Annotated in this window: 44 protein-coding genes (2 of these 44 cut by a window edge); 28 read left to right on the forward strand and 16 right to left on the reverse strand. The window is 69.3% G+C overall.

Annotated elements, in window-relative coordinates:
- From OV208_RS17945 to OV208_RS17975, 7 genes are all read left to right on the forward strand, one after another.
- Positions 1-628: the 3' end of a hypothetical protein gene (locus OV208_RS17945; protein ID WP_267575054.1), read on the forward strand. Its footprint begins 980 nt before the window's first position; the window shows 628 of its 1,608 coding nt (coding positions 981-1,608); its start codon lies off the left edge, out of view; the stop codon is at positions 626-628.
- A 105-nt stretch (positions 629-733) separates the two neighbouring features.
- A complete protein-coding gene (locus OV208_RS17950; RefSeq protein ID WP_267575055.1) occupies positions 734-895 on the forward strand; it encodes a hypothetical protein in 162 nt (53 codons plus the stop codon).
- A 185-nt stretch (positions 896-1,080) separates the two neighbouring features.
- Positions 1,081-2,799, forward strand: a complete 1,719-nt coding sequence (locus tag OV208_RS17955; protein ID WP_267575056.1) for a B12-binding domain-containing radical SAM protein — start codon at positions 1,081-1,083, stop codon at positions 2,797-2,799.
- 153 nt (positions 2,800-2,952) lie between these two features.
- Positions 2,953-4,032: a ribonuclease T2 family protein gene (locus tag OV208_RS17960; protein WP_267575057.1), complete on the forward strand. Its 1,080-nt coding sequence runs from the start codon at positions 2,953-2,955 to the stop codon at positions 4,030-4,032.
- 111 nt (positions 4,033-4,143) lie between these two features.
- Positions 4,144-4,482, forward strand: a complete 339-nt coding sequence (locus tag OV208_RS17965) for an ArsR/SmtB family transcription factor (protein WP_267575058.1) — start codon at positions 4,144-4,146, stop codon at positions 4,480-4,482.
- A complete protein-coding gene (locus OV208_RS17970; protein WP_267575059.1) occupies positions 4,463-4,963 on the forward strand; it encodes an SRPBCC family protein in 501 nt (166 codons plus the stop codon). The genes OV208_RS17965 and OV208_RS17970 overlap by 20 nt, the downstream gene beginning before the upstream one ends.
- An 84-nt stretch (positions 4,964-5,047) precedes the next feature.
- On the forward strand, positions 5,048-5,335 hold the full coding sequence (locus OV208_RS17975) for a hypothetical protein (RefSeq protein ID WP_267575060.1): 288 nt from the start codon (positions 5,048-5,050) through the stop codon (positions 5,333-5,335).
- Here the strand turns inward: OV208_RS17975 and OV208_RS17980 are convergent.
- The 5 genes from OV208_RS17980 to OV208_RS18000 all read right to left on the reverse strand — a co-directional run bounded on the left by OV208_RS17980 (position 5,330) and on the right by OV208_RS18000 (position 10,331).
- A complete protein-coding gene (locus OV208_RS17980) occupies positions 5,330-5,995 on the reverse strand; it encodes a TetR/AcrR family transcriptional regulator (protein WP_267575061.1) in 666 nt (221 codons plus the stop codon). The genes OV208_RS17975 and OV208_RS17980 overlap by 6 nt on opposite strands.
- Complete coding sequence (locus tag OV208_RS17985) at positions 5,995-7,086, reverse strand: saccharopine dehydrogenase (RefSeq protein WP_267575062.1); 1,092 nt, start codon at positions 7,084-7,086, stop codon at positions 5,995-5,997. The genes OV208_RS17980 and OV208_RS17985 overlap by 1 nt, the downstream gene beginning before the upstream one ends.
- 89 nt (positions 7,087-7,175) lie before the next feature.
- Complete coding sequence (locus OV208_RS17990; protein ID WP_267575063.1) at positions 7,176-7,931, reverse strand: class I SAM-dependent methyltransferase; 756 nt, start codon at positions 7,929-7,931, stop codon at positions 7,176-7,178.
- 76 nt (positions 7,932-8,007) lie between these two features.
- On the reverse strand, positions 8,008-9,168 hold the full coding sequence (locus tag OV208_RS17995; protein ID WP_267575064.1) for a glycosyltransferase family 4 protein: 1,161 nt from the start codon (positions 9,166-9,168) through the stop codon (positions 8,008-8,010).
- A 17-nt stretch (positions 9,169-9,185) separates the two neighbouring features.
- Positions 9,186-10,331 carry a glycosyltransferase gene (locus OV208_RS18000; protein ID WP_267575065.1) on the reverse strand — a complete coding sequence of 382 codons (1,146 nt, stop codon included), beginning with the start codon at positions 10,329-10,331 and terminating at the stop codon, positions 9,186-9,188.
- A gap of 512 nt (positions 10,332-10,843) precedes the next feature.
- Here OV208_RS18000 and OV208_RS18005 point away from each other — a divergent pair.
- The 3 genes from OV208_RS18005 to OV208_RS18015 are packed head-to-tail and all read left to right on the forward strand — an operon-like array spanning position 10,844 to position 15,962.
- Complete coding sequence (locus tag OV208_RS18005) at positions 10,844-13,009, forward strand: DUF4082 domain-containing protein (protein ID WP_267575066.1); 2,166 nt, start codon at positions 10,844-10,846, stop codon at positions 13,007-13,009.
- Between the two features lie 34 nt (positions 13,010-13,043).
- Positions 13,044-14,486, forward strand: coding sequence for a hypothetical protein (locus OV208_RS18010; RefSeq protein ID WP_267575067.1), 1,443 nt, complete (start codon positions 13,044-13,046; stop codon positions 14,484-14,486).
- An 18-nt stretch (positions 14,487-14,504) separates the two neighbouring features.
- Positions 14,505-15,962 (forward strand): hypothetical protein, encoded by a 1,458-nt coding sequence (locus tag OV208_RS18015; RefSeq protein ID WP_267575068.1) that lies wholly within the window; start codon positions 14,505-14,507, stop codon positions 15,960-15,962.
- A gap of 61 nt (positions 15,963-16,023) precedes the next feature.
- On the opposite strand, the gene OV208_RS18020 is transcribed toward OV208_RS18015, so the two are convergent.
- Both OV208_RS18020 and OV208_RS18025 read right to left on the reverse strand, forming a co-directional pair.
- Entirely contained in the window at positions 16,024-17,286 is a 1,263-nt protein-coding gene (locus OV208_RS18020; RefSeq protein ID WP_267575069.1) for an RNA polymerase sigma factor, read from the reverse strand.
- A gap of 644 nt (positions 17,287-17,930) precedes the next feature.
- Positions 17,931-18,953 (reverse strand): AraC family transcriptional regulator, encoded by a 1,023-nt coding sequence (locus tag OV208_RS18025; RefSeq protein ID WP_267575070.1) that lies wholly within the window; start codon positions 18,951-18,953, stop codon positions 17,931-17,933.
- Between the two features lie 110 nt (positions 18,954-19,063).
- Here OV208_RS18025 and OV208_RS18030 point away from each other — a divergent pair, with 110 nt between their 5' ends.
- Together OV208_RS18030 and OV208_RS18035 are read left to right on the forward strand one after the other, a co-directional pair.
- Complete coding sequence (locus tag OV208_RS18030; protein ID WP_267575071.1) at positions 19,064-19,906, forward strand: SDR family oxidoreductase; 843 nt, start codon at positions 19,064-19,066, stop codon at positions 19,904-19,906.
- Between the two features lie 81 nt (positions 19,907-19,987).
- The gene (locus OV208_RS18035; protein ID WP_267575072.1) at positions 19,988-20,236 is read left to right on the forward strand and encodes a hypothetical protein; all 249 of its coding nucleotides are present in this window, start codon (positions 19,988-19,990) and stop codon (positions 20,234-20,236) included.
- A gap of 47 nt (positions 20,237-20,283) precedes the next feature.
- On the opposite strand, the gene OV208_RS18040 is transcribed toward OV208_RS18035, so the two are convergent.
- A complete protein-coding gene (locus OV208_RS18040; protein ID WP_267575073.1) occupies positions 20,284-21,189 on the reverse strand; it encodes a LysR family transcriptional regulator in 906 nt (301 codons plus the stop codon).
- A gap of 407 nt (positions 21,190-21,596) precedes the next feature.
- Here OV208_RS18040 and OV208_RS18045 point away from each other — a divergent pair, with 407 nt between their 5' ends.
- Positions 21,597-22,595, forward strand: a complete 999-nt coding sequence (locus OV208_RS18045) for an aldo/keto reductase (RefSeq protein WP_267575281.1) — start codon at positions 21,597-21,599, stop codon at positions 22,593-22,595.
- Positions 22,592-23,434 (forward strand): SDR family oxidoreductase, encoded by an 843-nt coding sequence (locus tag OV208_RS18050; RefSeq protein WP_267575074.1) that lies wholly within the window; start codon positions 22,592-22,594, stop codon positions 23,432-23,434. The genes OV208_RS18045 and OV208_RS18050 overlap by 4 nt, the downstream gene beginning before the upstream one ends.
- Positions 23,435-23,584: 150 nt before the next feature.
- On the opposite strand, the gene fusA is transcribed toward OV208_RS18050, so the two are convergent.
- Positions 23,585-25,690: an elongation factor G gene (gene fusA, locus OV208_RS18055; RefSeq protein ID WP_267575075.1), complete on the reverse strand. Its 2,106-nt coding sequence runs from the start codon at positions 25,688-25,690 to the stop codon at positions 23,585-23,587.
- A 493-nt stretch (positions 25,691-26,183) separates the two neighbouring features.
- Here fusA and OV208_RS18060 point away from each other — a divergent pair, with 493 nt between their 5' ends.
- Together OV208_RS18060 and OV208_RS18065 are read left to right on the forward strand one after the other, a co-directional pair.
- The gene (locus tag OV208_RS18060; protein ID WP_267575076.1) at positions 26,184-27,404 is read left to right on the forward strand and encodes a hypothetical protein; all 1,221 of its coding nucleotides are present in this window, start codon (positions 26,184-26,186) and stop codon (positions 27,402-27,404) included.
- A gap of 206 nt (positions 27,405-27,610) precedes the next feature.
- A complete protein-coding gene (locus OV208_RS18065; protein WP_267575077.1) occupies positions 27,611-28,852 on the forward strand; it encodes a hypothetical protein in 1,242 nt (413 codons plus the stop codon).
- A gap of 100 nt (positions 28,853-28,952) precedes the next feature.
- Here OV208_RS18065 and OV208_RS18070 read toward each other — a convergent pair whose 3' ends face one another.
- Positions 28,953-31,592, reverse strand: coding sequence for a DEAD/DEAH box helicase (locus tag OV208_RS18070; RefSeq protein WP_267575078.1), 2,640 nt, complete (start codon positions 31,590-31,592; stop codon positions 28,953-28,955).
- A 112-nt stretch (positions 31,593-31,704) separates the two neighbouring features.
- Here OV208_RS18070 and OV208_RS18075 point away from each other — a divergent pair, with 112 nt between their 5' ends.
- The 4 genes from OV208_RS18075 (at position 31,705) to OV208_RS18090 (ending at position 36,239) form a co-directional block, all read left to right on the forward strand.
- Positions 31,705-33,069: a hypothetical protein gene (locus OV208_RS18075; RefSeq protein ID WP_267575079.1), complete on the forward strand. Its 1,365-nt coding sequence runs from the start codon at positions 31,705-31,707 to the stop codon at positions 33,067-33,069.
- Between the two features lie 130 nt (positions 33,070-33,199).
- The gene (locus OV208_RS18080; protein ID WP_267575080.1) at positions 33,200-34,705 is read left to right on the forward strand and encodes a hypothetical protein; all 1,506 of its coding nucleotides are present in this window, start codon (positions 33,200-33,202) and stop codon (positions 34,703-34,705) included.
- Positions 34,706-34,840: 135 nt separating this feature from the next.
- Positions 34,841-35,869 carry a prephenate dehydrogenase/arogenate dehydrogenase family protein gene (locus tag OV208_RS18085; protein WP_267575081.1) on the forward strand — a complete coding sequence of 343 codons (1,029 nt, stop codon included), beginning with the start codon at positions 34,841-34,843 and terminating at the stop codon, positions 35,867-35,869.
- Between the two features lie 13 nt (positions 35,870-35,882).
- Complete coding sequence (locus OV208_RS18090) at positions 35,883-36,239, forward strand: hypothetical protein (protein ID WP_267575082.1); 357 nt, start codon at positions 35,883-35,885, stop codon at positions 36,237-36,239.
- Positions 36,240-36,252: 13 nt separating this feature from the next.
- Here OV208_RS18090 and OV208_RS18095 read toward each other — a convergent pair whose 3' ends face one another.
- Both OV208_RS18095 and OV208_RS18100 read right to left on the reverse strand, forming a co-directional pair.
- Positions 36,253-37,596, reverse strand: coding sequence for an alpha/beta hydrolase family protein (locus OV208_RS18095; RefSeq protein ID WP_267575083.1), 1,344 nt, complete (start codon positions 37,594-37,596; stop codon positions 36,253-36,255).
- An 81-nt stretch (positions 37,597-37,677) separates the two neighbouring features.
- Positions 37,678-38,457 (reverse strand): class I SAM-dependent methyltransferase, encoded by a 780-nt coding sequence (locus tag OV208_RS18100; RefSeq protein WP_267575084.1) that lies wholly within the window; start codon positions 38,455-38,457, stop codon positions 37,678-37,680.
- A 170-nt stretch (positions 38,458-38,627) separates the two neighbouring features.
- Between OV208_RS18100 and OV208_RS18105 the strand changes: the two genes are divergently transcribed.
- The 3 genes from OV208_RS18105 to OV208_RS18115 all read left to right on the forward strand — a co-directional run bounded on the left by OV208_RS18105 (position 38,628) and on the right by OV208_RS18115 (position 43,438).
- Positions 38,628-39,857, forward strand: a complete 1,230-nt coding sequence (locus tag OV208_RS18105) for a citrate synthase family protein (RefSeq protein ID WP_267575085.1) — start codon at positions 38,628-38,630, stop codon at positions 39,855-39,857.
- 145 nt (positions 39,858-40,002) lie between these two features.
- Positions 40,003-40,539 (forward strand): hypothetical protein, encoded by a 537-nt coding sequence (locus OV208_RS18110; RefSeq protein WP_267575086.1) that lies wholly within the window; start codon positions 40,003-40,005, stop codon positions 40,537-40,539.
- A gap of 157 nt (positions 40,540-40,696) precedes the next feature.
- The gene (locus tag OV208_RS18115) at positions 40,697-43,438 is read left to right on the forward strand and encodes a PQQ-dependent sugar dehydrogenase (RefSeq protein WP_267575087.1); all 2,742 of its coding nucleotides are present in this window, start codon (positions 40,697-40,699) and stop codon (positions 43,436-43,438) included.
- A gap of 162 nt (positions 43,439-43,600) precedes the next feature.
- Here OV208_RS18115 and OV208_RS18120 read toward each other — a convergent pair whose 3' ends face one another.
- A complete protein-coding gene (locus OV208_RS18120; protein WP_267575088.1) occupies positions 43,601-44,098 on the reverse strand; it encodes a GNAT family N-acetyltransferase in 498 nt (165 codons plus the stop codon).
- A 447-nt stretch (positions 44,099-44,545) separates the two neighbouring features.
- Between OV208_RS18120 and OV208_RS18125 the strand changes: the two genes are divergently transcribed.
- Complete coding sequence (locus tag OV208_RS18125; RefSeq protein WP_267575089.1) at positions 44,546-47,485, forward strand: ice-binding family protein; 2,940 nt, start codon at positions 44,546-44,548, stop codon at positions 47,483-47,485.
- Positions 47,486-47,631: 146 nt separating this feature from the next.
- On the opposite strand, the gene OV208_RS18130 is transcribed toward OV208_RS18125, so the two are convergent.
- Complete coding sequence (locus OV208_RS18130) at positions 47,632-48,501, reverse strand: hypothetical protein (RefSeq protein WP_267575090.1); 870 nt, start codon at positions 48,499-48,501, stop codon at positions 47,632-47,634.
- Positions 48,502-48,707: 206 nt separating this feature from the next.
- On the opposite strand from OV208_RS18130, the gene OV208_RS18135 reads away from it, so the two are divergent.
- Positions 48,708-49,742 (forward strand): oxygenase MpaB family protein, encoded by a 1,035-nt coding sequence (locus OV208_RS18135; RefSeq protein WP_267575091.1) that lies wholly within the window; start codon positions 48,708-48,710, stop codon positions 49,740-49,742.
- 86 nt (positions 49,743-49,828) lie between these two features.
- Here OV208_RS18135 and OV208_RS18140 read toward each other — a convergent pair whose 3' ends face one another.
- Positions 49,829-51,547, reverse strand: coding sequence for a hypothetical protein (locus OV208_RS18140; RefSeq protein ID WP_267575092.1), 1,719 nt, complete (start codon positions 51,545-51,547; stop codon positions 49,829-49,831).
- A 393-nt stretch (positions 51,548-51,940) separates the two neighbouring features.
- On the opposite strand from OV208_RS18140, the gene OV208_RS18145 reads away from it, so the two are divergent.
- From OV208_RS18145 to OV208_RS18155, 3 genes are all read left to right on the forward strand, one after another.
- The gene (locus OV208_RS18145) at positions 51,941-53,722 is read left to right on the forward strand and encodes a M4 family metallopeptidase (protein WP_267575093.1); all 1,782 of its coding nucleotides are present in this window, start codon (positions 51,941-51,943) and stop codon (positions 53,720-53,722) included.
- A gap of 188 nt (positions 53,723-53,910) precedes the next feature.
- Positions 53,911-56,475 carry a hypothetical protein gene (locus OV208_RS18150; protein ID WP_267575094.1) on the forward strand — a complete coding sequence of 855 codons (2,565 nt, stop codon included), beginning with the start codon at positions 53,911-53,913 and terminating at the stop codon, positions 56,473-56,475.
- 3 nt (positions 56,476-56,478) lie between these two features.
- The gene (locus OV208_RS18155) at positions 56,479-56,718 is read left to right on the forward strand and encodes a hypothetical protein (protein ID WP_267575095.1); all 240 of its coding nucleotides are present in this window, start codon (positions 56,479-56,481) and stop codon (positions 56,716-56,718) included.
- A 29-nt stretch (positions 56,719-56,747) separates the two neighbouring features.
- On the opposite strand, the gene OV208_RS18160 is transcribed toward OV208_RS18155, so the two are convergent.
- Positions 56,748-57,671, reverse strand: the 3' portion of a protein-coding gene (locus OV208_RS18160; RefSeq protein WP_267575096.1) for a protein adenylyltransferase SelO. It continues 645 nt past the right edge of the window; the window shows 924 of its 1,569 coding nt (coding positions 646-1,569); its start codon lies off the right edge, out of view; it ends in the stop codon at positions 56,748-56,750.

Consider the following 57,671-nt stretch of genomic DNA (forward strand, 5'->3'; position numbering starts at 1 on the left):
CTCGAACGCCGGCTCGAACAGCGTCAATCTCAGGGGCAGCCTGTACCGGGACTACGCCCACGAGGTCGGGCACGTCCTCGGCCTCGCGCACAGCAGCGTGCGAGACCCCGCCACCGGCAAGGTCACCTCGTCCGGTGACTCGAGTTCATACATGGGCATCTTCGCGTCGGATAACTACACCCTCCCTCAACTCCACTGGCTGGGGTGGACGAAGAAGGAGGAGCTCGTCAAGGTGAACTCAGCCATCGACAGTGGTGGCTTCATCGACGTCACCCTCCGCCCGCTGGGCACCAACGCGGACAACACCAGCAGCCTCCCCCTTGGCGCGGTCTGGGATAATCCCGACACGGACCAGCGGCTGTTCATCGCCGTACCGAAGCCGCGCACCAACGGTACGAACCAGATTGAGGGCGGCACGGTGTTCGTGCACCGCGCTCCCAAGTGCGAGGGCTGCACGGGCATGGCCATGAACACGATGCAGTTGGCGCGGTTCGGCGCCAGGTCCGTCAATGAGCACAAGGCGGACGCCCTCTTCGTCAAGCCGGTGGGCTTCACGAGCAACTTCGTCCAGGAGAGCGGGAAGAGCGTCGAGGTGTTCACCTCCGTCACGGTGCGCATCAGGAAGTAGAGCGAGGCCGGCCTTCATCGCGACCGGCGGGCGACGAACGCCAGCCGGTCGCGGCTCCCGCAGTGGGGTTCCGTTCCGCGCTCCTACCACGAAGCGCTGCCGCGCATGCGCGCGGGGCGGCTTCAGGCGCCCATCGAGCACCGGTTCGCCACGTCCCTCTCCCTGCGCTCCGCCAAGGAGAACCGCTACGCGCTGCTCTGGGCGGTCATGGCGCTCGCGGAGGGTCGCAGGTCCAAGCCCGCACTGCTCCAGCGCCCCGCCCCCTGACGCCGCCGGGCGGAGGCAGCACCTCCAGCCCCCCAGGTGACGCCCTCACTGGCGGTCCGCCCCCGGGATGGACGGGCGGCCCACAAGCCGCCTGAGTGCCTGCGAGGTGGGCCTCCCATCATTCCCTCCGGCCTGCCTCGAATCGTCTACGCTGAAACCGACTCGGAAAGGTCGGTGCTCGTTTCATGCGTGGTGGTCGTGACCTCTCGCCAGTGCTTCTCGTCGGTGCCGGGACGGGCGAAGCCACGTGCGGCATCCTTTACCTGGCGAGCTACCTGCGACGCGGTGGGATTGAAGCCTTCGTGCGGCTGTATGACGGGGACGAAACCGACGCGGAGGTGGTGCACTCCTTCGAGAGCCTCGTCACCCGCGTGCGCCCGAAGCTCGTCGGCATCAGCCTCAAGTGGTTCCACCACGTGGACCGCGCGCTGCTCATCGCTCGCACCCTGCGCGAAATCGATCCCAGCATCCGCATCGTCGTGGGCGGCAACTCCGCGTCGTACTGGTGGCGGGAGTTGAGCGCCGTGGACTGCATCGACCACATCGTGCTGGGCGACGGCGAGAAGCCCCTGCTGGCCATCTGCCAGGGCGACCCCACCCCTCCCAACTGCGTGAGCCGGAACGCCGAAGGAAAGCCCCGCAGGCTTCCGCTGGCGTACGTGCAGGGCGCCAACAACACCGAGGACATCTACTACTCGCACTTCAACGAGCTCTTCCTGAGCCAGATGGACCGCAACTCCTTCTCCGGCTGGGTCGCGCCCGGCAAGGGGTGCGGCGAGAACTGCCTCTACTGCGGCGGGGCCCGCGGCAACCAGAAGGCGGCCTTCGGACGCGCGAAGCCGTTCCTGCGCTCCGAGGAGAGCGTGCGCCGCGACCATCAGGAGATAGCCGGCCGGACCTGGCAGATGCGCTACGACTTCGCCGGCAGCACGGCGGAGTTCCTGGGCAGCACCTGGGCCGGGGTCGACCTCTCTCGCCACTGCTGCACGTATTTCCTCTGGGGCGTGCCCAAGCTGGAGCTCGTCGAAGCGCTGGCCCGGACATTCCAACGCATCTACATGGTGCTCGACATCGGCTGCTTCTCCGAACAGCAGCGCCTGGAACAGATGGGCAAGGGGCTGCTCAAGCCCTGCGCGAAGGACCAGGAGCTGCTCGAAGTCATTGAAGCCTCCCGCCGCCATCCCAACCTGGAGATTGAAATCTCCGGCATCGGCGGCCTCCCCTTCGCGAGCCAGGCCACGCTCGCGGAGGAGGTCCGACTGGTGGAGCGCATCATCGGACTCGACTGCGTGATTGGCTACCAGCGGCTGGAAGCCCAGCCCGGTGCCCTGGTCACCGAACATCCCGCGCGGTTCGACATGGTGTCCGAAGCGCGCACGTTCACGGAGTTCCTCGACTACTTCGAGCGACGCGAACCCGGTGACGTGTCCGTGCCGATGATCCGCTTCAAGGACACCGCGCTCGAAGCAGCCGTGCAGCGCACCTCCGACCGCGTGGATGCCCTGGCGTGGAAGCACCGGGATGCGAGGAAGCGCCTCGACATCAACGGACGCACGCGGCTCTTGAACACCGCCTCCGCGAAGCAGCAGTTCACGCTCGGGGACTGGTTGGGCGCCCACCGGGCCCCCGCGAAGGTGTCACAGGAGCCCGTGACCGTGATGCGCTCGGTGGATGGCACCACCCTGAGCTGCGCCCCTTCCGTCAGCCCACGCAAGTTCTCGGATCCAACGCTCACGCAGGGCCAGGACGGGGCCATCCTGCTCGCGGCCCTGGCCACCTTCGAACGCCCCACCACCGTCTCCAGCGCGGTGACGCAACTGGGCACGACGGCGCGGCTGGATCCGCACTCCGCCCGGGAGGTCATCGACCATCTGGTGGACGGCCGCTTCCTCCAGCCCGCGTAAGACACCGACGTCGGTTTTCCAGCAATGCCCTCTGCCTCCAGGAGGGGCGCGTTGATGGACAGACACCCCGCCGTCCCCGGGCGCGGGGTGTGGCGCATGGCCACGACTCCATACCTTGGAGCCGCTTCTGCTCCGCGCAGAGCAAGGGGAACCATGCGCCTCCCGCCGCCGCGCCTTGCCTTGTGGTTGTGTCTGGTCATCGTGCAGGGATGTCGTACGCGTCCCGAGACCCCTCCCGCCCCACCGCCCGCCGCGAAGGTCGCCACGACCCGACCACTCGACCAGGCGACAGCGGAAGCCCTCGACATCGAGTTCGGACGTCCCCAGGCCACGGCTTGCAACTGTTTCGCCACGGACCCCTCCGCCACGGATGGCGGAGCCTGTGCCACGCCGCGATTCGGCGCGTACCTGCTCGCACTGACGTGGGCGCCGAACTTCTGCCCGGGCAATCCGGACAAGGAGCAGTGCCAGCAGCTCCAGGGGAGCTTCGGCGCGACACACCTGACGATTCATGGACTGTGGCCCCAGTTCAATGACGCGGAGGAGCAGCAACAGCAATGCAGCTACCCGGCCTACTGCGGCGGCCTCTGCGAATGTCGGGGCAGAAATGCGCCCTCGCGCTGCTTGCCCGACCCCTCCACGATTCCTGACACCATGGGCACCTACGGCCCCGGATTCGTCACGGACAACTTCTTCCTCGCGAACCACGAGTGGCCCAAACACGGAAGCTGCACGGGGATGGATGCCAGGAGCTACTTCTCCAGCAGCATCGACGCCCTGCTGTCGCTCCCGGGCGACCAGGGGACGCCCGCGCTCCTGCGCGACAACATCGGGCGCGGCGTCCCCCTGTCGGAGCTGCGCTCGGCGTTTGGAGAGAGTGACAGCGTGGCCTTCAGCTGCGACCCACGCTGCAACCTCGCGGGGCTGACCGTCTGCTTCGGCGTAGGCGCCCAGGGGCATCCGACGACGCGCATCCCCTGCCCCCGGAACGTGACGGACAGCAACAGCAACAGCTGCGTGGGAGATCCCCAGCAACCCCGCTGCCCCACCGTGTCGATCCAGGCCGTGTCGTCGGGCGGCGGTGGCGGTGGCGGGGGCGGCGGCGGCGGCGGGGGCGCCACCTGCGACAATCCCGGACAGGGCCCGGCCTGCACCAGCGATGACATGTGCACGTCCCAGGGCTTCGTCCGCTGCGCCAGCTCCGGCTGCTGCACCACGGTGCCCAAGCGCTGACGCGGAAGAAGGAGGGAGGCGCCTGAATCGCGCCGCCCTCCCCCCAGGGGGCACCCTGGTGAAGCATCATATTCCTTGACGAGAATATACCTCGTGAGGAATATATAAGCCATGATCGAGACGTTCGCCGCGCTGTCCGACCCCCACCGTTTCCGCATCGTGGAGCTGTTGCGCTCCGGGCCTCGCGCGGTGAACGACATTGGCGAGCGGCTGCGGCTCCAGCAGCCCCAGGTGTCGAAGCACCTGCGGGTCTTGAAGGAGGCGGGGCTCGTCGATGTGCAGCCGCGGGCGCAGCAGCGCCTCTACGAGCTGCGCGCGCAACCGCTGCGCGAACTTCACGAATGGCTCGAGCGCTATCACCAGCTCTGGGATGCGCGCTTCGAGGCAATGGACGAACTCCTGGAGGAGCTCCAGGACGAGGAGAAGCCCCATGGCCGAAGCAAGAAGTGAGACCCCGAGGAGCGTCACCACCCTGGAGCTGAAGTCCGACCGGGAGGTCATCATCTCGCGGACGTTCCGGGCCCCGGCGCGCATCGTGTTCGACGCGTGGACGAAGCCCGAGTTCGTGAGGCGCTGGTGGGCGCCCCAGTCCCGCTGTGTCGAATTCGTGGACTGCCAGGCGGACGTCCGCGTCGGCGGCGCCTACCGCTATCACCTGAAGCACGACGGCAACGAGTTCAGCTTCTACGGCACCTACTCTGAAATCACGCCGCACACGCGGCTGGCCTACACGCAGATCTTCGAACCGTTCCCGGACGCGGCGGTGCAGGTGACCGTCACCTTCGAGGAGCGCGACGGCAAGACGCACCTCGTGTCGCATGAGGTGTATCCGTCGAAGGAAGCGCGCGAAGGGGCCCTGTCCTCCGGCATGGAGCACGGCCTGCGAGAGGCGATGGATCAGCTCGACGAGCTCGTCGCGTCGCTCGCCTGAGTGGCGACCTTGGACAGGGGCCCTTCACCCGGCGTGGATTCTCTGTAGGATCCAACGCTCCTCACCTGGCCCCTGGAGGCTCGCATGCTGCGTTCCCTGTGTTTCGTGGTCCTGTGCAGCGTTGGACTCACCGCTTGCGGTCCGGAAGCCGTTGACGCGAACGATGAGACGTTCGGCGAAAGCCAGCAGGGCCTCGCGTGCGAGACGGGCACCGGCGATTGCCCGAACTCCACGACGACCTGTGCCTGGCTCACCAGCAACCCCAGTGAAGGGCTGTGTCGTCCCAAGTGCAGCCCCACCGGCACGTGTTCCTCCGGCACCTGCTGGTCGCAGCCGAACGGGCAGCCGTACTGCAACGGCGTCCGGCTATAGCGCCGGCGGGGGCAGCAACACCTGCTCCAGCAGCACCCGCAGTTCCTGGTCCAATCCCGGCACCGAGGCGGCGCGCAGATTTCCGCCGCCTCGGAAGAGGGACAGTCCTTCGAAGAAGGCAACCAGCAACGCCGCGCGCCGTTCCCGGCGCGCGGGCGTGAGGTCGGGGCAGAGCTGTCGCAGCAGCTCCACCACGCCCGCGCGGTAGCCGGCGTAGAAGACCGCGAGCGCGTCCGCCACCATGGCGTCCCTCGCGGCCAGCGCCCACAGCTCCGCGAAGAACTGGCAGGCCTGGGGTGAGTCCTGATCCTCCAGGACCGCATCCACGGCGTGCCGGAGCCGCTGCGCCGGTTCTCCGCCTCCACCCTCCACCCGCGCGTGGACCCGCTGGAGGGCCTGCTCCAGGTAGCGCGCCAGCAACGCGCGCACCACGTCCTGCTTCGTGGGGAAGTAGTACTGGAGGTTGCCCAGGCTCACGCCCGCGCGCTGGGCCACGCCCCGCAGGCTGAGCCCCGCGTAGCCGTCCTGGACCAGCACCTCCATGGCCGCGTCGAGGATGTGGCCCACGCGCTCGGTGCCCTTGGCGTGCACCGCCGTGCCCTCGCGGGGACTGGACGAAGGAAGGGCCCCAGCGACCTTCTTGCTCGCGCGGCGCGGCATCACGCCACCTCGCGCGCCAGGGACTCGTTGATGCGGACCTCGACGCCGCAGGCGCGCAGCGTGGCCAGCGTCTGCTCGGGGCGGGGTTCGTGCTCCGGGAACCACACGCCCGCGGGCGGCGGCGGCGCTCCATCCAGTCCCAGGAGCCGCTCGGCGCCCAACAGCGCTCCGACCGCGGTGAGGTGGGCCTGCCCCTTGGGGTCCACCACTTCGATGCGGACATGGCCCCGTTCGCCCTCCACGTCCGCCACCCACGCGGCTTCGCCTCCCGTGTTGCTGCCGGTGAGCAGCGTCCGGCGCAGCGCCGTCCAGCGGGGGTGCTGGAGCAGCCGCAGGATGCCGAGCCGCTGGAGCACGACCAGCGTCCAGGTCGCGGAGCCCGAGTCGAAGCCCAGCCGCGTCGCCACCGAGCGCGCGCCCAGCACCCGGGGCAGCGTCGCCTGTTCGGGCGTGTCCAGCCGGAAGACCCGGGTGGCCCGGCCGTCGGAGAACGTCACCCGCCGGCCGTCCGTCAGCGGCTGCACCTGCCGCTCGCGGCCGTCCTCCGTCACCTCGAAGGACAGGCCCAGCCGGTCCATGTACTCCAGGGAGTCCGGCCCGGCTTGATCCGCGAGCGCGAAGCGGATGGCCACCTCCACGCGCTCCAGGCGCCCCACCCTTCCCGCGGCCAGGGCCACGAGGCGCGGCACCAGCCCCGCCATCCACGCGGAGCCGAGCAGCACCGGCGCGCGAGGCGGCGCTCCGGACAGCCGCAGCACCGTGGCCATCATCCGGGAGGTCCACCGGGTGATGTCCAACACGGGCACGCCGTCACCCGACGCCGCCATCAAGAGGACATCGTCCGGGTCGTTGACCAGCGACAGCACCGCCCGGGGCCGTCCCCCCAGCGCCGCCAACGCACCGGGTGTGCGGACCTCCAGCGCGACGCCCTCCGCCCCGCCCAGCCGCGCGGCCAGCTCCCGGGCCGGTTCTTCCCTGCGCCCGGCGATGAGCAGCGGCAGGTCCGGATGACGCTCCCTCAGGAGCCCGGCGAGCTGGGCGCCCACCACCCCATAGCCCCCCACCAACACGACGCGGCCTTCGGCTCCCATGACGACTCCCACGTTCGGGCACGACCGCTTGCCGTGCCTCACGGGGGAAGATATAGGTCACATGACCTAATTATTCACGACAATCGACTTCACGCCCGAGAGATGAGGATCAGGTCCTCGTCCTGTTCCAGGCGGTACACCCCGTCCGCTCCACGGCAGCGTTCGGCGTGCATGCGAATCTTCGCATCGAGCTCACGTACCTGGGCCGCGTCCAGGGCGGCGAGCTGCGCCGCGGTGAAGCAGCCTTCGAGCACGAGGAAGCGGCAGAGCGTGTACATCTCCTCGAAGCTCTGGGCGACGAACCCGCTCATCGTCGCGAACACCTCGTGCGGCAATCGCATCTGCTGGACTTCGGCGATCACGGCCTCGCTGAAGAGCAACGTCTCCGAGAAGTCCTTGCACAGCTCATAGGTCGGTCCCCTGCCCGCGGCCATGGCGATGAGACACGCTCCCCCGGGACGCACGAACGAGAGCAGCGTGTCGATGAACGCTCCCCATTCAGCGACAGGCACGTGGTACAGGACATGCGAACACACGACGAGTTCATACCTGTCTTGTGATTCGAAGCGGGCCAGGGACTCGTGGTGGATTTTCGCCTTCGCATGGTGGAACCCGGCGATCTGCTCGGGATTGGGCTCCAGCAGGGTGAGCGAACCGAAGTGCGGTGCCAGTCTTTCGGCCACCTTGCCCGACCCCGCGCCCACGTCCAGCAGCGCGGGCTGCGCCGGCAGTCCGGGGAGGAGCCGCTCCTCGACGAGCTTCGCGATGTTCTGGGGATGCCGGGCTCCGACCGTGAGCAGGCGGAACGCCGTGGCGTATTCGTGCTGCGACATCGTGATTCCCATGGGGGGCCCGCTCTCCTGGTGGAACGGCCACGCCCCCACTTTCCCCGGGGCGTCGCTCGTCCGGAACCCGCGGACTCTACACGCTCACGCGCGGAGGCTTCCTCTCCCCCATCGCCGCGTGCGCGGAGGGGGCCTCCAGCGCCGGGAGGTAGAGCGCTTCGACATAGCGCTCCGCCATCCGCTCCGGCGCATGGTGCGTCACCACGTATTCGCGCGCGGCACCGGCCATCCGCTCTCGCCAACCGGGCGCCGCCAGCAACCCCGCGAGCGCGGAGGCCAGCGTGCCCGCGTCACCGGGCGGCACCACCAGACCGCGCCCCGTGCCCAGCACATGGGGCAGTTCACCGACACCGGAGGCGATCAACGGACGTCCCGCCGCCATCGCCTCCAGCGCGACCAGCGGCATGCCTTCCCGGAGGGATGGCATCACCACCGCGTCCGCCGCCGCGTACACCTCCCGCACGTCCGAACGGAACCCCAGGAAGTGCACCGGCAGCCCCTGCGCCTGGGCCTCCAGGGACTGCCTCAAGGGGCCATCCCCCACGAGCAACAGCGTGGGCACCGTGGCGCCGGGGGTCCGGGCCAGGATGCGCAGGGCGTCGAAGAGCACCTGGGGCCCCTTCTCCACCGACAGGCGTCCCACCAGCGCGATCACCGACACGTCGGGCGCCAGGCCCAGCGCCTCGCGCGCTCGCAGGCGCTCCTCATGCGTGCAGGCCTTCGCGAGCGGCAGCGCGTTGGGGATGTAGACCACCGGCGAGCGGTGGACGTACCGGCGCAGGCGCGTGGCCAGCTCCCGGGACACCGCCGCCACCGCGGTGGTGCAGTTGCCCAGCACGCGCGCCAGTCCCTCGTAGGCGACCAACGCGGGCGTGGCGCCCGTGTCCCCATGGTACGTGGCCACCAGCGGAACTCCCGACAGGGCGCTCGCGGCGGCGGCCAGGGTGAGGGACTTGTAGTCGTGCGCGTGCACCACGCCCACGCCGCGACGGCGGACCTCCGAGGCGAGCGTGGCCACGGCCATCGCGCTGAAACGGCCAGGCACTTCCAGCGTCAGGGCGTCCAATCCCTGCTCACGCGCGGCGCCCGAAAGGACATCCACCCGGCCCGGAGACACCAGGCTGCACACCTGCGCCCGCCAGGGCGACGGCGTCGTGCCCGCCAGCGACAGCAACGCACGCTCGGCGCCGTACAGGCCGCACGTGCTGCGCACATGGAGGATGGTGGAGTGCGGCACCCGTGCACCTCCCACACTCACGCCTGGGCGTGCGCGGCGGCGCCCCGGTAGAGCTTCGCGTACGCATCCACCATGTTGGCGAGCGAATAGCGCTGGGATTCAATCTTCGCGGCCGCGCCCAGGCGCGCACGCAGGTCCGCGTCGTGGGTCAGCCGCTTCACCGCGTCCGCGAGCGCCACCACGTCACCGGTGGGCACCAGGAGCGCCGTCTGCCCATCGCGGTGCACTTCCCGGATGGCCGGGACGGTGTGCGAAACCGTGGGCAGCCCCGCCGCCATCGCCTCCAGCAGCGACAGTGAGCGACCCTCGCGACGGGAGGGCTGCACGTAGACGTCAAAGGCGGGCAGCAGCGTGCTCGCGTCCAGCAGGGCGCCCGTGAAGTGCACCCGTCCGGCGAGCGGCGACGCGGCGGCGCGCGCTCGCAGCGAGGCCTCCATCGGGCCGGGGCCAATCATCACCAGGTGCGTGTTCGTCTCCTGCGCGAAGTGGCCCAGGAAGGCGTCCACGAGCAGGTCCGGGCCCTTCTCCTCGGACAGGCGTCCCAGGTAGCCCACCACGGTGGCGTCCTGGGGAAGGCCCAGGCGCTCGCGCGCGTCCCGGCGGGCCTCGGCGCCCGTGGACACGGTGAGCGGCACGCCGTTCTCGATGGTGACCACGCGCGAGAGCAGCTTCGGGCTCCAGCGCTCCAGGCTGGCGCGCACTTCACTGCCGCACGCCACCAGCGACTGGGTGAAGACGGCGGCGGCCATGGCCGCGGGGCGCAGCTTGCCCTGCGGTTCCACCGTCTGATGGAAGGTCCCCAGCACGGGCGTGCGCGGACGCAACGTCCGGGTGGCGACAGCGTTGAGCCAGGGGCCCACGTCGTGGCCGTGCACCACGTCCGCGCCAAAGGCGTCCACCTCCTGCGCCAGCCGGCGGATCGCCGTGGGCGTCATGCCCGCCAGCCCGCCCAGCCACACGGTGGGGATGTTGGCCCGCTGGAGCAGCTCGCGCACCGGGCCATCCGGCCCCAGGGCCAGCACCACGGAGTCGATGCCCCGGGAACGGCCATGCTCGGACAGGCGGACCACCAGTTGTTCCAGCCCGCCCATCTCCAAGCCGTACATCACATGAGCCACGCGCGTGGGACGCGCCGCCGCCGCCGGGTGCAGTTCGTTCTTCATGGACGCGGCCAAGCTAGGCACGCGCCCAGGGCCAACAACCCCTGCGACGGGCGCGCGCCCCGGTGGATGTCGGGCAGTGGAAGCTTTCGCCCACGGAGGTTCGCGGCGGGCCACGGAAGCTCCGTCCGGATGGACGGCATGACATGCGACCGGGAAACACGCCCTGCGTACGTAAGGGCATCCGGCGCTGCCGGACACACGCCCTGTCCGGCGGCCCCGGGGGGCCGACCCAGGCGCCAGCAGGCCGCCGCCGCGTGGCTCCGCGAGACCGGTCCGGCGCCCGCGCCCACCGCGGAACCCGTTGCACTCCGTCCGCAACGGACAGCACGCGCCCCCAACGGATGGACATGCCGCACCACCACCATCCTCCGCGTGTATTGAAACACAATCATGTCACCCTCGCGTGAAAGGCTCGACTCCCGAACAGGCGATGTGAGAACCACCGCCTGTCTTCACCTTCAAGGGAGTCCGACGTGCTTCGACTGGCATCACGCTGGGTCACGACATGCGCAGTGGGTTTCACGTGGGCGATCGCGGGCTGTGCTCCCGCGGAGCCCACCCTGCCGGAAGCACAAGACACCACCGAGTCCGTGCAGCCGCTGCTGACGGGGGAGCGCGCCCTCTTCGGCGACTCCGCGCTGCCGGCCGTGGCGGCCGCGAACGACAGCGCCGCGGTGGAGCTGGGCGTGCGCTTCCGCAGCGATGCGCCCGGTCGCATCATGGGCGTGCGCTTCTACAAGGGCGCGGGCAACACGGGCACGCACACCGGCAGCCTTTGGTCCGCTTCCGGCTCGCTGCTGGGCACCGTGACGTTCCAGGGTGAGACGGCCTCCGGCTGGCAGGAGGCGCGCTTCGCCACGCCGGTCACCATCGCCGCGGACACGAACTACGTCGTCTCGTACCACGCGCCCGCGGGGCACTACGCGGTGACGGACAACGGCTTCGCGTCCGCGTTGGCGGCGCCGCCCCTGCACGCGGCGGGGGACGTGGCGGGCGCTGGCAACGGCCTGTATCGCTACGGCACCAGCGGCTTTCCGACGGACAGCTTCAACGCCAGCAACTACTGGGTGGACGTGGCCTTCCAGCCCAACGACACCACGCCCCCGCGCGCGCCCACCAACGTCGCGGCGGCGCCCAATTCGCCCACCGCCATCGACCTGACCTGGTACGCCTCCGTGGACGGCAACGGCGAGATGCAGGGCAATGCGCGCGCGCACCTGGTGTACCGGGGCGGCAATCTCGTCGCGGAGCTGCCCGGCACCACCCTGCGCTACCGTGACACCGGCCTGACGCCCGCCACCGCGTACCAGTACACCGTGCGCGGTCGTGACGCCGCCGGCAACGTGGGCCCGGCCTCCGCGACCGTCACCGCCACCACGCTCGCCGACACCGTGTGCAACCCGTGCAGCCTGTGGAGCACCGCGACGGGCAATCCGCAGTACGAGAACGCGGACGCCACCCCCGCCGAGGTAGGCGTGAAGTTCCGCACGGACGTGGCGGGCACGGTGACCAAGGTGCGCTACTACAAGGGCAGCACCGACAACGGGCCGCACGTGGGCCACCTGTGGAGCGCCACCGGCGCGCTGCTCGCCACCACCGCGCAGGCGCCCGCGGAGAGCGGTTTCGGCTGGCGCGAGCTGACGTTCGCCACGCCGGTGAGCCTCGCGGCCAACACGACCTACGTCGTGTCGTACTTCGCCACCGGGGGCCGCTACGCCATCACGCCGTACTACTTCAACACCGCGGGCGTGGACGTGCCGCCCCTGCACGCGCCGTCCACCGTGGCGGCCGGCGGCAACGGCGTGCGCAACCTCAACGGCAGCGCCTTCCCCACGGAGGCCTGGCTCAACACCAACTTCTGGGTGGACGTCACCTTCGTCCCCGCCACGTCCGGGACGCAGGCCCCGGTGGACCTGGCCGTGAGCCAGGCCTTCCCCGCGGGCACGGGCGCCAACGGCGACATGCTGTTCTACGACATCACCGTGACGAACAACGGCACGCAGACGGCCACCGGCATCGAGCTCGACGTCCCCGTCCCCACGGGCCTCTTCTACTTCTTCTACAGCGCGGACCCGGTCAGCAACGGCGGCTGCTCGTTCGGCCACGACCTGCTGTGCACGATTCCCAGCCTGGCGCCGGGCGCGAGCGCCACGATTCCGGTGACGGCCTTCCCCATGTCCTCTGGCACCTTCCAGAGCGTGGCCACCGTGTCCGCCGCGCAGACGGACTCCGTGCCGGGCAACAACACCAGCGCCCTGGCCATCCCCGTGGGCCCGTCCACCAACCTCATCACCTTCGACACCTTCCCCGGACAGGATGAGGTCATCACCGGCCTGCACGGTCCGCTCCACTTCATCCTGAGCGACTGGTACATCGCGTCGCCCTGGGGCGGGTTCACCACGAAGAGCGTCTCCTTCAACGGCGGCGGCCTCACCCAGGGGCGGCTCTCCGTGAACGGCCAGCGCCGCGTCATCGGCATGGACGCCTTCACCTGGGACACGGGCGCGACGCTCACGCTCGCCTGCCTCGACCTGCCGACCCGCACCTTCCCCCTGACGGCGGGCCAGGTGACCCACGTGGTGACGAACTGGACGCAGCCCTGCACCGTGTTCACCCTCTCCACGTCCAACGGCTGGGACACGAACCTCGACAACATCGAGCTGTCGCCGCGCCCCTGAGCGTGACGGAAGGGACGGCGGGTATGCTGGGAGGATGCCCGCCGTCTGCCTCCTCTTGAGTGCCGCGACGTCCCTGTTCACCACGACGTGGCTGCTCACCGCCGCGCCGTTCACCGTCGCCGTGGAGCCCGTCGGGTTCTCCGTCCGCTCCGACAGCGCGGGGGTGTCCATCACCCGCGTGGTCCCCGGTCGCGGGGCGGCCCAGGCAGGCCTGGAGCCGGGGATGCGCATCCAGCGCATCGTGAGTCCCATCCGCACGTTCGCCCAGGGCTCCCTCGCGAAGCTGGGCCGGGTGGACCTGCACGACGCGCTCATGCCCACCTGGGATGAACCGCTCATCCTCGAAATGGGGGAGACGCCCCAGCAGGGCCACTACATCACGGTGCAGCGCGACGACCCACGGCCCGCGCAGGAGTTTCCCCCGGGCCCCCTGCCCCTGAAGCAACTGGAGCGCCTGACGCTGACACAGCAGGCGATGTACGGGGCGCGACTCCCGCTTCGCAGCCGCGACCCCGAGGACGAGCCCTCCCTCACGCTCCACCACGAGAGCCGAGCCTGGGTGAAGAAGGGCCAGTTCCAGGGCATGACGGGAGGCGCACGCACCGGGCTGTGGGTGCATCCCTCGCTCCAACTGGATTCGAATTGTCCCGGCCGCATCGTTCAGGTCGAGCTGAGCGGCCCCGGCCCCGGCCTTCCCCGGACGCTCAAGCCCGAGCCCGGGGAGACGAACTCCTGGAAGCAGTTCGACTTCGACCTGCCGCTGTGGTCGCTCCGGGACGTCACGAAGGCCTGCGCCCAGGGACGCGCGTCCCTCACGGCGACGCTCCGTGCCCGGCTGTCCTGCCAGGACGAGCCCGTCCTCCAGAAGTCCCTCCCCGTGAAGCTCGCCCTGACGTGCAACCAGACGCCCGAGGAAGGCGTCTCGGATGAGCTCGACCTGGTGGCCGTCCGGGGCGAGGAGGAGTTCCTGGTGGGCGCGAAGGCGGTGGTGACGGTGGAGGTGATGCGGCTCGACACGGAGGTCCCCCAGGTCGAATCCGTCACGGTGGTGGAGGTGGACGCGCAAGGACGGGACCTGCGCCGCGTCGTCACGCTGACGGTGCCCGCGGGCACGGAGGAGGTGAAGACGGAGGTGACGCTCGACACGACAGCCCCGCGCACCGTGCGGCTGGCCGCCGAGCTGAGGTTCTCCGACGGCAGCACCCGGCGGACGCCCGCGCAGGAAGTGCCCATCATCACCCCGGAGTTCGTGGCGGCGCGGCAGAAGGAGGATGAAGCGGGCGGAGAGCGGCTGCATGCCTTCACCTCCCGGTTCGACAAGGAGTGGAAGTCCCCCTGCGCCAACGTCCCCGCCACGGTGGCGTGGCTTCAGAAGCAGCCCGAAATCGAGTCCGCCTCCGGGGACAAGGGCGGCCACCACTTCAGCTACAAGGTGAAGGGCTCCATCCTCATCCTCTTCGACTGCCATTCGCAGTAGCGCGGGTATGCTGGCGGGATGCCCGCCGCCTCCCTCCTGTTGAGCGCCGCCACCTCCCTGTTCACCACGACGTGGCTGCTCGCCGCCGCGCCGTTCACCGTCACCGTGGAGCCCGTCGGGCTCTCCGTCAGCTCCAATGGCGAAGCGGTGGTCGTCACGAAGGTGGTGCCGGGAAGTCCGGCGTCCCGCGAGGGGGTGAAGCCCCAGATGCGCCTTGAGAGCATCGGAGGCCCAATGCGTTTCTTCAGCCTGAGCCCTCTCACGAAGCTGGGCCAGGAGGAGCTCCAGGCCGCGCTCACGCCCACCTGGGATGAGCCGCTCATCTTCACCGTGGCGCCCCAGGGCAAGGAGCCGGAGCAGACCTTCACGCTCAAGCGTGCGGACCGGGCGCCCCGGGTGGAGTTTCCTGTCGTTCCCCTTCCCGACGAGCAGGTCCGGCGACTGACCGTGATGCAGATGCAGCGCTATCACATACGTCTGGCGCAGGTCATGAACGGAGAGCCCACCTTCCCGGAAGCGCCGTCGCTCGAACTCCAGCAGGAGGACACGGCGGCCTGGGTGACGCAGGGCCAGTTGCGGGTGATGGACGGGGGCGGGTTCACGGGGCAGTGGGTCCATCCCCGGTTCGTCCTGAAGTCGGCCTGTCCCCTGGGCAAGGGGAAGCTCGAGGTGAGCAAGGCCGGCCCCGGCCGGCCCCTCACACTCCAGGTTGAGCATGGCTCGCGACGCCCCTTCGATGACACCAGGGTGGACCTGCCGCTCTGGTCGCTCCAGGACGTCACGAAGGCGTGCGCCCAGGGACGCAAGGAGCTCACGGCCTCGGTGGCCGCGACGCTGTCCTGTGAGGAGGACCCCGCTCTCAAGAAGTCCCTCCCCGTGAAGATGGCGCTGACGTGTGAGCAGCCGCTGCCCGTGGGGCGTTCGGGCGAACTCGAGCTGCTGGTCAACCGGAGCAAATACACCTACCTCGTGGGCGAGCAGGCCAGGCCGGAGATGGAGGTGCTGCTCTCCACGCTCTTCCCCAACGCCGCCTCCGTTACCCTGGTGCAGGTGGATGCCCAGGGACAGGTGATCCGCCGCTTCGCCACGTACCCGGTGCCCTCGGACGCGCGCGGGGTGACGATGGAGGCGACGCTCGACACGACGGGCGTGAGCACCGTGCGGCTGGCCGCCGAGCTGAAGTTCGCCGACGGCAGCACCCGGCTCACCAGCGCGGAGCAGGTGGCCATCAGCACCCCGGAGCTTGAGACGAAGAAGGACCAGGCCCGGGTGGCGGGAACCAAGGCCTTGATGGAGATCTCCGCCCGGCTCACCAAGGAGCGCAAGAGCGCCTGTGACGACCCCGACGGCTCGGTGGCCTGGCTGGAGGCGCAACCCGAGGTCGAGTCCGCCTCCAACCATGAGGGCCACTCCATCAGCTACCGGATGAAGGGCTCCGGCGAGTCGCTCTCCATCATGTGCCACCGCCGCCGGTGAGCCACGACCGGCCCCGCGCGAAGGGCGTGGGGCCGACAGGCGTCGAGCGGCTCGGAGTCCCTTACGAAGGAAGCGGCCGGGAGCAGGCCTCGGCGCGCGCCAGCAACAGCGCCTGTTCGCGGACATTGCGCGTGAGCGACGCCGCGCGCTCGAACTCCGCCCGGGCCTCCTTCAGGCGCCCCAGCTTCTGGAGCAGGTCGCCGCGCACGCTCGGCAGCAGGTGGTAGTGCTTGAGCGCGGGCTCCGCCGTGAGCTGATCCACGAGTTCGAGTCCCGCGGCGGGACCGAACGCCATCCCGAGCGCGACCGCGCGGTTCAGCTCCACCACGGGAGACGGCACGAGGCGCGCGAGCACGGCATAGAGTTCCGCGATGCGAGGCCAGTCCGTCGCGTCCGCCGTGCGCGCCCGCGCATGACAGGCGGCGATGGCGGCCTGCACCGCGTAGGGGCCCTGCGCGCCGTCCAGCTTCTGCGCGCGCTCCAACGCCGTGAGGCCCCGGCGGATGAGGAGCTGATCCCACAGCGCGCGGTTCTGCTCCAGGAGCAGCACGGGCTCCCCTGACGGCCCCACCCGAGCGCGCGCCCGCGACGCTTGGATCTCCATCAGCGCCACCAGCCCGTGCACCTCCGCTTCCTTCGGCACCAGCTCCGCGAGGATGCGGCCCAGGCGGAGCGCGTCCGCGCACAGCTCCGGGCGCATCCAGTCATCCCCGGCGGTCGCCGAATAGCCCTCGTTGAAGACCAGGTAGATGACCTCCAGCACGGAGGCCAGCCGCGCCGCCAGTTCCTCGCCCCGAGGCACCTCGAAGGGGACGTGCTTCTCCGCCAGGGTCCGCTTGGCGCGCACGATGCGCTGGGCGACCGTCGGCTCCGGGACGAGGAACGCGCGGGCGATCTCCTCCGTCGTGAGGCCGCCCAGCAGCCGCAGCGTGAGCGCCACGCGCGCCTCCGGGGACAGCACCGGATGGCAGGAGGTGAAGACGAGGCGCAGCAGGTCGTCCCCCACGTCGTCGTCGAGCGCCGAGTCCAGGTCGGGCACTTCGGCCTCCTCCAGCCCGTGCCCCAGTTCCTCGTGCTTGCGCGCCAGCAGCTTGTGCCGGCGCATCTCGTCGATGGCGCGTCGCTTCGCGGTGGCCATGAGCCAGGCGCCGGGGTTGTCCGGCACGCCCGACACCGGCCACTTCTCCAGCGCCGCCACGAGCGCATCCTGCGCCAGTTCCTCCGCCTGCCCCACGTCGCGCACCATGCGCGCGAGGCCGGCGATGAGCCGGGCGGACTCGATTCTCCAGACCGCGTGGACCGCGGCCTGTGCATTGGAAGCCATCACGCGGCGGACTCAATCACCTCTGCCCTCCGGTGCAAGCCCTGGAGGGCCCTTCCGGCCTCCTTCGCGAACGATGGAGGACACGGGCGCCCGTCGCGCCGCCTCGCTGGCCGGCCTTGCCGTCTTCTCCTTGCTGGTGGCGCTCGTGGCCCAGGCCGCCCCTATTCCATCACGAGCCAGAACCACACCACCTATTCGACGTGCCTCAACCTCCTCGGTTCTCCCCCCACCCTGACTGGGGGCAGTGGCACGGGAAACGTGGCGCTTCCGAACGCCTCCTGCGATGGCACGCCAACCTGGGCAGCAGCCTGCTGGAGACCCTCGACTGGAGTGACAACACCAGCTCCAAGGTGCAGTTCAATGACATCACCTTGCGGCCCGGGGAGGCCAACACCGCGACCCTCTGGAACGGCACGGTGGTTGACGGGAAGTTCAAGGGCGCCACCGCGGTGAAGGTCAGCACCCTCGTCAACACGCAGGTCACCCAGGGCTGCGCCTCCCCGAGCGGACTGACGGAGCTCTCGGGTCCGTCGGTCCTCACGCGGACCCGTCTGACCCCATCACCTGACACGACCTGCGTCCGCCTTCCACGCAAGGCGGAAGCAGGCAATGCCTCCCGCCCGGACGCCCACGCCCGCCGCCACTCAGGCGGTGCCCGTGCCCCGGTCCTGGATGGGTGCCCGCGAGGCCCGGCGGAACTCTGCCGGCGTCATGCCGCGCCAGCGGCGAAAGGCCCGGTGGAAGGCGCTCGGTTCGGAGAAGCCCAGCAGGAACGACAGCTCCGAGATGTCGATGTCCGTGCCCGCCAGCCGCTCACAGGCCACCTCGCAACGCACCTCCCGCAGCAACGTGACGAAGGACGTGCGCGCCTCCGACAGCCGCCGCTGAAGACCGCGCGAACTGCTCCCCAGCGCCCGGGCCACCGCATCCAGGGAGGGCTCTTCGCCAGTGAGCATGCGGCGCAGCACCGCGCGCACCTGTCCCACGACATCGTCGGTGCCGCACTCCTTCAGCAGCTCCTCCACACGAGGCCCCAGCAGCGCGGCCACGTCCGGGCTGCTGCTCACCAGCGGGCGCGCCATGTCCAGCGCGGAGAGCACCAGCACATCCTCCGGCTGCCGGTAGTTCACCGCGATGCCCAGGAACGCCTCGCTGCGTCCCCGGTGCGCCACCGGAGGCCCGCGCCGGTCCACGCGAAGGGGCACCACCTGCGTGCCCGTCATCCGGCGACTGAAGGCCACCAGGAAGGTGAACTCCAGCTCCGCGCGGAACGGCGCCGACGCGCTCTCCGGCCGCCCCAGGTGCAGTCGCACGCGCACCCCGTCACGGCCCCGCACCAGTTCCAGGGTGTCCGACGAGAAGAGCCGCTTGTAGCGCTCCAGGCGGGACAGTGAGGAGCCCAGGTCCGGCGCTGCCATGGCCGCGAGCCCCACCACGCCGAAGAGCTCCGGGCGCAGCCGCGCGGTCGCGGTGAGCACGAAGGACGGATCCTTCACGGCCAGGAGCGCCTGATCCAGCAGCGCATCCGACTGCTCCAGCGTGAAGCGCTCCGCCGCGGACGCCACGCCCATCCGCCGGGCGAGCGCATCCACATCCACGCCCGCCTCCCGCAGGGAGACGCAGAGGGAGCGAGGCAGCTGCACCAGGGTTCGGGGGCTCGGTGGCATCGCGGGTCAATCCCCTGGCGCCCAAGGTCGGTCGCGCGCGCGGGTCCCGGTGCTACGTCAGGGCTCTCGCACGCGCCAGTAACGGCGCGCCACGTTTGGAGCAACCTACCATGGCACCCATCGCACTCGTCACGGGCACGTCCACCGGCATCGGCCTGAGCACGGCCGTCCTCCTGGCGAAGCAGGGCTTCGAGGTCGTGGCCACGCTGCGCGACTCCACCCGCGCGGAGGCCCTCAAGGCCCGCGCCGCATCCGAGGGCGTACGCCTGCACGTGCGCACCCTGGATGTGTCCAGCGACGCCTCCGTCCAGGCGTGCGTGAAGGACGTGCTCCAGGCCCACGGCCGCATCGACGTGCTGGTGAACAACGCGGGCGCCGGCTACCTGGCCACGATGGAGCAGACCACCGAGGAGGCCCTGCGCCGCACGATGGAGGTCAACTTCTTCGGGGTGTGGCGCGTGACACAGGCGGTGTTCCCCGCCATGCGCGAGCAGGGCTCCGGCCGCATCATCTCCGTGAGCAGCATTGGAGGCCTCATCGGCCAGCCCTTCAACGACGCATACTGCGCGGCGAAGTTCGCGGTGGAGGGCTTCATGGAAGCGCTCGCGCCGGTGGCGGCGAAACTGGGCGTGCACGTGTCGCTGGTGGAGCCGGGGCCGGTGAACACCGAGTTCGTCAACAACGTGCTCGCGTCCGGCAACGGGACGCAGGGCCACGGGCCGGATGCGTACCGCGCCATGCTGGGCACGTACCTGGAGCGGTCGGCGAAGGTGTTCGCGGACGGAGGGCAGAAGCCGGACGACATCGCGCGCATCATCATCGAGGCCGCCACCGCCCAGGCCCCGCACCTGCGCTACATCACCTCCGACGCCATGCGCGCCTTCTTCGCGCTCAAGTCGCAGGACCCGACGGGCGACGCGCTGCGCACGCAGATGGGCGCGCGGCTCGCCTGAGCCCCAGCCCCCGTTGGAAGGGGGCGCCCCGGGATTTGCTACGCTCCTGCCTGCCGTACCCACCCAGCAGGGAGCACTTCAATGCGTGGATTCCGGACGGGAGTCGTAGGGCTGATGGCCGTGGTGTCGCTGGCCGGCTGCGGAGGGCCCGCCGAGGAGATGCCCGAGACGCAGTTGGGTGAGACGGAGCAGGCCCTGGCCTGTGCCCACCCGGACAACTCCTGCCCCGGCACCACCACCTGCGTGAACGGGCTGTGTCGCGACTGCAACCGTCAGCCGCAGTTCTGTGACCAGTCCTTCGCCTGGATGATTTCCGCAGCCACCTCGTAGTGTCCGGTGATGAGATCGGCGGGGTTCGCGACCCCGTCACCGGGACTTCACACGGCCTTGATGGAGAGCTCGCGTGCCGCCTCGACGAAGAGGCGCAGTGGCCCGGAGCGCCGCGCGCGGCTGGGGAAGTAGAGGAAGAATCCGGGAACGGTGGGCGCGTAGGCCTCGAGCACCACCTTCAGCCGTCCGGTGCGCAGGTGCTCCTGGACCTGCGGTTCGAATGCGTACGTGAGCCCGGCGCCGGCCTCCGCCAGGGCCAGCATCACGTGGCCGTCGTTGGTGACGACGCCCCCGCGCACCGGCACGCGCCAGTTCCTGCGGCCGCGCTCCAACTCCCAGGCGTAGATCGTCCCGCTCGTCTGCGAGCGGTAGGCGATGCATTCGTGGCGCAGGAGGTCCTCGGGCTTCTGGGGCGTGCCGTGGCGTTCGAGGTAGCTGGGGGCGCCCACCACCACGAATCGGAAGGCATCGGTGAGACGCACCTGCACCATGTCGCGCTCGATGGCCTCGGTCAGCCGCACGCCCGCGTCGTAGCCCTCCGCCACGATGTCCACGAAGCGGTCCTCGACGACGACCTCCACCTCCACTCGCGGGTGTCGCTCGCGGAAGGCGGGAAGCACGGGCGTGATGACGAAGGGCACCGCCATCTGGGGGGTCGACAGGCGCAACCGGCCCACCGCCTCGCCCGGCTGGGCGGACGCGGTGGTCAGGGCCGCCTCCAGTTGACGGAGCCCCGGGCCCGCCTCCTCCACGAGGCGCCTTCCCGCATCGGTCAGCGCCACGCTGCGCGTCGTGCGCGTGAACAACACCACGCGCAGTTGCTCCTCAAGTTGCTTCACCGCCTGGCTCACGGCGGACCTGGAGACGCTCAGCTCGTTCGCCGCGCTGCTGAAGCTCCGATGGCGCGCCACGGACAGAAACGCCTGGAGCTGTGGGAATGGAACCGTGTTCATCAGTGCCCCACCTTCGATGACCTCGTCTGAGCCGCCTTCCATCCGAACGCGCCTGCCCGACCCTTCAGGGCGCTTGCCCGGTCGCCCTCTCGAAGGCACCCAAAGCTACTGCAAGGTCCGAGGCGGATTGTCGAGTACGGCTTAACAGCCCGTGCACACCGTCGCGTCTAGTCCATTGGGGAGGCGGGGCCTATCTCTCCACAAGAGAACGAAAGGGACCCTCGATGAAGAAGAACCTGCAGACAGCCGAAACGCACCTCCAAGAGCGTCGAGCCCTCGGTCGCCGTGACCTCCTGGCGAGCAGTGCCATGATCGGGGCAGGGCTGGCGGTCGGCTCATGGGCATGCGCCACATCATCCCGTCAGCCCACGGAGAACACCCGCGAGCGGCGCGGAGGGGGGAGCCAGATGAGGACGCGAAAGCTCGGCAGCCTTGAGGTCTCGGAGCTGGGGCATGGATGCATGAGCATCAGTGCCAACTACGGCCCGCCCGCCGACAGGAGCCAGGGCATCCAGGTCATTCGTTCCGCCCATGAGCAGGGCGTCACGTTCTTCGATACGGCCGAGGTCTACGGCCCCTACACGAGCGAAGACCTTGTCGGAGAGGCACTCGCGCCCATTCGCGACAAGGTCGTGATCGCCACCAAGTTCGGCTTCAATCTTGAAGGTCCCCCTGGGCTGAACAGCCGTCCGGAGCACATCAAGAAGGTGGTCGAAGGTTCGCTCAAGCGCCTCAGGACCGACCGCATCGATCTCTACTACCAGCACCGGGTCGATCCGAGCGTGCCCATCGAGGACGTGGCGGGTGCGATCCAGCAACTGATCGCCGAGGGAAAGGTCCTGCACTTCGGCCTCTCCGAGGCGAGTGCGCAAACGATCCGCCGAGCGCATGCCGTTCAGCCGGTGGCCGCAGTCCAGACCGAATACTCGCTCATGGAGCGAGACCCCGAACGCAACGGTGTGCTCGCCACGTGCGAGGAACTGGGGATCGGCTTCGTTCCGTGGGGCCCGCTCGGAATGGGTTATCTGCCCGGGACCCTGAATGCCCAGACACGGTTCGACCCCAAGACAGACCTTCGGTCCGGGTTTGACCGCTTCAGTCCCGAGAACCTGGCGGCCAACGCCCCGTTCGTTGATTTCCTCAAGGACTTCGCGATCCAGAAGCACGCCACGCCCGCCCAGCTCTCCCTGGCATGGCTCCTCGCGCAGAAGCCGTGGATCGTCCCGATTCCAGGCACGCGCAGACTGAACCATCTGGAGGAGAACCTGGCCGCGGTCCGTGTGCAACTGACGCCAGCGGACCTTCGCGAGATCCACACGGCACTGTCGAAGCTCGAAGTGCACGGTGGCCGCATGAATGAGATGCAGATGCGCGTCGTTGACGACGAAAAGAGGAACACCCCATGACTGACAAGAAAGTCTGGCTCATCACCGGCGCGGGCCGGGGACTGGGCATCGACATCGCCAAGGCAGCGCTTGCTGCCGGCCACGCCGTCGTAGCCACCGGACGAGACCCCGGGAAGGTCAAGGCGGCGATCGGCGACCACGACGACCTGCTGGCCCTCAAGCTCGACGTCACCCGTCCCGAGGATGCCCAGGCCGCGGTCGAGGCCACCCTCGGAAAGTTCGGTCGCATTGACGTACTGGTCAACAACGCGGGCAACTTCTACGCCGGCTTCTTCGAGGAGCTCAGCTCCGAGCAGGTCCGCAATCAAATCGAGACGCTGCTGTTCGGCCCGATGAATGTCACCCGGGCCGTGCTGCCGACGATGCGCAAGCAACGCTCCGGCCTGCTGGTCACCATCTCCTCGACCGCCGGTATCGCCGGCGGAATGTTCTGCACGGCGTACGCCGCCGCGAAGTTCGGCCTCGAAGGATGGGTCGAATCACTCACACCTGAGATCGCCCCCTTCGGCATCCGCACGATGCTCGTCGAACCCGGCTTCTTCCGCACCGAGTTGCTCACCGCAGGATCCACCACCTACGCCAGGCCCTCCATCGACGATTACGCGGAACGCACCCGGGAGACCGTCGCGGCCTGGAGCAGCATGGATGGCAAGCAGGGTGGCGACCCCGCCAGGCTCGCCGACGCCATCGTTCAGCTCGCCGGAATCGACGAGCCGCCAGCACGCTTCGCCGCCGGTGCGGACGCCGTGCAGACCTTCGAAGCCAAGGCCAGGCTCCTCCTTGAACAGGCCGACGCCCACCGCAAGCTGTCCTCATCGCTCGCTCTACAGCAGGGCTGAGCCTGGGGTGAACGGGTTCACCGAAGCGCTCCGGCAGCAGAGCCCCAAGAAGCACGTCCAGGTGACAGCGCCGGGTCCATGGAGCGCAAGGGACTGCCGCACCACGGCCCCGGGACCCTGACATCGGATCCCGGGGCCGCCGGATTCACCTCACGCCCGCGCTTCGGACACGGACGCCTGGAGCGCTTCGGGCACCGGCTCGTACGCCCCCAGGCGCATGCTGGCCTGGGCGCGTCCCTGCGTGCGGCCGCGCAGCGCCGTCACGTAACCGAAGAGGCTCGCCATGGGCACGCGCGCGGACACGCTCCGCGCAGGGCCCTTCGCCTCCATGCCCAGCACCCTGCCCCGCCGCGACGACAGGTCGCCCAGCACGTCGCCCAGGAACGCCTCCGGCGTGGTGACCTCCACCTCCATCACCGGCTCCAGACCCAGGAGCCCCGCGCGCCTCGCCGCCTCCTGGAGCGCCATCGAGCCCGCGATGGCGAACGCCTGCGGGGTGGAGTCCTTCATGTGCATGTCCCCATCCACCAGCCGCACCTCCACGTCCACCAGCGGCACGCCGTCGCGCAGGCCTCGCGCCATGGCACCCGCCACGCCCTTCTCGATCGCGGGAATCAGCTCCCTCGCGATGATGCCGCCCTTCGTGTCGTCCACGAAGATGAGCCCCGCGCCTCGCGGCGCCGGCCCCACGTCCAGCACCACGCACGCGAACTGTCCGGGCCCGCCCGTCTGGCGGACATGGCGGTACGTCTGGCGCACCGCGCTCCGGAGCGTGTCGCGGTAGGCCACCTTGGGCTGTCCCACGCGCGCCTCCACGCCGAACTCCGTCTTCAACCGTTCCACGATGACCTCCAGGTGAAGCTCACCCATGCCGGACAGCAGCACCTGGCCGCTCTCCGGATCCACACCCACGCGCAGCGACGGATCCTCCGCCGCCAGCCTCCGCAATCCCTCCTCCAGCTTCGGCAACTCCCCGGGTGAGCGCGCCTCCACGGCGAGCTGCACCACCGGCTCCATCCCCCCCAACGCCTCCAGCATCACCGGCGCGTCCGGGTCGCACAGCGTGTCGCCCGTGCGCACGCCCTTGAGGCCGAGCACCGCGCAGAGGTCGCCCGCATGCACCTCCGCCACCTCCTCGCGGCGGTTGGCGTGCATGAACATCAGGCGGCCCACCCGCTCCTTGCGACCGGTGGCGGGATTGAGCAGGACGGTGCCGGCTCTCAACGTGCCGGAGTACACGCGCAGGAACACGATGCCGCCCACGGACTTGTCGCTCATCAGCTTGAACGCCAGCGCGGTGGGGGGACCCGCGTCCGACACGGGACGGGACACCTTCTCTTCGGTGCCCGGCACACAGCCCTCCACGGAAGCGAGGTCCGACGGCGCGGGCAGGTAGTTGACGACAGCGTCCAGCAGCATCTGCACTCCCTTCTTCTTGAAGGCCGACCCGCACAGCACCGGCACCAGGGTTCGCGCGAGGGTGCCCGAGCGCAGCGCGCGCTCCAGGTCCTCCGCGGTGATGTCCTCCAACCGCCCTTCCACGAACTTCTCCAGCACCGTGGCGTCCACGTCCGCGCACGCCTCGATGAGGCGCAGGCGCAAGGGCAGCACCTCTTCCAGCAGCGCCCCCGTCACGGGAGCGTCGTCGTCGAACCGGCCTTCCTCACCGTCGAAGCGGACGGCCCGCATGCGCACCAGGTCCACGAGGCCGTGGAACTCCGCGCCGTCGCCCAGGGGCCACTGCACGGCCACCGGGTTCGCCCCCAGCTTCTCCTCCAGGGACTTCACGCTCATGGCGAAGTCCGCGCCCACCTTGTCCATCTTGTTGATGAACGCGATGCGCGGCACGCCGTAGCGGTCCGCCTGACGCCACACCGCCTCCGACTGGGGCTCCACGCCCTGGCTCGCGTCGAACACCGCCACCGCGCCGTCGAGCACGCGCAGCGACCGCTCCACCTCGATGGTGAAGTCCACGTGGCCCGGCGTGTCGATGATGTTGATGCGGTGGAGCGCGCCCGCGGCGCGCCCATGGCGGGGTTCCCAGAACGCGGTGGTGGCCGCGGAGGTGATGGTGATGCCGCGCTTCTTCTCCTCCGGCATCCAATCCATCTCCGTGGAGCCGGAATGCACCTCACCCATGGAATGGATGCGACCGGTGAAGAAGAGGACGCGCTCGGTGAGCGTCGTCTTGCCCGCGTCGATGTGGGCCATGATGCCGATGTTGCGGTAACGCTCGATGCGAGTGGTGCGGGACATGAAAGTCTCCTGATCCCGTCGGGCAGCGAGGCCCGCGGGTTGGGTTCTGGAAGCACTGGTCGGATGAGAGGAATGGGGCGACGCGGGCCTTCAGGCGCACGCACGCGCGACACTCCGGAGGGGCACGTCAGGCCCGCTCAGGAACGCGTGAGGACACACGAAGGCACCGCAGGAGTCATCGGGCGGAGACGGGACTCACGACACACGGGAACCAGCCACCCCGCGCACCGGAATACACCGGTCCGCCTGCTCAAATATCGAGCAGAACCTCGTGACGGGGGGCGAGGCGCACGTCCGCCGCCGGCGCGAAGGCGCTCAGGGTCGGCAGGGCATGTGAGAAGACGGGCCTCATGATGATTCATCAGTAACCGCCCAACCCGACCTTGTCAATCCTGTCACCAATAAGGAAAACCTGTTTTCCTTGGCGACCTCAACCCTTGAATCCCAAAGGATGGGTATGCCCAGGTTCCACAAGACCTTGTTGACGGCTTCCATGACGCTCCTCGGTGTGAGCGGGTGCGGCGGCGACCCGCTGGACGCGGCGACGGACGGCACCGCCCCGGACGTGACGGAGGCCCGGGCATCAGCGCTCCAGCTCGCCGTCGTGTGCGCGCCGGGGGCCGTGGACACCGACGGCGACGGCATCTGCGACGCGGCGGAGGCCGACTACGGCACCAACCCCAACAGCTCCGACACGGACGGCGACCGGCTCAGCGATTACGCGGAGCTGTTCGGCTCCGGCGGCGTGAACCTGCCCGCGCTGGGCGCGAACCCGCGCAGGAAGGACCTCTTCATCGAGGCGGACTACTACGCGAACCGCAAGCCCACTCAAGGCGCGCTGGACCGGGTGATTGCCGCCTTCGCCAACGCCCCGGTGACGAACCCGGACGGCTCCACGGGCATCACGCTGCACCTGGCGTTGGATCAGCAGATCGCCACGGCGGACGCGGACGCGGACCTGAACCCCGTGTGGACGGACTTCGACCGCATCAAGACGAAGTACTTCGCCGCGAACCGCGCGCCGTTCTTCCACTACATGGTGTTCGCGAACACCTACAGCGGGGGCACCTCCAGCGGTATCTCGCGCGGCATCCCCGCGCACGACTTCGTGGTGACGCTGGGCGGCTGGTCCACGCCGGGAGGCACCGAGTTGCAGCAGGCCGGCACCATCATGCACGAGCTGGGACACAACATCGGCCTGCGCCACGGCGGCAACGACGACGGCAACTACAAGCCCAACTACCTGAGCATCATGAACTACGAGTACCAGGTGTATGGCTTCCGCATTGGCGGCGTGAACAACGTGTTCGACTATTCGCGCGTGCGCGTCGCCTCCTTCAGCGAAGCGGCCGTCAATGAAGTCTCCGCCTTCGCCCCCGTCGCCCCCACCACCGAAGCGGACCTTGCCCTCATCGGCGGGCTTCGCTTCAACAGCGTCCAGGTCAGTGGCACCGCGAGCGCCAACCTCGACTTCAACGCCAATGGGAGCATCCAGACCGCCGCCTACGCCCGGGACTTCAACCGCAGCGGGACCGCCACCAACGTGTTCCCCGCGTCCCAGCACGACTGGCTGGCCCTGAGGTACGACGGCGCCGGGCAGATTGGCGACGCCGCGCTGGGCACCTCCCGGACGTTGGACCACGAACAAGCGTTCCTCGTCGTCCCGGAGAAGGTGGAGTCCTGCCTCACCTCGGAGCAGTTCCTCGCCCGGTAGTCACCACCTCACCTGCCTGGAAGTCGCACGCCACCGCCGGGCCCTGCGTCAGGGGGGACCCGGCGGTTTTCGCGTCCACGGCAATCAATGCCTGCTCCCTTCAAATCAAGTCAGACAGGTAAAAAAGAAGAGCCAAAAAAGACCGTGGATCGCAAGGAAGGGGGCGATTGGCGCGAAGCCAATCCTTTGCGAACAAAAGGATTTCCATGTCCAAGCTTCATCAGACGCTGCTGACCGCTTCGGTCGCGCTCCTCGGGTTGAATGGTTGTGGCGGCGCCGACCTCCCGGAGGCGGAGCAGGCCATCACCCAGCAGGGCATGGCGTTGGCCATTCCGCTGCCGATCCCCGCCTGCGCGGGCGCGCTGGACTCGGATGGCGACGGCGTCTGCAACCTCGTGGAGACGCTGCTGGGCACCAACCCCAACAACCCCGACACGGACGGGGACCGGCTCAACGACTACGCGGAGTCGTTCGGCTTCGGCGGCGGCCTGGACCTGACGGCCCTCGGCGCGAACGCGCGCAGGAAGGACATCTTCATCGAGGCGGACTACTTCCCGGGGCAGCAGCCGACCCAGGCGATGCTCAACCGCGTCATCACGGCCTTCGCCAACGCGCCGGTGTCGAACCCGGATGGCTCCACGGGCATCACGCTGCACGTGGTGGTGGACCAGCAGATCGCCGCGGCGGACGTGGACCTGGACCTGAACCCCGTCTGGACGGACTTCGACGTCATCAAGGGCAAGTACTTCGCCGCGAACCGCGCGCCCTACTTCCACTACATGCTGTTCGCGCACCGGTACGCTGGCGGCAACTCCAGCGGCATCTCGCGCGGCATCCCCGCGCATGACTTCGTGGTGACGTTGGGCTTCGCGGCCGGCATCACGGAGCTGCAACTGGCCGGCACCGTGATGCACGAGCTGGGGCACAACATCGGCCTGCGCCACGGCGGCACCGACGACGCCAACTACAAGCCCAACTACCTGAGCATCATGAACTACGAGTACCAGTTCTATGGCTTCGGCATTGGCGGCCTGAACAACGTGCTCGACTACTCGCGCGTGCAGGTGGCCTCATTCAATGAGCAGAACGTCAACGAGGTCTCCGGGTTCGCGCCCGTCGCCCCGACGACCGAAGCGGACCTCGCGAAGATCAGCGGGCTTCGCTTCAACGACGTCCAGGTGGTTGGCAACGCGAGCACCAACACCGACTTCAACGCCAATGGGAGCATCCAGGCCACGGCCTATGCCCGGGACTTCAACCGCAACGGCTTCGCCGACGTGTATCCCGCGTCGCAGAACGACTGGACGGCGCTCGCGTATGACGGCGGCGGGCAGATTGGCTTCGCCACGTCGGGCCTCACCCAGGACCTGGGCCGCCAGGACCTGTTCCTCGTCGCCCCGGAGAAGATGGAGCCCTGCCTCACCGTGGAAGCGCGCGACGCCCGCTAGTCCCCTTCATCTCCGCTGAATCGTCGCATTCCGCCGCCGGGTCCTCCTTCACGGGTGGGCCCGGCGGTCGTGTCTCCAGGCCCGTCCGCGACGCCAGGACTCAATACCGGCGCCTGCGCCGGCCGGGCCCCTTGCGCTTGCCGTGCGCGGGCCCGGACTCCTCCGGCCAGACCCGCCGTCCGGGCGTGGGCCGCACCCGGCCCGCCTCGGACAGCTCGTCCGGCATCCACGGCCTGTCGAGCATCTCCTGCAACTCCAACAGGGACTCCGCGCGGACCATCCCGCGCCGCCCTCGCGCCACGCAGAAGCGGACAGGACGGTCGAGCACGGGCAGCTCCTCCGCGACCAGCGTGCGCGCCAGCTTCTCCGGCAGGTGCAGCCACACCGCGCCTCGCGCCGCCCCTTCCGCGTCCGTCTCCACGTCGTACTCCAGCGGGACATCCTGTTCGCGCACGGGGGCCGTGTCCGGCAGCGCCAGCAGCGCCTCCCGCGTCTGGGGGGAGGCGAACCGATCCAGGTTGAAGAACAGCATGCGGTCGCGGAAGTCCTCCATGGAATCCACGCCGTCCAACTGGGCTTCGTAGTGCGCGGTGAGCTCCGGCAGCCCCAGCCTCGGCGTCCGTCCCCCCGAGCGGCGCCACAGCTCGCGGGCCTGCGCGATGGCGACGCGGTGGCTGTCCACCGCCGGGTGTGAGGCCTCCCCCCGGGCCAGGGCCTCCGCGAGCGCGTGACGGGCCGCCACCGACAGCTCCGGGCTCCAGGCGCGCAGCACCTGCTCCTCGTGCGACAGCTCGAAGCCGAAGTAGTCCAGCTGCTGTTCGAACACGAGCGCGCGGGCGCGCGGGTCATACACGGGCGTCGCCGCGTGGCGCTGGGCGTACTTGCGCAAGAGCGACAGGGGAAGCTGGGTGCCGTCGATGCCGGCCTGCGAGTTGCCGTTGCGGTCGGCGAAGTAGCGCAGCACGCCCGCCACCGCGCCCTGGTCGCCGCACACGCTCGACTTGGACACCCGCGCGGCGTCGCCCCAGGCGGTGCGCTCGTCGATGACCAGGTCGAAGGGCATGTAGCGCGCGAGCAGGTCGCAGAAGCGCTGGTGGATGCGCTCGTTCGCGAAGGGCATCTGTCCGGGCAGCGCCAGGCCCACGCTGCGGTACACGCTCGACAGCGCGAGTGCCGCGTCCTCCACCGCCTTCACCAGCACGCCGCGCGAGTCCGCCCAGGCCAAGAGCCGCTCCGGGTCGAAGACATGGCGCGGCAGCCCGTGCGCCTCTCCCATCCTGCCCGCCGCGCGGAAGGCCTCCGCGTACAGGTTGTAGGCGGTCAGATGGTCGCTTCCGACAACGAGCACCCCCTCCAGGTTGCGCTCCTCGCGCGTCATGCGGTGCAGCGAATCAATGCTGCTGCACACCGCGAGGAAGGGAATCAGCGCCTCGTCCGCGTTGACGATGAGCTCCGCCCACGGACGGTCCACCGGCAACGCCTCCACCGCGCGACCGTAGTCCGTCAGCCGCCCCTGCGCGTCCACGATGTGCCGCGCCTGCAACCGCGTCAGCGCGCGGCGGTAGGCCACCTTGTCCAACGGCACCGGCAGGTCCAACTCATCCGCCCACACGCCCAGCGCGGCGGCGGTGAGCGCCACCCGCTCCGGCTCGCCCGCCAGTTGGAACTCCGGCTCGGTGGGCCGCAGCGACGCGAAGTGGACGGGCCGGTCGCTGAGGATGAAGACGCGGCCACCCTCCACCCGTCCGTGCACGCGTCCCGCCATCTGCAGCAGTTCGTTGTTCCCCAGGTGCACGCGCACCAGCACGTTGCGCCCGCCCTCCACCCGCGTGGTGAAGCGCACGTCCTCGATGACCACCGTGTCCAGCCCTGGCACATTGAGCGCGCTCTGGCCCGCGGCCGTCATCGCGAGCAGGAAGGGCCGGGGCGTGGTGCCCTCCAGGAAGGGGCGGATGGCGCGCAGCGGTTCCCCGCCGTGGTAGTGCGCGGCGTGCACGTCCGGGAAGCGGTCGCGCACGCTGGCCGCGGTCTCCTCCACCGCCGCGCGCGTGGCCAGGAAGACGCCCACCCCGCGTGAGCCCTTGCGCACGTCCCGGAAGAACGCGTCGTCGAGGAACGCGCGCGACTGCCGGTGCTCCACGATGACCCGGGCCGCCTTCGCGGGGTCGAACGTCGTCACGCGCAGCACGTCCGCGCTGCCCAGGTAGGACGCGTAGAAGGCCGGGTCCACGGTGGCGGACAGCCACACGAAGCGGCAGCCCACGCGCTTGCCCAGGGCCAGACACAGCTCCAGCTCCGCGGACGTCTGGTGGATTTCATCGACGATGAGCGTGTCGTCCCGCCGGATGGCGTTGTCCTGGAACCACCGGCGCGCGATGCCGGTGGTGACGATGAGGACGTCACACAGGGACGTCTCCGCCGTGGCCTCGCGTTCGCGGTTGACCACCGCCACCGTCAGCGACTTCCGGCCCAGGATCTCCTCCGCGAGGGTGCGGATGGCGAGCGTCTTGCCCGTCCCCGTCCCCGCCACGATGCCGAACCCCTCCCCGCTCCGGGCCAGCTCGCGCAGCCGCTCCCCGTGGTGTTCTTCCAGGTAGGTCTTCAGCCGCAGGCCCAGGGCCAGCTCGATGGTCTCGCACGCGGCGCGAGTGGGCGCGATGACCACCACCCGTCCACGCGCGGACGACGCGGAAGGGGAAGCGGCATGGGGCGGCAGGTAGCGGTCGGTGGGCGTTCGCACGAACCCCCGTGATACGCACTGCCGGCCCCCGGGGATAGCTCCGTGTGGGGGTGGGGGCAGAAGGCCGGTCGCCCTCGGGGCTAGAGTCCACGCAACGGAAAGGCCCCGCCCCATGCCTCCTGCGCCCCCCGAGCCCTCCCCCGCAGCGTCCGCGCTCCCCGCCGGGTTGCACGTGACGGAGCCCGGTCCACCCTCCGACACCGACGCGTGGAGCCTCGGCCAGCGCATCGCGTTCCGCTTCGTCGGCGTCTACCTCTTCCTCCACGTCTTCCCGTTCCCGGTGAGGATACTCCCGGGCACCTCCGGCTTGAGCGCCGCGTACCTCCAGGCGTGGCAGACCATCGTCCCCTGGGTGGGCAGACACGTGCTCCACCTGGACGCGGACATCACCGTGTTCACCAATGGCAGCGGCGACACGACGTACAACTACGTCCAACTGCTGTGCTTCCTCGTCCTCGCCGCCGGGGTGACCGCCGTGTGGTCGGTGCTCGCCCGGCACCGCACGCACCACCCGGTGGCCCACGCGCTCTTGCGCATCTACCTGCGGTACTCGCTGGCGTTCACGATGGTGTCCTACGGCCTGATGAAGGTCTTCTGGATGCAGTTCTCCGCGCCGGGACCGGAGAAGCTGCTGCAGCCGTTCGGCGAGTCCTCGCCCATGGGGCTGCTCTGGACCTTCATGGGCTACTCCCGGGGCTACAACCTCTTCACGGGAGGCCTGGAGGTCGTCGGCGGGCTGCTGCTCCTCTTCCGGCGCACCACCGCGCTCGGCGCACTGGTGGTGGCGGCGGTGATGACCAACGTGGTGGCCCTCAACCTGGCCTACGACGTCCCGGTGAAGGTCTACTCCTCGCATCTGCTGCTGATGGCCGTGTTCCTGCTGCTCCCGGAGTTGCGGCGGCTGGCCAACGTGCTGGTGCTCAACCGGCCCACGCAGCCGGTGGTCTTCCGCACGCCCTTCCCGCACCGGTGGACGGAGCGCGGGAGCCGGGCGGCGAAGGTCGTCTTCGCCGGGTGGATCCTCTATTCGGACCTGAGCAAGGCGACGTCCAGGCTGGAGGGCCATGGGCCGGATGCGCCCCGGCATCCGCTGTACGGCGTCTATGAGGTCGAGTCCTTCACCCGCGACGGACAGGCGCGGCCCCTGCTGGCGGGGGACGCCACGGTGTGGCGGTACGTGCTGCTGGACAGCCGCGAGCGGCTGGCCCTGCGTTTCATGGACGACACCGGCAAGCGCTTCCGCCTGGAGGACCTTCCGGAACAGCGTCTCAAGCTCTCCGCCACCAGCTACCCCGGTGAAAAGGATCCGGAGGCCTTCACGCTCACGTGGTCCCGGCCGGATGCGGAGCACCTGGTGGTCGAAGGCGTCTTTCGTGACGCATCCATCCAGGCCCGGCTCAAGAAGGTGGACGCGTCGAAGTTCCGGATGGTGAGCCGGGGCGTCCATTGGGTGCAGGAGTATCCCTTCAACCGCTGAGACACCGTGGGACGCGGGCCCCCCGCCGGGAAAAAACCGTCGGGTGGGTGAGGAATATTTAAATCAGCCTTCGTAGATGTCCCGGCTGGCAAGAAGCGCCCAGCCCCTGACTTCTTCGAGGGGGACCCCCATGTCCATGTTTCACAAGAACCTGCTGACGGCCTCCATGGCCCTCATCGGTCTGAACGGTTGTGTCTACGGCTACATCTACGACGCGGCGACGGGCAGTCCCGTCCAGGACGTGACGGTGACGGTCGCGTCCGGCCTCTGCTCCGGCGCGGGCTGTGGCAGCAATCCCGCCTTCCAGAAGACGGACACGGAAGGCTTCTATGTCTTCGACGCCTATGGCAACCGCCATGGCGAGGCCAACGTGCAGATCATCACCGTGGCCTCCGGACAAGAGGCCACCCGGCTCCTCATCAGCCGCACGGGCTACCGCTCCGTGAACGTCTACCACCGGCCCAAATACGAGCAGGTGACGCAGGACGGACAGTCCTACGACGTCTCCCTCGTCCAGCCCGTCTACCTGTGCGCGACGAACGCCGTCGACTCCGACGGGGACGGCGTCTGTGACGCGGCGGAGCTCAAGTACAAGACCAATCCCTACAACTCCGACACGGACGGGGACCGCATCAGCGACAACGCGGAGCTGTTCGGCTACGGCGGCGTGGACCTGCGCTACTTCGGCGCGGACCCGAGGAAGAAGGACCTCTTCGTGGAGATGGACTACTACCCCGGCCTCAAGCCCACGCAGGTCGCGTTGGATCGCGTGACGGCCGCCTTCGCCGCCGCGCCGGTGACGAACCCGGATGGCTCCACGGGCATCGCGCTGCACCTGGTGGCGGATCAGCAGATCGCCGCGGCCGACGTGGACCTGGACCTGAACCCCGTCTGGACGGACTTCGACGTCATCAAGGCGAAGTACTTCAACGCGCGCCGCGCGCCGTTCTTCCACTACCTGCTGGTGGCGGACCACTACGACGGGGGCGGCTCCAGCGGCATCTCGCGCGGCATCCCCGCGCACGACTTCATCATGACGCTGGGCAACTGGGGCACCCCGGGCGGCACGGAGCAGCAGCAGGCCGGCACCCTCATGCACGAGCTGGGGCACAACATCGGCCTGATGCATGGCGGCAACGAGAACGCGAACTACAAGCCCAACTACCTGAGCTTGATGAGCTACAACTACCAGTTGGGCGGCCTGCGCGTGGACGGCGTGAACGGCGTGCTCGACTACTCGCGCCTGCGCATCAGCACCGTGTACGAGTCGTCCGTCAACGAGGTCTACGCCTTCGCGCCCCTGAGCCCCACCACCGAGGCGGACCTGGCCCACTACGGCGTGCGCATCAACAACATCTTCGTCAGCGGCAACGCGAGCGCCAACCTCGACTTCAACAACAACGGCGTCATCCTGAACGCGTACGTCGCCCAGGACCTCAACGGCGACGGAGACAAGACGGACGTCTTCGCCGCGTCGCAGAACGACTGGACCGCCCTGGTGTTCGACGGCGCGGGCAGCATCGGCGACGGCTGGCTGGGCAACACCCAGGGCCTGGCCCGCTCGGAGCCCTTCTTCGTCGTCCCGGAGAAGACCGAGGCCTGCATCACCGAGTCCCAGGCGCGCGGCGGCCGGTAGTCCGCCTCCCCCTTCGCTGAACGCAGTCCCCGCCGCCGGGTCCCTTTCGAACAGGGGCCCGGCGGTCCTGCTTTCTCCGCCTCCCTACCCTCCAGGCCATACCGCCCCGTGCCGCCAATGGCGTAAACTTACAAAATGCCGAAAATCGCCCTCGTGGGATACGGACGGTTTGGACGTGCGCTGGGAGCGCTGCTGGAGGCGGCGGACCTGGGCTACCGGGCGATGGACCCGGGCGCCGCGCTGCCGGAGGCGATCCGGGCCGGGTCGGTGCCGGAGCTGCTGGAGGGGGCGGAGCTGGTGGTGGTGGCGGTGCCGGTTCCCCAGATGCGGGAGGTGCTGCTGGCGCTCAAGCCCCACCTTCGGCCGGAGCACCTGGTGTTGGACGTGGGCAGCGTGAAGGTGAAGCCGGTGGAGGCGATGAAGGAGGTACTGGGGGCGCAGGTGCCCTGGGTGGGCACGCATCCGCTCTTCGGCCCCTTGAGCCTGGCGATGGCGGAGCGGCCCATGCGGGTCGTCCTCTGCCCCAACCCGCTGCATCCGGACGCGGCCCCGCGCGCGCGGCGCTTCTACGAGGCGTTGGGCTGTGAGGTCATCGAACAGACGCCGGAGGGACACGACCGGGTGATGGCGGAAACCCACGCACTCACGTTCTTCGTGGCGAAGGGGATGGTGGATTCGGGGGCGGCGGTGGACGTGCCCTTCGCGCCAGCCAGCTTCAAGGCGCTCTCGCGCACCATCGAGACGGTCCGCTCGGACGCGGGCCACCTCTTCACCGCCATCCAGCAGGAGAACCGCTTCGCGACGCAAGCGCGGGAGCGCCTGCTCGAAGCGCTCCAGGCCATCCACCGCGACCTGGCGGCCCTGCCCGCCGTGGCCAGCGCGCGGCAGACGGAGGGCCTGGCGCTGCCGGGGCTTGCGTCCGGGCCGCCGGAGCCCCGGGAGACGCGCGAGCACATCGATCAGCTCGACCGCGAGCTGGTGGAACTGCTGGCCCGACGCAACGAGCTGGCCCGGCGCCAGAGCCGCGCCCATGCGCCCGGGGAGCCGGCCGGGACGGAGGCGCTGCTCGCCACGCGCCGGGCCTGGGCCACGGAGTTGGGATTGGATCCAGAGGAGGTGGAGGCCCTGTTCCGGGTCATCGTCGAAGCGCCGGGCGTCGGGTAGCCTGCGCGTCGCCATGGCACGACGGCCTTCGAGCCCTCCAGCAGTCGAGCGCGGTGAAAAGGCCCGGCGCCGCTCGGACCGGAAGCGCAACGCGCGGACGACCCAGCGCCAGCAGCAGGACGCGGCGGAGATGAAGCGCTGGCTGGAACATGAGTCCCGGCAGGGCCAGGAGTACGCGCTGGTCTGTGGACTCCTCCAGACGTGGATGCGGACCCCGGACGGCTACCTGACTGGGGTCATGGACATGTTCATGGGGGAGGAGCTGCACCGGCGGCTGAAGCACTACCTGAAGCGCCACGACCGGGCGTTCTCCACGCACGAGGAGGCGGACTTCGTGATGGTCGGTGGGTCCAGCCGCTGGGTGGACTGAGCCCGCCAGGTCCTCAGATGTATTCGTCCAGCCAGTCGAACATCCGGTGGTTGGCCACGGCCTGCGCCGCTTCCTGGCAGTGCAGCAGGCCGGTGTCCTCCTGGGTGAAGAGCAGGTAGTCCTTCGGGCAATTCAAGGCGTCGAAGAGCAGCCGCGCCTGTCCCTGGGAGAAGGCCTCGGCGGTGCCGTCCATCACCAGCGTGCGGCAGCGGATGCGGTGGACGACGGGCTCGTTGTTGAACTCCCGCAGCTTGAAGAGCAGGTCCGACGGCGAACTGGCGCCGTGCTTGTTCATCGAGTCCTTCATGTACCAGCGGAACAGGAACACCTGCGCCATGAGCTGGGCCATGCCCGCATCGAAGGCCTGGGGGTCGCTGTCCAAGAGCGGCATCAGCTCCGGGAAGTACATGTTGAACTGCTCGAAGGAGGACGCCCCCCAGTTCAGCACGCCGGGATTGGGGATGAGCAGCTTGATGCGCCGCTCGAAGGCCGCCGCACGTGGCACCAGCGCACCGCCCATGCTCCACCCCAGCAAGGCGATCCGCCGTGAGTCCACGCCCGCGATGCACAAGGCGAAGTCCACCACCGGCCGGATGACCTGCTCCCAGTCGGGCCGGAAGGGCAGCCCCTGCTCGCGGATGGCCATGCCCTGTCCGGGCGCATGCACGATGAGGCAGTGGTAGCCCCGCTCCAGCGCCGCATCAATGACATACTTGGACTCCTCCGGCCAGGCGTCGCGGCCCTGCTGGAAGATGAGCAGGGGCGCGACGCTCCGCGAATTCGGAGCGCGGAAGAAGTAGCCGGGCAGCGTCGTGCCTTCGTAGGGGATGCGCACCGCGACCCCGGGAATCTTGAGCAGCGTGAGGGCCTTGTTGTACGCGTCCACCGCCTTGCGCCCGGTGGCGAGCACGCTTGGGTCGCCCGGTTCGGGGTGATGGATAAGCGCGGCGCGGTAGTAGTTGGCGGCGCGCAGGTAGGCATTGCCGGCGCTGATGGCATGGCGCCGGAAGAGGCTCGCGTCGCCCATGGCGCGGATGCGGTCGGCGGTGCGGACCCACTCATTGGGCCAGCTCCAGTCATCTCCCGGGACGATGCGGCGCGCGGTGTCCAGCACCTCGCCAATGTCCGCCTGGGCGCTGTAGGTCGCGGCCAGGAAGTGGAGCAACTGGCTGTCCATGATGGGGTCGGCCATCATTCCCAAATCGTACCAGGGGCGCGGTTCCTCCTGGGGCGAAGCGGAAGCGGAGACGGACGGCGGGCGCGCGGCGAGGGCGGGCGTGCCCCGGAGGAGCGCGAGGCCTCCCGTCAGCCCCAGGCTGGCTTGGATGAGGGTGCGACGGTCCAGTGAACTGCCCATGGTCTTCGACCTCCAGCAATCGGGTGCTGGTGGGTCGAACACCGGAGACCTTATTTCCTGTCACCCGTCACGTGCCCCGCGTCAGGGCCGGGTGGCCAGGAGCGCGAAGACGCGATGGGGAATCGCCAGGGGCTCCTCCGGGAAGCGCTCCGCGAGGAGCTTGGCGTGCGCGAGCTCGAAGCGAGCCGCCTCGTCGGCGGGGAGCGCCGCCCCCACCTTGGCGCTGGCACGCACGCGGCCCCTCCACGCGTCGTGGGAGTAGTGGACGACGGTGTCGAAGGAGAAGGACTCCAGGGCGGTGAAGCCCGCCGTGGCCACATCGCTGAACCACCGGGGATAGATGCCGACGTCATGGCCGAAGCTGACGTAGGGCGCGACCTGGGAGGGATTGAAGGTGTCGATGAGGGCGTGGACGACATGGACCGCGTTGCCCGGCAGGGGCAGCCAGTCGAAGTGCGCGATGACCAGCCGTCCGCCCGGAGCCAGCACCCGCCAGGCCTCCCGGGCCGCGGCGGCGCGGTCGAACCAATGCCAGCACGTTCCGGCGGTGACGAGCTCGAAGGCGTTCGAGGCAAGCCCGGTCGCCTCCGCCGGGGCCACCCGGAAGTTGATGGACAGACCTTCAGAGGTGGCGAGCTGCCGGGCGGACTCCAGCATGGAAGCGGAGACATCCAGCGCGGTGACCCTGCCTCCGCGCTTCGCCAGTCCCCGGGCCAGGGTGCCCGTCCCCGCGCCCAGGTCGAGCACGCGAACCCCAGGGCGGACGACGCCCTCACGGACGAGCCGCTCGAAGAAAGCGTCTGGAAAGCCGGCGCGATGCCGTGCGTAGTCTTCAGACGTGCGGCCAAAGTCCACCTGCATGGGGGGTCCTCCTCGGTTGGGTTCCGGGCCTTCCGGTGGGCCGACACATCGACAGCGACCCGGGCCGCGTCGACACTCACCCGCCAGGAGGTGGAGGGAGCATGGATAGACGTCGGGGTGGACGCTCTCAATCTCGATTCGACCATCGACCTGAGCGCGAGGAGGAGCTGATGTCGGCGCGGGACGCAGCAGCGCTGCTCCGCGTGAAGCGCGCGACGCTGTACACCTACGTGAGCCGGGGACTGGTGCGGTGCTTTCCGGTGCACGATTCGAAGGAGAACCGCTACGCGCGCGCGGATGTGGAGCGGCTGAAGACACGCCACGACGCGAGGGCGGGGCACGCGGCGGTGGCGGCCGGGGCGCTGCGGTGGGGCGAGCCTGTCATCGACTCCGCCGTGTCGAGGGTGGAGCCGCGGGGACTGGCATACCGCGGAACCCATTCGGCGGTGGTGCTGGCGACGGAGGGACGGTCCTTCGAGGACGTCGCGGAGCTGCTCTGGTCGGGCACGCTGCCAGAGCCCGGTGGAACGAAGTGGCGCGCGCCCCGGGCGCCCTTCCCACCCGCGACGCTGGCGAAGCTCCTGCCGAAGGGGACCCCGCCCGCGAAGGTGCTGGCGACCCTGGTCTCCCTGATGGCGACACGGGACGCGGTGCGCTTCGCGGCGCCCCCGGAGCAGGAGTTGGAGCGGGCCCGGAGCCTGCTGCGGCACCTGGCGGCGTGGGTGTGCGTGGCGCGGGCCCCGGCGCGCGTGAAGCAAGCCCTGCGGGCGAAGAGCGTGGCGGCGTCCCTGGCGGTGGCTTGGGACGTGGCCTCGCCCCGGGCCCAGGCGGCGTTGGACCAGGCGCTGGTGCTGTGCGCGGATCACGAACTGAACGTGTCGACGTTCGCCGCGAGGGTGACGGCTTCGTCCGGTTCGGACCTGTACGCCTGCGTGGGCGCGGGAATGGCGGCGCTCTCCGGCGCCCAGCATGGCGGCGCCTGCGACCGCGTGGAGGCGCTGCTCCGGGAGGTCGGTGCGCCGGAGCATGCCCGGGACGCGGTGTTCGCGCGCCTGCGCACGGGAGCGCTGGTGCCGGGCTTCGGGCACCGCCTGTATCCGGCGGGAGACCCCCGGACGCCCTGCCTGATTCAAGCCGCGCGGGAGCTCAAGCCAGACGCCCCCGGGGTCCGCGTGGCGTCCGCGGTGCTGGAGGTGATGCGAAAGGCAGGACACCCCGCGCCATCGATGGAGGTCGGGCTGGTGATGCTGGCGAAGGCCCTGGGGCTGCCGGCGGGAGCGGCCTCCGCGGTGTTCGCGGTGGGGCGCTCGGCGGGCTGGGTGGCGCACATCCTGGAGCAGCGCGAACAGGGCCACCTGCTGCGTCCCAGGGCCCGCTACGTGGGGCCGCCGCCCTCATGACACGGCAGGCGGACAGGCACGCGCAGGGACACAGGGGTCGCTGGGTGGGAGTGCGGCGCGGACCGCCGAAAGTAGTCGGGATGCGGTGCGGGATTCTCGCGGTTGATGGGAACCATTGATGCCACTCTTTCAAAGGACCCACCGCATGAAGATGACCGCACTGCTCACGTGCCTCCTGGGACTGTTGGCCGCCCTCCCCGCCAGCGCCTCTGACTCCGACTCCAAGGATGTGTTCGGTCAAGAGGTCCCCATCGGACAGGGCCGCCCCACGCTGGTGCTGTACACCAACCGAGGCACCCAGGAAGAGCTCCGTAAGCACGCCTACCAGTTCATCTATGAGATGCGCGCCGAGAAGCCCATCGTCGTCGTCCACGTGGACCTGCGCGACGTGCCGGGCCTCTTCAAGGGCATGGCCCAAAAGAAGATCCGCAAGGGCCACGACGAGTCGCTCACCGAGATGCGCGAGCTGTTCCGCAAGAAGGGCGAAGCCCCTCCCCCCGAGCTGGAGTCGTCGCTCTACATGGTCGCTGACACCAAGGGTGAACCCCACCAGTCCATGGGCCTGAAGAAGGGCTTCGGACAGGTCTTCGCCCAGGTCCTGAGCACCTCCGGCCAGGAACTCGCCCGCGGTCCTTTCTCAGAGAGCGTGCGGAAGCTCGGTCAGGTCATGGCGTCCCGGTAGGATGCGTCCCCGCCGCACCTACAAGGCATACAGATATTGCTCGCGTTCCAGGCTCCGGCAGCCGGGCTGGAAAAAGCCCGCGAGGATGCAGCCACAGGGTGACTTCACGCGGATGAGGGACTGAACGCCCACGGCCCGTGCGGTAGCTTCGCAGGCCATGCGATCCCCCCTCGTTGCATCCCTGTTGTCCCTGCTGCTGAGCGCACCGGCCTGGGCCACGGTGCCTGCCGGCTTCACCGAAACGAACTATTCGTCCAACACCCTGACGCCCGCCACCGGCATGGCGTGGGCGCCGGATGGTTCGGGCCGGCTGTTCGTCACGCTCAAGAACGGCGCCATCCGGACGGTGGCGATGAAGGACGGCGTCCTGGAGACGCAGGCGGGCAGCCTGGTGACCCGCGTGTTCGCCACGGAGCCCACCGTCCACACCAACAGCGAGTGTGGCCTCATCGGCATCGCGTTCGACCCGAACTACGTGGTCAACCGCTACGTCTACTTCTTCGTCACCGTCTCCGCCTCCGAGCAGCGCATCGTCCGCTATACGGACTCCAACGGCACCGGCATCGCGCGCGCGGAGGTCGTCCGGAACCTGCCCACCACGGGCAACAACCATGATGGCGGCGGCATCGGCTTCGGCCCGGACGGCAAGCTGTACTGGGCCATTGGCGACCTGGGCAACGGCACGGGCGTGGACGCGGACCTCACGTCGATGGCCTCCAAGGTGAGCCGCGCCAACCTGGACGGCACGCCCGCCAACGACAACCCGTTCAACGACGGCGTGGGTCCCAACAACGAATACATCTGGGCGCGCGGCTTCCGCAATCCGTTCACCCTCGCCTTCCAGCCCACCACCGGCCAGCTGTGGGTCAACACCGTGGGCACGGGCTACGAGCAGATCTTCGTCGCGAGCAGGAGCAGCCACGCCGGCTACAACGACTTCGAGAACAACCAGCCCCTCGGCAACAACTACATCACCCCCGTCATCAAGTACCGCACCAACGGGACGGACCAGCGCAACCTGATCGCCACGGGAGGCGCCGTGCGCACCGGGGGCGTCACCACCTTCACCACCACCAACTCGCATGGCTTCCGCAAGGGCGAGCGCATCACCTTCGAAGGCGTGGGCGACGCGAGCTTCAACGGCGACTTCTACGTCGCCAGCGCGGCCAACGCTCCCACGACCACCACCTTCACCGTGGCCCAGCCGGGGCTGCCCGACGCGAGCAGTGGCGGGGGCACCGCGCAGACGCAGGCCCTGGGCGGCTCCATCACCGGCGGCACCTTCTATGACGCCACCCTCTTCCCGCCGGAGTACCGCGGCAACTTCTTCTTCGGCGACTTCAACTCCGCTCAGGTGACCCGGGCCACGCTGGCCGGGGACAACTCCGTGGCGACAGTCGACGCGTGGGGTTCGAGCTTCAACTCCAACGTGGACATGTCCGTGGGCCCGGACGGAGCGCTCTACGCGCTCGGCTACACCAATGGCGTCGTGCGCCGCATCACGCCGACCTCGTCCGCGCAGAAGCTGGTCGTGACCTCGCTCAACCTGCGCCTCGTGGAGGGTGGGCGTGCGGCCTTCACCGTGCGGCTCGCCCAGGCGCCCACCGCGTCCGTGACGGTGCAGGTGACGCGGGCGCCGGGTGGCTCCGAGGACCTGAGCATCGCGAGCAGCACGCCCCTCACCTTCTCCCCGACGAACTGGAGCGTGCCCCAGGTCGTCACGCTCACGGCGGCGGAGGACGCGGACGCGGTCCCGGACACGGCCACCTTCGTGGTGTCGGCGGCGGGCCTTTCAGATGAGTCCGTGGTGGCCACCACCATCGACAACAACGCTGCCCGGCTGGTGCTGTCCACCACGCGGTTGATCGTCCCCGAGGCCGGCACCGCGACGTTCGGCGTGTCGCTCTCCCAGCGGCCCTCGTCGAACGTCACCGTCAACGTGGCGCGCACCCAGGGCGACGAGGACATCACCGTGGACGCCGGGGCCACGCTGAGCTTCACGACCTCCGACTGGGCCACGCCCAAGAACGTCACGCTGCGGGCCGCGGCGGACGCGGACAACGTGGACGGCGTCGCCACCATCACGCTCGCCATCCCGGGCCTGGATGCGCGCTCCCTGGAGGCGGTGGAGGCGGATGACGAACCGCTGCCCCCCTCCATCACCTCCACGCCCGGCCTGTCCGCCGTGGTGGGCAGCGCCTACCAGTATGACGTGGAGGCCGTGGGCCGTCCGACGCCGACCTACGCGCTGGTGGGCGCGGTGCCTCCGGGCATGGCCCTGAACGCGACCACTGGCCTCATCACCTGGACGCCCTCCGCGGCGGGCACCTTCGAGGTGACCGTGCGCGCGAGCAATGGCGTGGCACCGAACGCGGACCAGCCCTTCACCCTCGCGGTGAAGGTGGATGAAGCGCCGCGCGCCATCCTCACGCGTCCCACCGAGGGCGAGCGCGTGTCCGGCGCCACGGCGGAGTTCTTCGGCGACTGCGTGGACGACGTGGGCTGCACGCGCGCCGAGTTCTACGTGGACGGCGTCGAGTTCTACACGGACATCCGGTCCGACAATCACTTCCACTTCGGCGGCGAACACAACCGCTGGGACACCACCGGACTCCCGCCGGGCCTGCACACCGTGCGGCTCGTCGTGGTGGACACCGCCGGAGCGAAGGCGGAAGCGCAGGTGACGGTGTGCGTCGGGGACGCGCCGTGTGAAACGGTGCAGCCCGACGCGGGCACCGGCTCGGACGCGGGCACGGGCACTCCGGACGCCGGGACCCAGCAGCCTCCGGACAAGGAGGATGACTCCGGCTGCGGCTGCGGCGCGGCCCCGGTGGCGCCGCTCGCGTGGCTGGCACTCGCCGCGCTGGCGTTCCGGCGGAAGCGGGCGCGCGCGGAGTAGTCCCAGGTGGGCTTGAGCCCCGTCTGGACCTGAAGCCCGGTGTCCCCACGAGGGTCACCGGGCTTCTTGTCTTTCGACGCCCTCCGGTCCCGTGCGACGAACCTCAGCCGTTGTTGCAACACACGCTGTAGCGGGCCCGGAACGGCGGTCCCGGCGCCAGGCTCAGGCGGGCACGTACAGCCTGCTGGGGACGCCTTCGTAGTCGATGATGCGGTCGAGCCTCAGCCCGAGCCGCGTCGCGACGCGAATGGAGGCCTCGTTCTCCGGGTGGATGACGGCCACGACGGGGGTTTCCGGCAGGTGTTCGCGGGCCAGCGCCAGGGAGGCCCGGGCCAGCTCCGTCGCATACCCGGAACCCCACGCCTTCGGAGCGAAGCGGTAGGCGAGGTTCAACACCTGCTGGCCTTCGAGCACCTTGTGGCGCAAGCCGCCGAAGCCCACGAGCACTCCCGGGTCGTCGATCCGCTCCACCACCCAGTACCCGATACCCCGGTCCGACCAGTCGCCCAGCCACACGGCCAGTTGCGTCTTCGCGGCGTCCAGCGAGCGCATGGGCCCGGAGACGCTGTAGCGGTTCGTCTCCGGATCCGCGTGAAGCACGAACACCGCCTCCACGTCGCTGTCGCGAACGGCGCGCAGCAGCAGCCGCTCGGTCGTCATGCGTTCAAAACCCTGGGTCATGACGGGCAGCCTGCATGCACGGCCGCCCCTCGCGCCACCTGGATCCTTCCGGCGCGAGGCGACCTCCTCGGACAGGGGCCCACGTCAGCCCCCCTCCCCTCACGCTCCCATCGACCGGGGCCCCGTCGCGGGCCGGACGCCTACACAGGAAGGAGTGGCAGGCCCCAAACCCAGATGCCCTGGCCCTGGTGGCGATGACACAACGACAGGCCCCGACGACCGATTGTGGACTGACTTCCCACATCCCAGATCCCTGCCGGCAAAAGCAGTCATCACAACCCCGGAGAGGCAAGAATGAAGAACCCCAGGTTTCAAACGCGTGCGGTTGGACGCGTGTTTTCAGCAGTGGCATCCCTGATCTTTCTCATGGCGTTCCTTCCCGCCTGCGACAGCGTTGGACAAGGGAATGAGGAGGAGCAGCTCGGCGTGTCCGAGGCGGCCATCGCCACGGCGCCGTCGCTGGGCACCGCCCAGAGCTTCGCCGTGCTGGGTGCTACAACGGTGACCAACACCGGTCCGACCGTCATCAGCGGGGACCTGGGCGTCAGCCCGGGCACCGCGATCACCGGCTTTCCTCCTGGGATCGTCGTCGGAGGGGTCATCCATGCGGCTGACGCGGTGGCAAGCCAGGCCCAGGCCGACACCACGGCGGCGTACAACAACCTGGCGGGGCAGCCGTGCGACATCACGCTTCCGTCCGCGGAGCTCGGGGGGCTGACGCTCGTGCCGGGCGTCTACTGTTTCTCGTCCGCCTCGGCCCAGCTCACCGGCGCGCTCACGCTCAACGCCCAGGGCAACCCCAATGCCGTCTGGGTGTTCAAGATCGCGAGCACCCTGATCACCGCGAGCAATTCGTCCGTGCTGCTGATCAATGGCGGGCAGGCCTGCAACGTCTTCTGGCAGGTCGGAAGCTCCGCGACCGTCGGCACGGGTTCGACCTTCGTCGGGAACATCCTCGCGCTCACGAGCATCACCCTGACGACCGACGCGGACATCTCCGGGAGGGCCCTGGCGCGCAACGGCGCGGTCACGTTGGACTCCAACACGGTCACCATCTCCTCGTGTGCCGGACCGGTCACCCCCCTTCCTCCCACGCTCGGCAAGGCCTTCAGCCCGGCCACCATCATGGCGGGAGGTATCTCCACCCTCACCATCACCCTGAGCAACCCGGACCCCACGGTCGCCACGCTGACGGCGCCGCTCACCGACACGCTGCCGAGCGGCGTGACGACCGCTGGCGCGGGCACCACCACGTGCGGCGGTACCGTCACGACCACCGCTTCGTCGGTGACGCTGACGGGCGGCGCCATCCCGGCCAACGGCTCCTGCACCGTGACGGTGCCCGTGACCGCGGCCAGCGGCGGCAACTACCTCAATTCGATCGTCGCTGGCGCGCTGCAGACCGGCAACGGCAGCAACGTCGCCCCGGCGGTCGCGACCTTGACCGTTCCCCAGCCCGCGACCGCGCCCACGGTCGGCAAGGCCTTCAGCCCGGCCACCATCAGCACGGGGGGAACCTCCACCCTCACCATCACCCTGAGCAATGCCGGCGCGACGGCCGCGCCCCTGACGGCGCCGCTCACCGACACGCTGCCCAGCGGCGTGACGACCACCGGCGCGGGCACCACCACGTGCGGCGGTGTCGTCACGACCACCGCTTCGTCGGTGACGCTGACGGGCGGCGCCATCCCGGCCAACGGCTCCTGCACCGTGACGGTGCCCGTGACCGCGCCTGTCGGGGGCAGCTTCATCAACTCCATCGCCGCTGGCGCGCTGCAGACCGGCAACGGCAGCAACGCCGCCCCGGCGGTCGCGACCTTGACCGTCATCGCTCCGACGGATGTCTTTCCGACGCTCGGCAAGACCTTCAGCCCGGCCACCATCAGCGCGGGGGGCATCTCCACCCTCACCATCACCCTGAGCAATGCCAGCGCGACGCCCGCGGTCCTGACGGCGCCGCTCACCGACACGCTGCCCAGCGGCGTGACGACCGCCGGCATGGGGAGCACCACGTGCGGCGGTGTCGTCACGACCACCGCTTCGTCGGTGACGCTGACAGGAGGCGCGATTCCGGCCAACGGGTCCTGCACCGTGACGGTGCTCGTGACCGCGCCTGTCGGGGGCAGCTTCATCAACTCCATCGCCGCCGGCGCGCTGCAGACGGGCAACGGGAGCAATCAGTTTCCGGCCATCGCGACCCTGACCGTTGCCACGCCCTCCGCCGTCACGCTCGGCAAGGCCTTCAGTCCGGCCACCATCAGCGCGGGGGGCACCTCCACCCTGACCCTCACCTTGATCAACTCCAACGCGACGCCCGCGGTCCTGACGGCGCCGCTCGTCGACACGTTGCCTGCCGGTCTGACGGTCGCCGGCATGGGGAGCACCACGTGCGGCGGTATTGTCACGACCACCGCCTCGACGGTGACGCTGACGGGCGGTGCCATCCCGGCCAACGGCTCCTGCACCGTGACGGTGCCCGTGACCGCGCCCGTCGCTGGCAGCTTCATCAACTCCATCGCCGCGGGCGACCTGCAGACGAACAGGGGCAACAACGCCGCCCCTGCCGTCGCGACCCTGGTCGTCATCCCTGTGGTTGTCGGTGTCTCGCCCAAGGTCAACAAGTACTTCAGCCCCTCCACCATTGGGACGGGGGGGGTCTCGACCCTGACCATTACCCTGACCAACCCGAACAACACGGCCGCGGCCCTGACGGCGCCGCTCAAGGATGTCCTGCCTGACGGCCTGCTGGTTTCCGGCAACGCCAAGAACACCTGCGGCGGCGTCGTCACGGCCGTCCCGGGCAGCTCGCTGGTGGTGCTCACCGGCGGCTCGATCCCGGCCAACGGCTCCTGCACCGTGACCGTGGACGTGACCGCGAAGAAAGCGGGCAGCTACTGCAACACGATCCCGAAGGGCGCCCTGCAGACCAACAAGGGCAGCAACACCGCACCGGCCACGGCGACCCTGATCGTCAAGAACGGCATGAAGGTCCCGCCCAAGCTCACCAAGTACTTCAGCCCTTCCTCCATCAAGCTGGGCCATAGCTCCACGCTCACCCTCACGTTGAGCAACCCGAACGGCGCGGCCGCCCAACTGACCACGCCGCTGGTCGACGACTTCCCCAAGGGGATGGCGGTTTCCGGCCAGGCCAGCACCACGTGCGGCGGGGGACTCCTGGCCCTCTGGGGCAGCTCGACGGTGGTCCTGTGGGGTGGAACGATCCCGGCCAACGGCTCGTGCAAGGTGCAGGTGGAAGTCTCCACCCACGGCAAGGGCCACTTCCGCAACAAGATGCCGGCCGGTGCCCTCCAGACCACCCTGGGCAGCAATGTCCAACCGGCGGACGCCACGCTGAGCGTCTACTGACGGCAGGTCCCTTCCTCGACGGGAGCGGATCCCTTCAGGGCAGGTGAAGCACGGGGCTGGACGGGCCACACCGTCCAGCCCCGTTTGTTCTTGTCGGGTCCCCGGGGGGACCCGTGCAGTGCCGCCCGGCACGCCACCGGGATCCGTCAGGGCTTCCAACTCCCCGACTGGACCTCCCAGCCGTCCGCCGTCTTCTCCACAAGCAGCTGCACCGTCCCGGACAGCGCGGCCCTGCGCTCCCCCGAATGGATCTTGTAGCTGAAGCACCACGTCTCATCGCCCCACGTGAAGTCCTTCAGGGTGAGCTTGATGCCCTCGCGGAGGTCGTGGCCCACGCTTCGCAGCGTCCAGCCCGGAACGTGGAGGACCTCCCCGACGGGCGCATCCAGGGAGAAGGGATGGGTCCAGAGGGCACAGTGCCGGTGAGGGGTCTTCTCCTCCAGGCGCTCCAGCACCCAGGCCACGGCGCACTGGAGGCGCGGCGCATCCTCCTCGCGCGCACGAAGTGCGTCGTCCCACAAGGCACCGACGGGGCGAGGACCGCCATCCAGCGCCGCTCTCCTGTAGGACGACCGATGCGCCTCCACGAGGGGGCTGCGCACCTCAGGCCCCCGCACCTTGCGCAGGGTGCGGACCGGGGTGTGCGCCAGCGTGGACTCCACGGAGGACAACCCCGCCACGGACTCCAGGTGCCACCAGCGCTCGAAGGTCGCCACGGTCAGCGGCGCAGGGCCCAGCAGCTCCGAGAGCACCCGCCGCGTCACCGCGTCATGGTCGGCCGTGGAGTCCTGACTGGCGCGCTCCAGGTCGCGCAGGAAGCTGGCGAGGACCGCGAGCTTGAGGAACATCTGCTCGTCCTCGCCCTGCCCTTCGTAGTCATGATCCCCGACTTCCCCCTGACTCCAGAGGTTCGGACGCTCCAGTTGCATCCACGCGGGAACGTCTCGCTCCTTCAGCCAAGCCAGGAGCGCTGGCGTGGGGCGCAGCACGTAGTACGCATCCATCACCATCGGCATGAGCGACCTCCATCCGCGGACGCCGCCAAGGATAGCCGCTCCCGGGTCCTGACGGCGAAGGCGCGTGCCCAAAGACAGAGGAGGGCTGTCGCCTTGAGCTCGAACCACGGATGTCACCCGGGGGTTGTGTCCCGACGGAAGGGGGTGTGGTAGCAATTCCGTTTCATGCGACAGGCGGCGGCCGTGAGCCGTTCGGAGAGAGAATCGTGAATCCGCAGGAGCGCCCGAGCTGGCGACAGCAGTCTCCGGAAGTGCAGCAGCAGGTCCGCCAGGACAGCGAGCATTTCCGCAAGTGTCTCGACTACCTGCGGGAGCACTCGGCAGGTGAGCACGAGGGCTTCTACGGTCCCGACAGCATGACCTGGGTCATCTATCGCGAGCCGGTGATCCTCCTCGGCGGACTGCGCGCCATCCTGCTGCAGATCGCCCATCCGGCGGTGGCCATCGGCGTCGCCCAGAACAGCAACTTCCGGGGTGACCTGCTCGGCCGCGCGCGGCGCACCTATACGGCGATGTACCAGCTTGTCTTCGGGGGCCTGCGCGAAGCCATGGGTGCCGCCAAGCGGGTCCACAGCCTCCACAGTCGCGTCAACGGCGCACTTCCAGCCGGGGCGGGTGCGCAGGGTGAGGGCCGCTATCGCGCGAACGATCCCCTGCTCCAGCGTTGGGTGCTCGCCACCCTCATCGACGGCGCCATGGTGGTCTTCGAGACCTTCGTGCGGCCGCTCAGCATCGAGGAGAAGCGCCGTTTCTATGAGGAGTCGCGGCTCGCCGCGGCGCAGTTCGGGCTCCTCCCGGAGCAGATGCCGCCCACGCTCGAGGCCTTCTACGCGTGGTATCACGAGCAACTGGATGGAGATGCGCTGCGCGTGGAAGACACCGCGCGCGAGCTGGCGAGCCTGCTCTTCAATTCACCGTTCACCCGGGGACAGCTCGATGAGTTGCTCACCGCCGGCCTCCTGCCACAGCGCTGGCGCGAGGCGTACGGGCTGGCCTGGGGACCGGCACAGCAGCGCGCATGGAGGCTCCTGAAGGGCACGATGCGACGGGCCATCAACCTCACCCCGCCAACGCTCCGCTGCGTCACGGCCTGGCATCAGGCGCAGATGCGGCTGGCCCAGGCGAGAGGAGCGCGGCCGACGGTCATGGCCCGGCTGCTGAACACCCTCGACTCCTACGTTGACGTGCCCTTCAGCATCCGGCCCGTCGCGGCGAAGGCCCCAACGGCCGACAGGGATTGATTTCAGGGCAGGTGAAGCACGGGGCTGGACGGGACCAACCCATCCAGCCCCGTTTGTCATTGTGTGGTGGAGGGGACGCTCGCGCGTTACGGTCCCACCAACCGGAAGAGCGAGACGTTCGAGCGGTTCCAGCTCCCTCCCGGATAGGAGAGCTGGGACGTCGCCGTGAGGGAGCCCGGCACGCCGCTGATGCCATTGACGGTGAGGGTTCCCGCGGACTGGATGTTCGTGGACGGGCTCCCCGTGCAGCCCGGGCACAGCGTCGTGCTCGTCAGGTAGTTCAAGGGCACGGACAGCGACGTGGACGCACTGACCACGGAGCCATGGAGCCACACTGGACGGCTGCCCGCGAAGGCACACACCGTCGCCACCTGGGTCGTCCCGCGCGTGGCGAAGAGCACGCCCCAGCCAGGCTCCTCGGGGCGATACCAGAGGCCGTTGAGGTTCATCGTCGTAGCGCCTCCGCCGAACTCGGTCCGCACGATGGGCTCCTCTCCCGACAGCGCGCCCAGCGTCCATTTGAAACGCCACTGGTTGTTGGTCACGAGCAGCTTCGCGGTGCCAACGTTGCGGAGGGTCGCCGTCGAGCCGGTCCAGGTGCTCTCCGTGAGGGGGCCCACCCACTCCCCCGTCTCCCCGGACAGCGTGCTCAGATACCAGATGGGCTGCCCCGAAGCCGTATAGGTGAACCAGGTGAGGGAGACGCCATCCGTTCCCAGACGCTGCAGGTCCCAGCCCTGGCCGGAGCGCGCGGGGTTGTACCAGGGACCCGTGAGGGGCTGGAGCGGCCTTGCCACCTCCCCACGGACCGTCACCGACGCCAACACGTTGAACGGCTCGCCCGTCAGGATCTGGGTGAAGACATAGCTGCGGCCCGCGACAATCCATGGCACCGTCTGCGCGCCGCTCTTCCCGCTGAAGACCAGCGTCGAGCCCTGTCCATCCACGGAGACCAGGATCTGCGTGTCGTTCGCATTCCGGCTCGTCCAGCGGAGCGTCGTCGAGCCCTGCCCCCCCAGGGGGGCACTGACCGGGTTGGGGGTCGCCGTCAGCGTGCCACTGGCGCCCTCGCGGACGATGACCTCCCTGTGTGCCACCAGGAGGCCATTCGCGTGGAGTTGGAAGACGTAGGTATTGTTCGGCGCCAGTTGGGAATACGCCCGTGAGCCCGTGAGCGCCGTGGACAGCACGGTGGCGGGCGTCGTGGAGTTCTTGAGCTTCACGGACACCTGCGCCGTGGTGGCCACCGTGGTCGACCAGGAGAGCGTCGTCGTGCCCAGACGCCCCGGTGCGACGTACAGGTCCGACGGCGTCGCGCTGATGCTGCCGTTCACGCGAGGCTGGTTCACGCGGATGCGGCGCTGCGTGCAGACCCACTCCGAAGTCCACGCGCCACAGGGGGAACCCACCGCGCGGAAAGCCTGGACGCAGATGTTGAACTCGATGTCCTGCGGTCCCTGCGGGAGGACCTTTAGGTCCACGTACCTGAAGAGCCTCCGGTCCGGATGCGTCGGGTCGCTGACGAGCGACGCCTGGACGCCCTCGTAGGCGTCCAGGCCGGTCAACGTCACGACGGCCGACACGTCATTGCCACACAGGCAGTCGCGCACCTCGTTGCCGGCTTTGAAGCGGACGTAGTCCCCTACGTTCGCGGGGACCGCGATGTCATTGGGATTGACGAACGGGTTGAAGCAGCCCCCCAACGCGGTGCTCGCCGCCTGGGCATGCGCCCTGGGGGCGAACAGCAACAGCGAAAAAAGACAAGCCAGGAATGTTATTCTTTGGACAAGCGCGAATCGGGCCATGGCGTTTCCATCCCCTGCGGAATGCGTACGGAGCAGCAATCGACCCGGAACAACGGACGGCCCGGATCCCCCCGTCTGCGTTTATCTACCGGGAGTGAATAACGCACGGACCGGAGAACACCGGGATGGATTGACAATCATTCCGCCGAAAGCCGACCCGAAAACAGTCTCACGGTCCGTGGGCTCCCACGGGGGCGTGAGAAGTCATTGAAATCCGACGGGAAGCCGCCCGCGGGTCGGTGCCACCGGAGCAGCCCGCCCCGGTCGCGGTGGACGGGTCCGCCGGACGGTATGCCCTGGCTTCAAAAATCCTTGTGGCCGGTGCGGGGTGTGCCGGGTCTCCTGGACAGCCCGGCATTTTTCACGGGCTCCGCCACCGAACCGGAGCATCCCTTGCGCATCCGCCGCCTTGTCTCGCTCGTTCCCTTCCTGTTCCTGGGAAGCGCCTGCGGTACCAGCACCGTCGACGACGCCCAGCCACTCACGCAGGACAGCGCCCTGGCGACGAAGCCGGCCCGGGGCGAAGGCCTGCGCCGACTCCAGGCCCAGCGCCCGGAGTTCCTGCGGGGCGCGGGGGAGCTTTCCGCCCGCCGCCTCCTGGTGGACCCCCAGGGCAAGGCGCATGAGCGCCTGGCGCAGACCTTCAAGGGCGTCCCCGTCTTCGGCGCCGCGGCCATCGTGCACCTCGCGGAGGACGGCTCCGTCGCCAGCGTGACGGACCGGCTCGCCCGCGACCTCAAGGTGGACACCACGCCCCGGCTCAAGCGGGACGAAGCCATCCAGAACGCCCTTGGCACGCTGGAGGACGGCAGCGTGCTGGTGGGCGCGCCCAAGGCGGACCTGCAGATCCTCGCCGACAGCCGGGACACCCGCCTGACGTGGCGGGTGCAACTGGAGACGGTGAAGGCGGACGGCGAGCCGGCGATGCCGAACATCTTCATCGACGCGCACACGGGTGAGGCCGTCCGGGACTTCGACAACCTCCAGACCAGCCGCAACCGCAAGACGTACACGGCCAACAACCGCACGTCGCTGCCCGGGACGCTGGTGCGATCGGAGACAACGGGCCCCACGAGCGACGCCCTGCTCAACCAGGCCCACGACCACGCGGGCTTCACGTACGACTTCTACGCGACCCTCTTCGGCCGTGACAGCTACGACGGGCTGGGCACGAACCTCATCTCCACGGTCCACTACAGCAAGAACTACGTGAACGCGTTCTGGAACGGGACGCAGATGGTCTACGGCGACGGCGACGGCGTGCAGTCCTCCGCGCTGACGGTGCTGGACGTCGTCGGCCACGAATTGACCCATGCCGTCACCGACACGTCCTCGGAGCTCATCTACGCCAACGAGTCGGGCGCCCTGAACGAGGCCATGTCCGACATCTTCGGCGCCTCCATCGAGGCGTACCGGGATGGTGCCGTCAGCGCCAACACCTGGAAGATTGGCGAGGAGTGCTGGACGCCGGCCACCGCGGGCGACGCCCTGCGGTACATGAACGACCCGGCCATCGCGGGCGACTACGACTACTACCCCACGCGCTACACGGGCACCTCCGACAGCGGCGGCGTGCACTGGAACTCCGGCATCGCGAACCTGGCCTTCCACCTGATGGTCTCCGGTGGAACCCACCCGCGCGGCAAGACGAGCAACGTGGTGCCGGCGCTCGACGCCAACAGCTACACGGGCATCCTGAAGGGCGCGGCCATCTTCTACCGCGCGAACACCGTCTACCTGACGGCGGGCAGCACCTTCGCTGACGCGCGCGCCGCCACCGCGCAGGCCGCCGCCGACCTGTACGGCTCCAGTGCCGTCACGTCCGTCAACGAGGCGTGGAGCGCCGTGGGCGTGGCCGCGCCCCCGACCTGGACCGTCCTCACCACGCTGAGCAACGTCGCGGGCAGCCGCAACGGCAACACGAACCTCAGCTACGTCACGCCGACCAACGCGACCGCGATGCGCTTCGCGCTCTCCGGCGGAACGGGGGACGCGGACCTGTACGTGAAGTTCGGCAGCGCGCCCACGACCACCAGCTACGACTGCCGCTCGGCGGGTGCCAGCAACGATGAGAGCTGCACCCTCAACCCCGCGAAGCAGGGCACGTACTACGTCCTGATCCGCGGCTACTCGGCCTTCTCCGGCGCCACCTTCCAGGTCAGCTCCGGCCAGTAATCCCAGAGGGGTTTGCTGCCCCGACCCACCGGCGCGGTCGCCATTCCCTGGCGGCCGCGCCGGTTTCTTTGCGGGCTGTTCCAATCGGTTCCCACTGCAGCGCGGTGTGACTCCGAGACGCTTCCCTCACCCCGCCGCTTCAGACATGGTCAATTCCAGGTTTTCCACACATTCCTGAGAGATGACTCATGTCGAAAAAGCCCCTCTCCCCTGCCCGACCGCGGGGCGTCGTGCATGTCTTGCTTTGCGTGTGGCTGGGGGTGCTCGTCGCTCCGTCGGCCCGGGCGGAAGCGCTGGCGGGCGAAGAGCAGGTGATTCCCATCGTCGGCGCGGGGGCGGCCACGGGCATCGGCTACTTCCCGCTGGAGGCCGCGTTCGATGATCAGCCCACGCTGCATCCGCCCACGCAGGAGCGCTACCTCATCACCGATGGCGGACAGGGCGTCGGGCTCTTCGGCGGACGTCAGGCGTACATCGACTTCGGGCCTGACTTCGCCAGCATCCAGATCACCGGCACGTGGACGCTCTGGAACCAGTGGGGCCGCACCGCGCAGCAGCCGCTGACCTACTGGTGGTCCAGCTCTCGCGACAACCTCTTCAACAACGACGACGTCGCGGAGACCACCCCCGGCTTCGGCTTCATCACGCAGGTCCCCGCCGCCAACCCCACCAGCGACCACGTCTGGTTTCGCGACTTTACCGGCACCGGACTCGTGCCGAAGCGGCGCTACCTGCTCGTGTCCGCGCCCGCGAACAACACCAACGGCGTCGTGGAGTTCGCCATCACCGGCCGCGTCGGCGCGGGCCCCCGGCCGCGCGTCGTGCCGCCGCCCGCCTTCGGTTCGCTCACGCTGGTGGACGAGGTGAACTGCGGCGACGCCAATGACTCGCACGCGTTCCAGCAGTTCCCGGCCAATGGCAGCCGCATCGAGACCGTGCTCGACCGCGCCGTGCGCGTGCTGCCCAATGACACCCCGGGCCGCAAGTACTTCGCCTACCGCCTGGGCGTGGGGAAGAACCTGGTCGCGGGCAAGGCCTATGTGCTCTCCGTCGAGTACCCGGACGACGTGCCCCGCACGGTCATCATCGCCAACAACGGCGCGGAGTACACGCGCGCCTTCCACACCGGCAACACCGTGGGCGACGCGCTCCACCCGCCGTACGTCCACCCCAACCCCGAATCACTCGAGCTGCCGCAGACGGGTGAATTCCAGACGTGGCAGACCCTCTTCCACCTGCATGACCGCTACCCCGGCATCCAGCGTCCTCGCGGAACCGAACACCCGCGCGACCTGACGCCCGCCAATGGCTTCTGGGTTGTCGTCGCGCACTTCCGCCCGGAAGACGCACCGCTCTCCCGGGGCGCCGCCGTGGCGAGAATCCGTCTCTACGAAGCCCCGGCCGCGCCGGCCTACTACGCCCCCGTCACCCTGCCCCCCACCGGCCTGCCCAGGCGCCACCTCTTCTTCCGCGAGGAGATGTCCGACGGGGTCATCAACCAGGATGCAGGCCCGTTCCTGGGCGTGACGAACCGGGTGGCCTGGTACGAGTACAAGGCCCGCCTCATGAAGTTCCTGGGAATGAACACGTTCTCCAACGACCTGCTGGAGTTCGGCCACAACCAGGGCTGGGATTCGGGGCCCTACGGCGGCAACACCTGGGTGTACCAGAGCCGCTATCCCTCCCTCTGGGCCGACACGCTCACCATGCTGGGCCAGTACGACCTGGAGGTCCTGCCCTACTATGAGTACGCCGGCAGCCGGGGCAGCGCCAGCCTGGGCTACCAGCGGCGCGCGAAGCCCCTCACGCGCACCGACGACGCATACACACACATCCGTTGGACCGAGGACGCCCGCGCCGACCTCACGGACCCGGACACGCTCGCGGACTTCAAGAAGATGCTGGACCTCACGGTGGTCCAGCACACGGCGAAGAAGAAGTTCGCCGGCGTGTGGCTGCGCCCCCGTTCCAGCTCGCTGCCCATCGGCTTCGCGGACGCGACGCTCGCGCGCTTCGCCACCGAGGCCAACGGAGGCGTCGCCATCACCCGCGCGCTGCTCCAGGCGGACAGCGCGCTGCTCCAGCGCTACTACGAGTGGTGGCTGCTCAAGCGCCGGGCCTTCATCGACAACGTGACGGACTACCTGCGCTCCAAGGGCGTGGGCAGCGACGCCGTGACGCTCTTCACCTCCGACGCCACCGAAGCAGGCCGGACGCATCCCACCGCCAGCGAATACATGGTCGCGGAGAACCCCGCGCCCTGGTTGAACCTGGGCAAGAGCGTGGTGGCCCTGGAGCGAGCCCTGAGCGAGAACCGTCAGCTCAACGCCCTCCTCCTGCCAATGAGCACCTGGGGCGGCTGGGAATGGCAGCACGCCGACCCCTGGAGCGACCCCCAGCACTACACGGCCGACGCGAAGGGCGCGCTCACGTACACGTTCAACCACGCCTACACCGTGGGCCGGCCGGATGCGCTCAATGCCTTCCGCAGCGGCGCGGGCCTGGCGATGGTGCGGCACTTCGCGCTCAACGAGGACACGATGACGGAGGGCTCCACTCCGCTGCTCGGGTATTTCGTCACCGACGTGGAGCATGCCGGGCCGTACTCACGGCTCGCCGAGGCGCGGGCCGTGGCCAATGGCGATCCCCGCTTCCTGGGCTACCTGTCGAGTTCGAGCTTCAACCAGGGCTTCCCCGAGTACGCCCGCGCCTTCAACCAGGCGTTCCTCGCCCTCCCGGCGCTGCCTGGCTAGGCCGTGCCGAACGCCGCGTCCAATGCCACGGTGGTCGTGCGCTCCATCAACGCAGCTCCCCACGGCACCTGGCTCGCGGTCGTGAACACGGGCGTGCGACAGGTTGACGATGTCGTCATCACCCTGCCCGTCACCGGCACCGTGAAGGACGCGGTGACAGGTGCGGCGGTGCCGGTGGTCAATGGCAGGCTGACCCTGTCCATGTACCCCGCGCAGCTACGGTCCTTCCGCATCACCCCGTAGCCCCCGGCGCGCCCGGGAGCCCCGGGCCGTCAGGAGCTGCAGGAGAGCGCGGAGCAGCCGGGCTTGGACCGGGCCCAGTCAGGCCGCCGGGCCGCGTAGGTTTCGCGGCCCGGCTGCTCGTCGAAGGGGCGTCGCATCACGTCGAGCAGCAGGTGCACCTTCGAGTCATCGCCCGCGTGGGCCGCGTCGATGGCCTCCTGCGCCAGGTAGTTGCGCAGGACGTACTTCGGATTCACCGCGTCCATCCGGCGCGCCAGCTCCGCGGGCTCCGCGCCCTCGCGCCGCGTGCGCTGCCACCACGAGGTGAGCCATTGGAGGCCCTGTGCGAGGTGGGGTTCGGACACGGGCTTGTAGAAGGCCTCGCGCAGCACGTCCGGAAACGCGTCAGGCGCCGTGGATGACAGCACGACTCGGGACAGGCCCCGGAAGAAGAGCGTCATGTCCGTCTCCTCTTCGCCCAGCCAGGCCAGACACGCGTTCACCCGCTCGACGTCCGCTTCATCCTCCAGCGAGGACAGGCCCAGCTTCGCCGCGTACCGCGCGAGCATCTCCGCGTTCAGCGTGCGCTGGTATTCGAGCATTCCCGCGTGGAGCAGGGTCTCGTCCCCTTCAAAGAGCGGCATCAGCGCGACGCCCAGCCGCTCCACGTTCCACATCCCGATGGCGGGCTGGTTGCCATAGCGGTAGCGGCCGTGTTCGGCGTCGGTGGTGTTGGGCGTCCAGTTGGGATCGAAGTCATCCACCCAGCCGTAGGGCCCGTAGTCGATGGTGAGCCCGAGGATGGACATGTTGTCGGTGTTCATCACGCCGTGCACGAAGCCCACCGCCTGCCATTGCGCCATGAGCCTCGCGGTGCGGCGCGCGACCTCGTGGAAGAAGGCGGCGTAGGTGTCCTTCGACGGCGCCCCCAGCTCCGGGAAGAACTGCGTCAGCGTGTAGTCCGTCAACTGCTT

It is taken from the genome of Corallococcus sp. bb12-1, from assembly GCF_026626765.1.
Classification (GTDB): Bacteria; Myxococcota; Myxococcia; order Myxococcales; family Myxococcaceae; genus Corallococcus; species Corallococcus terminator.

Coding starts and splice junctions, on each gene's coding strand:
- OV208_RS17950 (WP_267575055.1), top strand. CDS start 734: ATGCGCGCGGGGCGGCTTCAGGCGCCCATCGAGCACCGGTTCGCCACG.
- OV208_RS17955 (WP_267575056.1), top strand. CDS start 1,081: ATGCGTGGTGGTCGTGACCTCTCGCCAGTGCTTCTCGTCGGTGCCGGG.
- OV208_RS17960 (WP_267575057.1), top strand. CDS start 2,953: ATGCGCCTCCCGCCGCCGCGCCTTGCCTTGTGGTTGTGTCTGGTCATC.
- OV208_RS17965 (WP_267575058.1), top strand. CDS start 4,144: ATGATCGAGACGTTCGCCGCGCTGTCCGACCCCCACCGTTTCCGCATC.
- OV208_RS17970 (WP_267575059.1), top strand. CDS start 4,463: ATGGCCGAAGCAAGAAGTGAGACCCCGAGGAGCGTCACCACCCTGGAG.
- OV208_RS17975 (WP_267575060.1), top strand. CDS start 5,048: ATGCTGCGTTCCCTGTGTTTCGTGGTCCTGTGCAGCGTTGGACTCACC.
- OV208_RS17980 (WP_267575061.1), bottom strand. CDS start 5,995: ATGCCGCGCCGCGCGAGCAAGAAGGTCGCTGGGGCCCTTCCTTCGTCC.
- OV208_RS17985 (WP_267575062.1), bottom strand. CDS start 7,086: ATGGGAGCCGAAGGCCGCGTCGTGTTGGTGGGGGGCTATGGGGTGGTG.
- OV208_RS17990 (WP_267575063.1), bottom strand. CDS start 7,931: ATGGGAATCACGATGTCGCAGCACGAATACGCCACGGCGTTCCGCCTG.
- OV208_RS18000 (WP_267575065.1), bottom strand. CDS start 10,331: ATGAAGAACGAACTGCACCCGGCGGCGGCGGCGCGTCCCACGCGCGTG.
- OV208_RS18010 (WP_267575067.1), top strand. CDS start 13,044: ATGCCCGCCGTCTGCCTCCTCTTGAGTGCCGCGACGTCCCTGTTCACC.
- OV208_RS18015 (WP_267575068.1), top strand. CDS start 14,505: ATGCCCGCCGCCTCCCTCCTGTTGAGCGCCGCCACCTCCCTGTTCACC.
- OV208_RS18020 (WP_267575069.1), bottom strand. CDS start 17,286: ATGGCTTCCAATGCACAGGCCGCGGTCCACGCGGTCTGGAGAATCGAG.
- OV208_RS18025 (WP_267575070.1), bottom strand. CDS start 18,953: ATGCCACCGAGCCCCCGAACCCTGGTGCAGCTGCCTCGCTCCCTCTGC.
- OV208_RS18030 (WP_267575071.1), top strand. CDS start 19,064: ATGGCACCCATCGCACTCGTCACGGGCACGTCCACCGGCATCGGCCTG.
- OV208_RS18035 (WP_267575072.1), top strand. CDS start 19,988: ATGCGTGGATTCCGGACGGGAGTCGTAGGGCTGATGGCCGTGGTGTCG.
- OV208_RS18040 (WP_267575073.1), bottom strand. CDS start 21,189: ATGAACACGGTTCCATTCCCACAGCTCCAGGCGTTTCTGTCCGTGGCG.
- OV208_RS18045 (WP_267575281.1), top strand. CDS start 21,597: ATGAGGACGCGAAAGCTCGGCAGCCTTGAGGTCTCGGAGCTGGGGCAT.
- OV208_RS18050 (WP_267575074.1), top strand. CDS start 22,592: ATGACTGACAAGAAAGTCTGGCTCATCACCGGCGCGGGCCGGGGACTG.
- fusA (WP_267575075.1), bottom strand. CDS start 25,690: ATGTCCCGCACCACTCGCATCGAGCGTTACCGCAACATCGGCATCATG.
- OV208_RS18060 (WP_267575076.1), top strand. CDS start 26,184: ATGACGCTCCTCGGTGTGAGCGGGTGCGGCGGCGACCCGCTGGACGCG.
- OV208_RS18065 (WP_267575077.1), top strand. CDS start 27,611: ATGTCCAAGCTTCATCAGACGCTGCTGACCGCTTCGGTCGCGCTCCTC.
- OV208_RS18075 (WP_267575079.1), top strand. CDS start 31,705: ATGCCTCCTGCGCCCCCCGAGCCCTCCCCCGCAGCGTCCGCGCTCCCC.
- OV208_RS18080 (WP_267575080.1), top strand. CDS start 33,200: ATGTCCATGTTTCACAAGAACCTGCTGACGGCCTCCATGGCCCTCATC.
- OV208_RS18085 (WP_267575081.1), top strand. CDS start 34,841: ATGCCGAAAATCGCCCTCGTGGGATACGGACGGTTTGGACGTGCGCTG.
- OV208_RS18090 (WP_267575082.1), top strand. CDS start 35,883: ATGGCACGACGGCCTTCGAGCCCTCCAGCAGTCGAGCGCGGTGAAAAG.
- OV208_RS18095 (WP_267575083.1), bottom strand. CDS start 37,596: ATGGGCAGTTCACTGGACCGTCGCACCCTCATCCAAGCCAGCCTGGGG.
- OV208_RS18100 (WP_267575084.1), bottom strand. CDS start 38,457: ATGCAGGTGGACTTTGGCCGCACGTCTGAAGACTACGCACGGCATCGC.
- OV208_RS18105 (WP_267575085.1), top strand. CDS start 38,628: ATGTCGGCGCGGGACGCAGCAGCGCTGCTCCGCGTGAAGCGCGCGACG.
- OV208_RS18110 (WP_267575086.1), top strand. CDS start 40,003: ATGAAGATGACCGCACTGCTCACGTGCCTCCTGGGACTGTTGGCCGCC.
- OV208_RS18115 (WP_267575087.1), top strand. CDS start 40,697: ATGCGATCCCCCCTCGTTGCATCCCTGTTGTCCCTGCTGCTGAGCGCA.
- OV208_RS18120 (WP_267575088.1), bottom strand. CDS start 44,098: ATGACGACCGAGCGGCTGCTGCTGCGCGCCGTTCGCGACAGCGACGTG.
- OV208_RS18130 (WP_267575090.1), bottom strand. CDS start 48,501: ATGCCGATGGTGATGGATGCGTACTACGTGCTGCGCCCCACGCCAGCG.
- OV208_RS18140 (WP_267575092.1), bottom strand. CDS start 51,547: ATGGCCCGATTCGCGCTTGTCCAAAGAATAACATTCCTGGCTTGTCTT.
- OV208_RS18150 (WP_267575094.1), top strand. CDS start 53,911: ATGTCGAAAAAGCCCCTCTCCCCTGCCCGACCGCGGGGCGTCGTGCAT.